The organism is Sphingomonas sp., from assembly GCF_003248515.1.
Lineage (GTDB): Bacteria > Pseudomonadota > Alphaproteobacteria > Sphingomonadales > Sphingomonadaceae > Sphingomonas_I.
On the sequence record NZ_QFOB01000006.1, the window covers coordinates 115344 to 172484 of the forward strand.

A 57141-nucleotide genomic window follows, 5' to 3' on the forward strand; every position below is an offset into this window, starting at 1 on the left:
GATCATCCGGCGCGCCGCGAAGGCGACGAGCAAGGCTTCCGCGCGATCGGCATTGCCGCTCGCCTCGCGCGCCTGACTGTCGATCGCGGCGATCCGCCCGTCCAGCGCTTCCACGCGCTCGACGATCTCGGGATCCGTCACCACCCGGGGGCTGAGGGCCGGCGCCGGAGCCTCCGCAACCTTCGCCGGCGCGATGGCGGTGGGCGCGGGCTTCACGAGAACGGCCAGCCTGTCCCAATGGCGGACGGCATAACCCATGGCGACGCCGCCGCCCAGAAAGGCCAGCAGGAACAGCATGATCGGCCACAACGCTCTCCGCCGCGGCATCCCGGAATAGTCGCTTGCGTCCATCACACCCCTGCGTCGCCTCGCATCCCCGCGCCTGTTTCGCACAGCCGGGCCGCCGCCGCCAGCAGGGCATCGTCCGTAGGCCGCGCGGCGAGTGCGGTGGCGGCCCACCCCTCTCCCGCCGCGTGCAACGTCTGCGCGCTGATCCCGGCGAGCGCGACATGCCCCGGCGACAGGCCCGCCTCGACCAGCAATGTCCGGAACTGCCCGGCAGCTCTCGGTGAATGGAGCAGGACGACGGCCCCGGCTTCAGAAAGCGCCTCTCGCGCTTCGGCCGGAAGCTCGCCCACAGGCTCCGACCGATAGACGATGATCCGGCGCAGCCCGATATCGTCGCGCGCGATCGCGCGATGATCCGCTCCCGCCAAATGCAACGCCTTCCGAACCCCGCCTGTCGCCGCCCGCTCGAGCAGCTCCGCGCCATCCGAATGGCCGGTAGCCACCACAGAAAGCCCCGCCTCCATAGCCGCGGCGGCCGTCGCCGTGCCAACCGCATGGACCGGAAGCGCCGCCAGCTCCGCCAGCGCAGGCCCCGCATGTCGCACGGCATTGGCGCTCGTCAGAATGATCGCGTCATGCTCTCCGGGATCCGGCACGTCCCACGCAACCGGCTCGATCGCGAACAGGGGCGCCACGATCGCTTCGTGGCCCAGCGCCGCGATCCTTGCCGCCGTAGCGCTCGCGCCCGGCTGCGGACGGAGCACGAGGAAGCGCATCAGCCGGCGAAGAGCGCGCGCAACGCCGGCGCGGCGCGGGCGAGCAGATCGCGGCCGAGCGCCCCCGGCGCGGCCTGATCGTCGGATGCGAATCGCGCTTCGCCCGCGACGTGCATTTCCCCCTGCTCGCCCAACAGTTCGGCACGCAGATGAATGGCGCCCGCCTCCTCCTCCACCGCGAGCGCCGCGACGGGCGAGCGGCAATCGGCGCCCAGCGCAGCGAGGAAAGCGCGCTCTACGGCGACGCAGCGATGCGTCTCCGCATGATCGATCGCGGCGAGCAGGCGCCGCGTTTCGGCGTTCGCCGCCAAAGTCTCGATTCCCACCGCGCCCTGCGCCGGCGCGGGCAGCATCGTCTCGATCGGGATGGCATGGCCGATATCGGCGCGGCCGAGCCGATCGAGCCCGGCGGCGGCCAGCAAGGTCGCATCCGCCTCACCCTCCGCCAGCTTGCGCAGGCGCGTATCGACATTGCCGCGAAACAGCGTGATCGAAAGATCGGGGCGCAGCCGGCGGAGTTGCGCGGCGCGGCGCGGCGACGATGTGCCGATCCGCGCGCCCTGTCCGAGCGACGCGACCGTCTCGGCGCCGATCAGCCGATCGCGCACATCGGCCCGGGGCAGCATCGCCGCGATGACGATGCCATCCGGCCGGATCGTCTCGACATCCTTCATCGAATGGACGGCGAAATCGATCTCGCCCGCGAACAGCGCCCGATCGAGTTCCTTGGTCCACAGCGCCTTGCCGCCGACGTCCGCCAGCGCCCGATCCTGGATGCGATCCCCGCTGGTGCGGATGGCGACGATCTCGATCGCCTGCTCATCCCAGCCGTGCACGGCGCGAAGCGCGCCCGCGACCATATTGGCCTGCGTCAGTGCAAGCGGGGAACCACGGGTGCCGAGACGGAGCGGAAACATGCGCAAGCCCTTAGGGCTTCACAGGCTCGCGCGGAAGTGGAGGGTTGGCCGGGGACTCCGCGGGGTGGGAGATGCAAAGCCCCCGACCATAAGTTCCGATCCTGCGATCGGATTCAGATCAGATGGCGGACGGCGATTTCGAGAAGCCACATGCCGAACCCGCCGCAGAGCGCGAAGGGGAGCATGTTGGGCCTCGCCGGACCGTTCCGAACATCGGACACTGAAACATACCTCGTTGCGGCGGGGCGGGTGTTGGGGGGATGCCCCGCCGCTGGGGCGCCGATAGCGCGGGCGGCCGAAACCTCCGAGTAAACGAATGTAACGGAGCATGACTATTCGGCGGAGCGGCATCTCCCGCAAAGCTTCCCCGGCCGGCGATCAGGCTCTATGCGCCGCCATCATGCTGGTTCTCGGCCTCGAATCCTCCTGCGATGAAACGGCGGCGGCGCTTGTCGACGGCAGCCGCAAGGTTCTGTCCCACAGGTTGGCAACGCAGGAAGACGCGCATCGCCCCTATGGCGGGGTCGTACCCGAGATTGCCGCGCGCGCGCATGTCGAGCGGCTCATCCCGCTGGTGGAAGGCGCGCTGGACGATGCCGGCCTGCGCCTGGCCGATGTGAATGCGATCGCCGCCACGGCCGGGCCGGGCCTGATCGGCGGCGTGATGGTGGGCCTTGTCACCGGCAAGGCGCTGGCACTGGCGACGGGCAAGCCGCTGATCGCGATCAATCATCTGGAAGGGCACGCCCTCTCGCCACGCCTGGCCGATCCGGATCTGGCCTTTCCCTATGCGCTGCTGCTCGTCTCGGGCGGCCATTGCCAGTTGCTCGAGGTGCGCGGGCCAGGCGATTACCGGCGGCTCGCCACCACGATCGACGACGCCGCCGGCGAGGCCTTCGACAAGACGGCCAAGCTGCTCGGCCTCGGTTTTCCCGGCGGCCCGGCGGTGGAAAAGGCCGCGCTGCTGGGCGATCCGTTCGCCGTGCCCCTGCCCCGCCCCCTGCTCGGTTCGCAGGAGCCGCATTTCTCCTTCGCGGGCCTCAAGAGCGCCGTCCTGCGCGCGCGCGACGCGGGCCTGTATCGGCCGGAAGATATCGCCGCCTCCTTCACGCAGGCCGTGATCGATTGCCTGATCGACAGGACGGCACGGGGCCTGCGACGGATGGAGGCGCCCACCGCGCTGGTCGTCGCCGGGGGCGTCGCCGCCAACAGCGCGATCCGCGCCGCGCTGGAGCGGCTGGCAGTCGATCACGGCCTGCCTTTCATCGCGCCGCCCGGCTGGCTCTGCACGGATAATGCGGCGATGATCGCCTGGGCCGGGATCGAGCGTCATGCGTTGGGCTGGGACGATCCCCTCGATGTGGCGGCGCGCGCGCGCTGGCCGCTGGATCCATCCGCCGAAAAGGCACGCGGCGCCGGAGTGAAGGCATGAAGCATATCGGCGTGATCGGAGCGGGTGCGTGGGGCACGGCGCTGGCGCAGGTGGCGGCGCAGAACGGCCCCGTCACGCTCTGGGCGTTCGAGCCCGAAGTGGCCGCCGCGATTAACGAGGTGCGAGAGAACAGCGCCTTCCTTGCCGGCGTACCGCTTTCGCCCGCCATCCGCGCCACCGCGCATATCGCCGATCTGGCGGCGTGCGATGCGCTGCTCGTGGTGACGCCCGCCCAGCATATGCGCGTGATCCTGCGTGCCGCGCCGGTTGACTCCACGCCGTTGCTGCTCTGCGCCAAGGGGATAGAGGCCGGCACGATGGCGCTGATGTCCGAAGCGGCCGCCGATGCCTGCCCGGATGCGCCGCTTGCCGCCCTTTCCGGGCCGACCTTCGCGGCGGAGGTCGCATCTGGCCTTCCCACAGCGGTGACGCTTGCCTGCGCGGACGAAGGGCTCGGACGGCGGCTGTCGGAACGCATCGCCCTGCCCTCCTTCCGCCCCTATCGATCGACCGACGTGATCGGCGCGGAGATTGGCGGTGCGGTGAAGAACGTGCTCGCCATCGCCTGCGGGATCGTCGAAGGTGCGGCACTGGGCCGCAATGCGCGCGCGGCGCTGATCGCGCGCGGCTTCGCGGAAATGACGCGCTTCGGCCTCGCCCGTGGCGCCCGCGCGGAAACCTTGGCCGGCCTGGCGGGTCTTGGCGATCTGGTGCTCACCTGCTCGTCCGAACAGTCGCGCAATTTTTCGCTCGGCCTTGGCATAGGCCGGGGCGAAAGCGTGGCGTCCCTTATGTCCGATCGGCGCACGGTGGCGGAAGGGGCGTTCACCGCGCCCGTGCTGGTGCGGGCCGCCCGCGCGGCGGGCGCGGACATGCCGATCGCGGAGGCGGTTGCCTCCCTGCTCGCCGGAGACTGGACCGTCGCCGAGGCGATCGAGGCGCTGCTGGCGCGGCCGCTCCGAAGCGAGGGCTGATCGGCGCCCGTGCGTGTCCGGTCGGTGGATGGGATCGGCCGGCCAAGCATTGCGATAGAGGCCGCCGCGTGCCAGATTCCCGCCATTCTTGGGGGGAAATGAAAATGCGCTGCCTGCGCCTGATCGCGCTTTGCCTTGTTGCCGCGAGTCCGGCCCTGTCGCGCCCGGCTCCCTCGCAGACCGAGGGGCTGCGGCGGGCCGTCACCCGGTTCGCACCCGCCACCCCCGGCCACCTGGGCGTCGCGGCTATCGATCTGGAGAGTGGCGCCACGCTTTCGATCGAGGGTGACGCCCGCTTCCCGATGGCGAGCACCGTCAAGATCGCCGTTGCCGCCGCCTTTCTCCACCAGGTGGAACAGGGGCGCCACCGGCTCGACGAGATGTTCACCCTCGACGAGACGATGCGTGCCCGATCCGAGGGGATTACGGAAACGCTGCCGCACCCCGGCGTCGCGCTCTCGGCGCTAAACCTTCTCGAACTGATGCTGACGGTGAGCGACAACACCGCCGCCGACATGCTGATCGGGGCTGTCGGCGGGCCGCAGGCCGTAACCGACTGGCTCAAGGCTTCGGGCATCGAGGGGCAGCGCGCGGATCGCAGCATCGCCCGCCTGATCCTGGACGATGGCAACAAGCCGATGACGCCGGGCCTGAACGAGGCACAATCCCTCGCCCGCTTCGAACCGGTCGAGCCATGGAAGACGGATACCGAAGTGTGGCCGCCCAATCCCGCCTTCGACGCCGATCCGCGCGACAGTTCCACCCCGCTCGCCATGGCCACTCTTCTCGCCAGGCTCCATCAGGGCAAGCTGCTCTCGCCCGATCATACCAGGCTGCTGTTCGAGATCATGGCCCGCTGCAAGACGGGCAAGCCCAGGGTGATCGCCCTGCTCCCGCCCGATACGCCATGGGCGCACAAGACGGGCACGCTCGCTGGCATATCCAACGATGTCGGCGTGCTGACGCTCCCCAACGGCCACCACCTCGTCGTCGCGCTGTTCGCCTATGGCATCGCCGATGCCGCCGCGCGCAACCGGATGCTCGCGGATGTCGGGCGGCTGCTTTACGATGGCTTCCTGATCCTCCCGCCCTCGCCCGCCAGATGAACTGACGGCGCCGGCATCGCCCCGGAGAGCCGCCGGTTCAGGGGCGCTCGATCTCCATCCAGTCATGCTGCGGCCGGCGATAATATTGGTCGAGTATCTCCAGCGCCATGCCGGTGGGCTTCACAGACTGGGAATTCCACAGGATCGCGACGCCCACCTTCTCGGCCGGATCGAACAGGATCATCGATCGATAGCCGCTCACGGCGCCGCGATGGCCGACAAGCTGATGCCCCTCATAATCGGTCTGGCGGAAGCCCAGTCCGTAACTGTTGAGCTTCTGGATCCGATCGTAGGGCGCCGATCCGTGCGGCGTATAGACGCGCGGCACGTGCAGCGTGAACAGCAGGCGCTGATTGAGCACGTTGGGCGCCCCGCCCATCTGCGCGCGCATCCAGATGCCCAGATCGATGATCGAACTGTTCATGCCGCCCGCCGCCGGCACGCGATAATAGGCTTCCTCGACAGGAAGCGTGCGGCGGCCATTGTGCGGCTGCGCCCAGCTCTTGGCGGTAATCAGCCCCTCGCGCGTGGTATTCGCGCTCGTCATGCCGAGCGGCCCGAAGATCAGATCATGGGCGGCCTGATCGTACGTCTTGCCCGTCGCCTTCTCGATCGCCTCGTGGACCAGATCATAGCCGACATTCTGATAGCCGAAGCACGTGCCGGGCGGGCACATCGGATAAAGCGGCTCGAACGAGCGGCGGATCTCCGCCGGATCGACATTGTCTTCCAGCCGATCATCATAGGCATTCTTGACGATGCCCAGGCGGTGGGAGAGCGCGTCCGCCAGCGTCGCGACATTCTCATTGCCCTTGGGGAGGCGGATCGACGAGGACCATTTCGCGACGGGATCGTCGAGCGAAAGCTTGCCCCGCTGATCCAGCAGGGCCGTCATCGTTGCCGCCACGCCCTTTGACACCGAAGCCCAGCGGAAGAGCGTGGTCGGTAGCACCTTGTCGCCGCTATCGGCCTTGGTTTCGCCATAGCCCTTCACGAAGGCCAACTGGCCATCCTCGACCACGGCAATCCCCATGCCGATCATGTCGCGCCGGCGCATGAGGGTCTCCGCCCGCGCCTCCACGCGATCGAAATCGATGCGGCCGTGCCTGGGATCCATCGGCCCGGCACCCAGCTTTCGCTCGGCGCGCGCGGCGATGCGCTGCCCCTGCCTGGCCGGCGTGAAATTGTGGCGCGCGAGCACGATGATCTCGACGAGCACGACCAGCAAAAGCAGCGCGATCAGGCTGCGCATCACCAGTGGCTCGCGCCAGAAAGCGCGGCGGCTGCGGGGGATTTTTGGGGAAGGTGGCGTCACGAAACTCTGGTCTTGTTGTCACGGCCAGATGTCGCGGACAGGCCCGCCCGCGTCAACGAAAGCCGCAACGCTTCGCCGCGCATGTGGTGCGACGAGGCGTTTAGGCCGGCACGCGCGAAGGGAGTTCAGGTCCTGATGCGGAATGTCATGCCATAAGTGCGCGGATCGCTGGGCGTGCCGAGGATCAGGCCCGAATTGCCGGCCTGGATCGTCAGATTCTGGATGTAGTGCGACGCGAACAGATTGCGTGCGAAGAGCGCGACCTCCCAGCCCTTGTCGGAACGGAAGCCGAGGCTGCCGTTGGTGACATTATAACCGTGGATGAAGGTGTAGCGGGAGAGCGACGGATCGCCATAATAGCCGCTGCGCCACGCGCTATCGGCATGAAGCACGATGGCACCACCCGGCACCGGCGGCGTCCAGTCGCCGCCGAGCGTGCCCACCCAGGTCGGCAGGCCGGAAAGGCGCCGGCCGGTGAGATTGCAGGCCGCCGTTGCCGACGTCTGATATTCCAGAGGACACGGCCCGGCGGGATAATCGGCATAGCGGCCATGCGCATATTCCAGCGCGGCGCGCAGCGAGAGCGTGTGCGTCACGAGTGCGGTGGCGTCCGCCTCGATCCCCTTCACCACCACCCCGGGAATGTTGGAGAGATAGCCGCGCAGCGCCACCGTCTGGCTGCTGTCCACGATCGTCGCCTGGAAATCGGTGACCCGCGTATAATAGGCATCCGCATTCAGGATCAGCCGCCGATCGAACAGGCGCGTCTTGATCCCCGCTTCCCAGGTGGTGTTCTTCTCCGGCCGCACGACGGCGGTGGAAAGGGCCGGCTGGTTGGCAGAGGTCAGCGCGAGGCCAGACATGTTGATCCCGCCCGATTTGAAGCCGCGCGCGAAGCTTCCATAGGCCATGATATCGTCGGTCAGCTGATAGCTCAGGTTCGCCCGCCCCGAGAGGCTGCCGTCATTGTCCCGCGCGGCATAGCTTTGCGGCCGCAGGATCGAGAGCTTGGCGTTGGCCAGCGTCGTGTTCGTGGTGGACAATCCGCCGAAGACGAACGTGTCATAGGTGCCGCGCTTGCGCTCATAGGTGTAACGCAGCCCCCCCGTGGCCGTCAGTCGCGACAGGATGCGCCAGTTCACCTCGCCGAACGCGGCATAGCTTTTCGAACGGAAATCGGTGGTGCCGTCCGTGCCATATCCATCCAGCAGGTTCTGCGGATACTGGCTGGCCGGGCCGAGCAGCCAATAGGTGGCGGATGGCCCGTAAATGCTGATCGGATGGCCCCGCAGGCTCTGCTGGAAATAATAGAGGCCGGCGACATACGAGATCGGGCCATCACCGTTCGAGGCGACGCGCACTTCCTGGCTGAACTGGTGCTGGAGCGAAGGGATGTGCTGCGTCAGCTGGATCGGAATGCCGGTGTAGTCACGGTCGTTCGCTGCATCCCAGTCCCAGAAACGCCATCCGGAGACGGAGGTGATCGTGGCCCCGCCCATATCCCAGTCGGCTATCGCGGTGACGCCACCCTCGCTGGTGGAGACATCCAGCTGTGCGTCGATATCGGTCACGCGATCATAGGGATCCGTGCTGGGCGGCGTGTAGCCGATACCGGCGGCCAGTGCCGGATACTGACGGGCGGCCGATCGCTGGCTCTGGCCGACGCGCAAATAGACCTGCGTGCAGCAATTGCTGGAAAAGCCCGTATAATCCCCGATCAGGCGCAGCTTGAACGTCTCGGTCGGGGTGAACAGCAATTGCCCGCGCACCGCCTGATTGCCGATGCCATTGTGATCACCGCCTTTCACATTGCGGATCACGCCGTCGCGCCGTGTCGAAAGGGCGGAAAGGCGGATGGCGAGCTTGTCCTCCACGATCGGCGCGGAGGCCGAGGCGCGCACCTGCACGAAACGGTAATTGCCCAGCGAAAGCTCGGCCGATCCTTCAGGCGTGAAGCTCGGCGCCTTCGTCGTGATGTTGATCGCGCCGGCGGTGGTGTTCTTGCCGAACAGCGTTCCCTGCGGACCGCGCAACACCTCGATCTGCTCGATGTCCGAAAAGTCGAACGCGGCCGTCGCCGGGCGCGCATGATAGACCTGATCGACATAGAAGCCGACGCCCGGCTCCAGCCCGTCATTGGCCTGGCTGACCGCCACCACGCTGGAGCCGAGGCCTCGGATCGTGAAGGCCGTGTTGCGGGGATTGGCCGAACTGTAGTTCAGGCTGGGCGCGAGCAGGCTGAGCCCTTGCGTGTTCACCGTATAGCTGCGCTCGATCAGTTCGCTTCCCACCACGGAAAGCGCCGCGGGCACATGCTGCGCGTCCTCCGTCCGGCGCCGGGCCGTCACCACCACCTCGGGCAGGCCGGCCAGCCCGGAGGATGCTTCAGGCGCAGGCGCAGCCGCCGGCTCCGCATGCACCTCTCCCGCCAGCGCGGATGCCATAAGGATCGCGGCGAGCGCGGTAGCGGCCGATGTCATTGAATACCCCCCTCGGCATATCGCCGAATCTCTATATTCATTGATATATAGAGATGATCCGCGCCGAGATACTCCGCCCGGGCGAACGGGATTCAGGCTTCGGGCACCGCCTCTCTCGCAGGTGGAACGGGCGTATCGCGGAGCATCGCCGCCAGTTCGCGGCAGGGCGGGCTTTCGGCCAGGGCGGCGGAGGCGGCCTCCAGCGCGCGATAGGCATCGATGGCGCGCCGGCCTGCAGGCGTGAGCCGCGCGCCGCGTTCGCGGCCACCGCCCGCCAGCGTTTCCACCACCGGATCGACGAAGCAGCGGTTCATCTCATCGACGAGCAACCACGCACGGCGATAGCTCATGTCCATCGCGCGCGCGGCACCGGATATCGAATGCTCCCGATCGATCGCGGCCAGCAGATCGGCCTTGCCCGGCCCCATGGCGAAACGATCGCCGCAAAGAAGCCGCAGCTTAACCAGCAGGGATCCGATTTTCATCTGCAACCTCCTTTCGCGGCGGCCCGTATTTGATCGCGCGCCGGGATATGGCATCATTGGATTGGGTTTGGACTGGGGAGGGATTGACCGTGGCAACGCTTGCGACAAAGCCGTCGCGCATCGGGAAGGACGAACGCTTCTTCTTCATCAGCGCGATCATCATGACGGCTGTGCTGGTGCTCGGCTTCTCCGTGCAGTTCGCGTTCGGCCGATCATCCTTCGCATCCCCCCTCAGGGTCCATCTCCACGCGCTCATCTTCTTCGGCTGGACGATGCTGTATCTACTCCAGAACATTCTGGTGGGAACGGGCTATCGAGACATTCACAGGAAACTCGGCTGGCTTTCGGTCGCCTGGATGCCGGCCATGATCGTGATGGGAAGCTGGGTCACGGTCGTTCTGGTCCGGGCGGGCCATGTCCCCTTCTTCTTCCAGCCGCTCTATTTCCTCATCATGGATCCGATGACGGTGCTGGTCTTCGCAGGCCTGACGGCGGGCGCGATCGCGCTGCGCCGGAAGACCCAGTGGCACAGGCGGCTGGCCTTCTGTGGCATGACGATCCTGCTCGGGCCAGGCGTGGGGCGGCTGCTGCCGATGCCGCTGCTGATCCCCTATGCCGGATGGGGGGTGTTCGCCGTCATCATCCTCTTCCCGCTGGCGGGCATGATCCGCGATCTGCGCGCCGCCGGCCGCGTCCATCCCGCCTGGTGGTGGGGCGCCGGCACGATCGTGGCGATGCAGGTCGCGATCGATCTGATCGCGTTCAGCCCGCCGGGGCTCGCCATCTATGGCTTCGTCACGGCAGGATCGCCTGGGGCCGATATCGCACCCCTCGCCTTCCCGCCCTTTCCCGGTGCACCGCCCGCGCCCTGAGTGGGCCTCAGGAGATATAGTGCGCCGTCGTCTTGGCGGCGATCTCTTCCGGCGTCACGCCCGGCGCCAGTTCGATCAGCTTGAACGGGCTCCGGTGATCGGGGCGCTGGAACACGCACAGATCGGTCACGATCATGTCCACCACGTTCGTGCCCGTCAGCGGCAGCGTGCATTTGGGGATGAATTTGGGGCTTCCGTCCTTGGAGGTATGCTCCATCACGACGATGATCTTCTTCACGCCGGCGACGAGATCCATCGCGCCGCCCATGCCCTTCACCATCTTGCCCGGAATCATCCAATTGGCGATGTCGCCATTCTCGGCCACTTCCATCGCGCCCAGCACGGTGAGATCGATGTGTCCGCCACGGATCATCGCGAAGCTGTCCGACGACGAGAAATAGCTCGACGAGGGAAGTTCGCTGATCGTCTGCTTGCCCGCATTGATGAGGTCGGCATCCTCTTCCCCTTCATAGGGAAAAGGCCCGATGCCCAGCATGCCATTCTCGCTCTGGAGCGTCACGGTCATGCCTTCGGGCACGTTGTTCGCGACCAGCGTAGGGATGCCGATGCCGAGATTGACGTAGAAACCGTCCTGAAGCTCGCGCGCGGCCCGCGCCGCCATCTGGTTGCGATCCCAAGGCATCAGTTGAGGCTCCCGTCCTGAATGGTCGTCTGGCTGCGCAGCGCCTCGCTCAGGCCCTCCGCGATCTTTTGCAGCGCGGCATCCTCGCCGATCGACCAGGTGCCGGCATAGGCGCGTGCCGCGTGACGGATCGTATCCGCCATCAGATAGCCGAACATGCGCGGATCCTCGAGCCGGAACGCCGCGATCCACACGCTGGCGCCGCCTTCGTCATTGATCCAGATGCGCGCGATCTCAGAGGAATCCTTGCCCAGATCCTCCCCGCCCTCCAGAGAGATGCGGCCCGGTGGCTCCCACACGCTCATCGCACGCCACCGACTGGCCCCGGCCAGCGATGATCGGGGAACACCTGCTCCAGCGTTCCGGCATCGCCGGGGCCATAAGCGGGGTTCGGCATCAGGAACCAACCCTGCCCCCAGCGCGCCGCCACCGCCGGCTGCGCCGCCAGCGCGCGCCGGGCGACCGGATCCAGCCCTTTTGCGTTGAAGAGATCGCTGAAATCGCCGAGCTGATCGCCCGCCATCGCCACCACGCAGAAGCGCATGGACACGGCCGCGCGGCGTGCATCCTTTCCGCTGCCCGCGCCCGCATCGCGCAGGAACATCGTCTCGCCGGGCGTCGCGGGGCCGAGGCCCGCCGCCGCGAGAGAGCGGACCGCCTGCTCGGCGAAACGCGTCTGCCGGTTGCTGATGAAGATCGGGGTCACACCCGCCGCGCGCAGGGAGGCCAATGCCTCGACCGAGCCCGGAACCGGATCGACGAGACCCGCCCCATCCCGTTCCCACACATCCCAACGCGCGGCATCGAACGGCGGATCGCCGCGCTTCGCGGAATCATAATTGGCGCCGGTGTTGAGGATCGCCGTCTCGTCCATGTCGAGCACGATCGCCGGCGGCCTGGCACCGCAATCCGCCCAGCGCGGCGCATCGAGGCTTGCGCCGTCGGCCAGCACGGCTCCCTCGATCGCTTCGCCCCGCTTGCGCGCCGCGACGCGATCCAGAACATAGCGGGAGAGCGCACCATAAGATTGGCGGGAAATCGCCGCCGCCTCGGCCGAACCGAGCCACTGAAAGACCTTGGGCACGGCCTGCGGCACGGCGGCAGGCGCCGGAGGCGCTTCCACGGCCGTTCTTGCGGCCGGCATCGTCGCGCAGGCCGAAAGCGCCAGGCAGGCGGCGCCGGCCAGCGCCGGGCGGAGCATCACGCCGCCTCGCGCGGACGCGTCGTGCGGAACTCGATCTTCTTGTCGTAGGGCGCGCCCACGATCATGCGCTTCACGTAGATGCCGGGCACATGGATGCAATCGGGATTCAGGCTCCCGACCGGCACGATTTCCTCCACTTCGGCAACCGTCATCTTCGAAGCCGTGGCCATCGGCTGGTTGAAGTTGCGCGCCGTCTTGCGGAACAGGAGGTTGCCGCTCTCGTCGGCCTTCCAGCCCTTGATGATCGAAAGATCGGCGACGATGCCGCGCTCCAGCACATAGGTCTCGCCATCGAAGACCTTGGTTTCCTTGCCATCCGCCACGATCGTGCCGACGCCCGTCTTCGTGTAGAACCCCGGAATGCCCGCGCCGCCTGCCCGGCAGCGTTCGGCCAGCGTCCCCTGGGGGCAGAATTCCACCTCCAGCTCACCCGCCAGATATTGCCGCTCGAATTCCTTGTTCTCGCCCACATAGGACGAGATCATCTTGGCGATCTGGCGCGAGCGAAGAAGCTTGCCGAGGCCGACATTATCGATGCCCGCATTGTTGGAGACGACGGTGAGGCCCTTGACGCCCGAAGCCTCGATCGCGTCGATCAGCCGCTCCGGCAGGCCCGAAAGGCCGAAGCCGCCCGAACAGATGGTCATCCCGTCCCGCAGCAGCCCGGCAAGGGCCTCCGTCGCGTCGGAATAGATCTTGCTCGCCATGTCGGTTGCCCCTCCCGCGTCGCCGATTTCGGCGGCTTAGGAGCGCGCGCGACAGGCGTCAACGGCGGTCGCCACCTCTCTGTATCGCCACCCGGCCCGTGGCTGCTATGAGCGCGCGTCGCGTGCCGGAATCGACGGGCACGGAGGAGAAACGATCGATCATGACGCTGTCCATGTATGACGCATCCGTGCCCATGTTCGTCCGTCAGTTCAGGGCGCTCGACGCCATCATCGCCAAGGGTGAGGCGCATGCGGCCGCCACCGGCATGGATCCGCGCGAAATCTTCGATTCGCGCCTCGCGCCGGACATGCTGCCCTTCCCCAAGCAGATCCAGATCGCCAGCGACATGGCCAAGGGCGGCGTCGCCCGCCTGGCCGGCGAGACACCACCCAGCTGGCCCGATGACGAGGCGGATCTGCCCGCCCTGCGTGCGCGGATCCAAAAGACGATCGCCTATATCCAGAGCGTCTCCGCCGATCAGATCCGCGACAGCGAACAGCGGGACATTTCGCTGAAGGCCGGAGCGAACGAGCTTCACTTCAAGGGGCAGGCCTATCTGCTCGATTTCGTGATCCCGAACTTCTATTTCCACATCACCACGGCTTATGCCCTCCTGCGCCAGAAAGGCGTTCAGATCGGCAAGCGCGACTATCTGGGCCTGTAAGGGAGCATCGCCCCGTGGAGGATGCACGGCCGCTCCTTCTGTTCGATTCCGGCATAGGCGGGCTTTCGGTGCTGCGCGCGGTGCGCGCGCTGATGCCGCAGGCACCGATTGTCTATGTCGCGGATAATGGCGGCTTTCCCTATGGCACGAAGAGCGAGGCGGAGATTGCGGCCCGCGTGCCCGCGCTGCTCGGCCGGCTGGCCGAGCGATACCGGCCACGCCTGATCTGCATCGCCTGCAACACCGCCTCCACCATCGCGCTGGCGGGCGTGCGGGCGGCGCTGGATCTTCCAGTGGTGGGCACAGTGCCCGCGATCAAGCCGGCAGCTCTCCTCTCGAAGACACGCGCCATCGGCGTGCTCGGCACGGATGCGACCGTTCGCCAGCCCTATGTCGACGATCTCTCCGCGCGTTTCGCGCAGGATTGCCTCGTTCTGCGCCACGGATCGGCACGCCTGGTCGAGCTTGCGGAGGCCAGCCTGCGCGGGCAACCCACGCCGGATGCCGACTATCGCACCGCGCTGGATGGCCTGCTGGAACAGGAGGGCGGCGACAGGATCGATACGATCGTGCTCGCCTGCACGCATTTCCCGCTCGTCGCGGATCGCCTGGCGGCTGTCGCGCCACGGCCGATCGCCTTCGTGGATGGTGCGGAAGGCATTGCCCGCCGGATCGCCTTCCTCACCGAAGGCCAGGCGTGGCCGGCCGATCCCGGTGCCGGCCTTGCCGTCTTCACCGCTCCGCTGGACATATCCGATGCGCTGCGTACCTCCCTCGCGGAGATGGGGCTGGAGCGGATCATGGCACTTTAGTAGGGTATGTTAACGGCCGCTTTTGGCTGGAAAGAAAAGGGGGACGGCGTTATGGGCGGCGATCCCTCGGAGAGGTTCTGACGTTGGATTATCAGCGCGTTTTCACCCAGGCGATCGATCGGCTGCATGCGGAAGGCCGTTATCGCGTGTTCATCGATATTTTGCGCAACAAGGGCATGTTCCCGAATGCGCGCTGTTTCGCCGGGCATAACGGACCGAAGCCGATCACCGTATGGTGCTCGAACGACTATCTCGCGATGGGCCAGCATCCGAATGTGATCGCCGCGATGGAAGAGGCGCTGCACGATGTCGGCGCCGGATCGGGCGGCACGCGCAATATCGGCGGCAACACCCATTATCATATCGATCTGGAAGCCGAACTGGCCGATCTCCACGGCAAGGAAGGCGCCCTCCTCTTCACGAGCGGCTATGTTTCCAACGAAGCCTCGCTCGCGACGCTCGCCAAGGTGCTGCCGGGCTGCATCATCTTTTCGGATGAGCTCAATCACGCCTCGATGATCGCCGGCATCCGCAATTCCGGCTGCGAGAAGCGCATCTTCCGCCACAATGATCTCGAGCATCTTGAGGAGCTGCTGGCGGCGGAATCCCGCGAGGTGCCCAAGCTGATCGCGTTCGAGAGCGTCTATTCGATGGATGGCGATATCGCACCGATCCACGCCATCTGCGATCTGGCGGACAAATATAACGCGCTCACCTATCTCGACGAGGTTCATGCCGTTGGCATGTATGGCCCGCGCGGTGGCGGCATTTCCGATCGTGACAGCGCGGCGCACCGGCTGACGATCATCGAAGGCACGCTGGGCAAGGCCTTTGGCGTGATGGGCGGATATATCTCCGCCGATCAGGTGATCATCGATGTGATCCGCTCCTACGCGCCGGGCTTCATCTTCACGACCAGCCTGTCGCCGGTGCTGGTGGCGGGCGCTCTGGCCAGCGTGCGGCACCTGAAGGCCAGTTCCATGGAGCGCGAGGGCCAGCAGGCGGCCGCCGCGAAGCTCAAGGAACTGATGGCCGAAGCGGGGCTCCCCGTCATGCCGTCCACCACGCATATCGTGCCGCTGATGGTGGGCGATCCGGTTCGCGCCAAGCGGATCAGCGATATCCTGCTCGCGGAATATGGTGTCTATGTGCAGCCCATCAACTATCCCACCGTGCCGCGCGGCACTGAGCGCCTGCGGTTCACGCCGGGCCCGGCGCACAGCGTGGAGATGATGGAGGAGCTGGTCGCGGCGCTGGTGGAAATCTGGGATCGGCTGGAGCTGCGGCTCGCCGCCTGAGGCCGAACCGGTTGGGGCTCCGCATCCGGAAGGTTTGCACGCAGCCTGCCATATAGGAGGGCGGCCCATAGCGCCCTTGCCTGCAATTGACGGCCGGATGAAGGGTTGGCCGAAGATGCGAGCGGCGCGCCCTTTCGCGGAAGATGGCCGGCCGTCCTCCGCTTCAGCCCCGCCGCACCGGACTCCGGCGCATCAGCGCATCGCGGCGAGCAGGCTCGATATCGAGACGAAACCGAAGGCTACCGAGCTGTCCGCTACTCCATAGGGAACGAACAGCGTGTCCCCATGCCTGAGGCCGCCGCACGTATAGACGACATTCGGCACATAGCCTTCGCGATCCTCGTTCGCGGCAGACAGGAGCGGCTCCCGCATCCGGCCGATGATCTTCGAGGGATCATCCTTGTCCAGCAGGATCGCGCCGATCGAATATTTGCGCATCGCACCCACGCCATGCGTGAGCAGCAGCCAGCCCTCGTCCAGCTCGATCGGGGAACCGCAATTGCCGAGCTGCACCATTTCCCAAGGAAATTCGGGCGTCAGCAGCAATTGCCCCTCGCCCCAGTGATCCAGCCGATCGGAGCGGATCAGGAAGACATTTTCGCCATCCTGCCGGCCGATCATCATATATTCGCCACCCACCTTGCGCGGGAATAGCGCCATGCCCTTGTTGCGCGCGGCCGGGCCGCTCATCGGCGCGAGCGTGAAGCTCCTGAAATCACTGGTGCGCATCAGCTCCGAACGGATCGAGGCGCCGTTATAGGCGGTATATGTGCCGAGCCATTCATAGGCGCCGTCATCATGCTGGAAACGGACGAGACGGAGATCCTCCAGGCCCTTGCTCTGCGCGGCCGTCATGGGGAACAGCACCGTGCCCGAAAGTGAGCTGTCGGGGTGGCGATGCACCTCGATCGCGCCATTGCCCAGTTCCATCGCGCCATCGGCGGCGGTGGCGAAAGGCGGCTCGGGCATCAGCTCGATCATCGGGCCGGGGCCGAGAATGCCCTCGCGGAAGGCGATCGAGGAGATATGCCCCTCGCCCACCGCGCGCAGCGACATGGCGATGCGCAGCGCGCCGTCCGAAAGGCCGGACTGGTCCGGATGCGGGATCACGCTGGGGTTCATCAGCGCCGCGGCGGCATAGCTGTATTCGTGACAGAAATAGGCGCCGATCAGCTGCTTCTTGATGTCGGAGATGGCCGCGTCATCCAGCTTCAGCCCTTCCCGGATCGCCTTGTAGCGCGTGCGGAAGACGGCGCGCGTCTGCCAGTGCCGCGCCTCGAAATCGCGCAGCACCAGTTCCAGTTCGATCGCCGCTTCGGCCTCGTCCATCGCCAGCACGGATTCGGCGATACGGCGCACACGCCCCGGCCTGCCGGGGACGGCGCTCGCCTCGATCGCGATGTGAAACGGGCGGACGACCACGCGCGCGGGATCCGCGGTAAGCCGCAAGGGATGATGAATGACGTCGAGCAACCTGCCCCCCGGCTACGAGCGTTCCGAACCTTGGCACGGACATATTCGTCCGTGCCTCCGCCTTATCCAAGGTTTAGCGTGGGGATAAAGAGCAAAAAGCACCTGCGCCGCACGGAAGCGGTCGGTTCGTCGCCCAAAGAGGGCTGTCGCCTCAGCGCGGCGCGCGCAGTTTCGGCAGTATCGCCTGGAGGCTGGCCCTCACATCGCCGCCGGCCCGATCCCCGCTCGCCGCCGCACGGCTCATCGCCGCGCACGCGAACTGGAAGGCGAGGATCGATTCCGCGCCCTGATTCAGGTTTACCCGATTGCTCATCAGGCCATCGTAACAGCCGCCATCCGCCAGCGTGACCATCGGCAGATCGAGATCATTTTCGCCGAGATACCATTCATAGGCGCGCCGCGCCGCGACGGACCATTTCCGGTCGCCCGTCAGCCGCAGCGCGACGAGTGCCGCATCGATCGTCGCCCAGGCTTCCAGCGGCTGCTGGTCGAACGGCAGGGGCGGCTCATAGGCCCGCCAGAAGCTGTCCGTACCGACGGCGCGGAACTGTCCCAGCGGGTTCGTCTGGTGGCCGTCCAGCCAGGTCAACGCATCGATCGCATCATCCAGCATCGCCTGATTGGCCAGCCGATGCGCGCCGCGCATCAGGGCTTCGGGCAGCCGGGCATTGTCATAGGCGAGCACCGCCTCGAACCAGGTCCATCCCTCGCGCCGGCCAAGGCGCAGGCGCCGCCAGAGCCGGTCCGAAAATTCCTCGATCAGCCTGCGCGCGACGGGATGATCGGGATGCGCATCCAGCACGGCATCGGCGCCGAGCAGCGCGAACGCCCAGGTGCGGGGACTGGCCAGCGGCAGCGAGAAAGGCGCGACCTGATCGAACAGGTGCAGCGCCCACTGGCGCAGATCCTGCTGCCTCGCCTCCGCCGCCGTCACGCCGATCGTCCACAAGGAGCGACCGAAACTGTCCTCCGATCCCTCATCCTCCAGCCAGCCGCGATCGAAGGCCATGAAATTGCGGAAGCGGCCCTTGTCGCCATTCCAGGCATGCTGGACGAACGAGGCATAGACATGCGCGAGTTCGTCCGCCTTCTCCGCGGGATCGTCTATCCGGTGCATCAGCATCAGCGCCCGGCAATTATCGTCGACGCAATAGCCATGGTCGCGATCGGGCACCGAATAGATCGAATGCTGGAGCATGCCGCAGCCGTCCGTCATCCGCTCGATCGCGTCCAGCTTCGGCGCATGGATTTCATGCGCCCGCGCCGGCATGGCCCCGGCACGCGCCAGGCGTACGGGCCGCCGCGCGATGGCTTCGCCACAGATCGCCAGATAGGCGCGCGCGAACCTGTCCCACGTCATCGTCCGGCCCACTTCATAGGCGGACTGGCCCATCCGCCTCAGCAGATCGGGCTGGTCGAGCAGATCGTTGATCGTGTCGGCAAAGCCTTCGACATCGCCGAACGGAACGAGCTGGCCGATGCTGTCATCCAGCAATTCCTCTGCATGCCAGTAAGGCGTGGAAACGACCGGCTTGCCCAGCGCGACCGAATAGGAAAGCGTGCCGCTCGTGATCTGGGTCGGCGAGAGATAGGGTGTGACGTAGATGTCGGTCGCCTGGAGATAATCGAGCAGCCGCTCCTGATCGAGAAATCCATCTATGAAGCGCACATGATCGCTCACGCCCAGCTCAAGGGCGAGCGCGGCCAGGCTCTCGCGATAGGCCTCCCCCTCGCGTGCGACGAGATGGGGGTGGGTCGCCCCAAGAATGACGTAGAGCGCATCCGGATGCGCCGCGACGATGCGCGGGAGCGCGCGGATCATCGTTTCGATGCCCTTGTTGGGCGAAAGCAACCCGAAGGTGAGCAGCACGCAATGCCCATCGAAGCCGAAGGCAGGCTTCAGCGCCTCGGTATCCAGCAGCGGACGATCGGGCACGCCATGCGGCACGATCGCGACCTGCTCGCCCCCAATACCATGCACCGCCTTGAGGATCTCGACACCCTTGCGCGCCATCACAACCAGCTTGAAGGCGCGGCGTGCCAGCGCCTCGATCACCGCACGCTGTTCGGAATTGGGATATTCCAGCACGGTGTGAAGCGTGACGACCACCGGCGCATCGACGCGATCGAGCAGCTTCAGCAGCAGCGCACCGGCGGGGCCGCCGAAAATCCCATATTCGTGCTGGACGATGACGACCTCGGCGCCACTTTCGTTGATCCGGCGCGCCGCCTGAACATAATCGGCCAGGTCTTCCTGCGCGATCGAGCACACCACCTCGGGGCCATAGGCATGGGCCGAGCCGGGATCGTCCATCGCATAAAGATCCACCGCAAGTGCGGGATCAGCGGCGATCAGCGCCTCGCGCACGTCGCGGGTGAAGGTCGAAATTCCGCAAAGCCGCGGGGGGCTGTTGCCGATCAGGGCTACGCGCTTGATGCTCACGGCCGACGGCTCCCGCATTCCCAATTCCCTCTCGCAATAGGGCCCGACGCACGGTTACCAAATGGTAAACATATGACGCTCGATGAACCACAATTCAGAATGTTTAAGAAGACGGAAGGTTGCATCGGATCGCATGCTGCAATGCGGCATCCGCCCTGGCGATCCGTCGCGCGGGATCGAAATTGGCGTTGACGCATTAGCTTGCGACGCTAATGGGACGCGCTGGGACGGCATTCGGGCCGGACCCAAAACAAAATATGGAGTGTCGGAATGAAGAAGGTAGTCTTTGTTCTTGCCGCTGCCGGCCTGATGTCTCTGGCCGCCTGCAGCAAGCAGACGCCGGCTGAGAATGCGGCTGACGCGACTGCGAATGCTCTCGACAATGCCGGCGAGAATCTCGAAGACATGGCCGAGAACACTTCGAATGACGCAGCAGCGGAAGCGCTCGGCAATGCCGCCGAGAATGCTCACGACGCGGCCGACGCCGTCGAAGCCAACAAGTCGTAATTTCGCGGGCGCGCCCATCACGGGCGTGCCGTAGTGAAACGATTGGGCGGGCGTCCGGTAACGGGCGCCCGCTTTCGTTTGCGCGTCATTTTCATTTGTGCCCCCGGTTCGTTCGTATAGGGCCATCCGCCCGGCTCAGGAGCAGAGCGTGTCCGATATCGTCCCCGCATCGCCTTCCGCCGATACCGCCCACGGTGCTCCGCTTGTGCTGTTCAACAGCATGACCCGATCGCTGGAGGATTTCCGGCCGATCGATCCGGCGATGGTGCGGCTCTACAGTTGCGGGCCGACCGTCTACAATTTCGCCCATCTCGGCAATCTGCGCGCCTATGTATTCACGGATACGCTGCGCCGGACGCTGAACTGGAAGGGCTGGGCGACGACGCACGTCATCAACATCACCGATGTCGGCCATCTGACCTCCGATGCCGACGCGGGCGAAGATAAGATGGAAGCCGCCGCGCTCGCGCAATCCCGCTCCATCTGGGACATTGCGGCTTTTTATACCGATGCCTTCAAGGCGGATCTCGCGGGGCTCAACATCCTGAGCCCCAGCCTGTGGTCCGTCGCGACCGATCATATCCAGGATATGATCGCCTTCGCCCGCATTCTGGAAGAACGCGGCAGCACCTATCAGCTGGAAGGCGGCCTCTATTTCGACACCGCCACCGTGCCCGATTACGGGCGCCTCGCCGGCCATCGTGGCGACGAGACGGTCGGCCGGATCGCCGATGTGGAAGGAAAGCGCCATCCGGCCGATTTCGCGATCTGGCGAAGCTCGGCCCCCGGCGCCGATCGACAGATGGAATGGGATTCGCCCTGGGGCCGTGGCGCGCCCGGCTGGCATCTCGAATGCTCGGTAATGAGCCTTAAATATCTGGGCGCTCAATTCGACATCCACACGGGCGGGATCGATCATCGCGAGATCCATCACTGCAACGAGATCGCGCAGAACCAGGCTTATAACGAAACATCACGAACAGGCGCCAACCTGTGGATGCACAACAATTTTCTGGTCGATCGTGGCGGCAAGATGTCCAAGAGCAAGGGCGGTTTCGCCACGCTGCCCGGCCTGATCGAGCGGGGCGTGCATCCGCTCGCCTATCGCCTGCTCTGCCTATCCTCCCATTATCGCTCGGAACTGGAATTTTCGGGTGAGGCGCTGTCGGCGGCACTGATCCGGCTCAAGCGCCTGATCCTCGCCGTCGCCCAGCTCAAGGCCAGGGTCGGCGCCCTGCCCTGGCTCGCGCCCACTCTGGAAATGACGGCGACGCGCGGTGCCAGCCTGTCCTATCAGCGCGGCGTGATCGAGGAGCCGCTCGGCGCGCGCGCGCGCGCGATGATCGGGGCATTCGATGCCGCGCTCTCGGCAGATCTGATGACGCCGCAGGCCCTCCCCCTTCTGGAGGAAGCGCTGACGGCCAAGGGAATGGAGGCCGAGGAGCGACTGAGGCTCGCCGCAAGCTTCGATCTGGCACTCGGCCTCAATCTCCTGACGCTCGACCGGCGCGCGCTCGCCCTGCGTCCGGCTGCGGCCTCGCTGGCGGATGAGGAGGTCGAATCGCTGCTCGACGAGCGACAGGCCGCACGGCTCGAAAAAAATTATGCCAGGTCGGATGCGCTGCGTGAAAGACTGAATGACGCGGGCGTCGAGGTGATGGATGGCGATGCACTTCGCTGGGAGTGGCGCCCGCATCTGTGAGGCCCACATTACCTGCGATGCCGTGTTTCGCACCTCATGTGGTGTCGATATGGGCATCCCGCATGCCTCGGGGCACTTTTTAACGAATTCCGCCAATCTTGCTGCATTGTTGCGGTTAAACCGACGCCAAGCACAACTCGCCGCTGCCCCATATCTGGTCCGGATCGGACATGGTAAACGGCTGGCATTACGCGGTGTGGGGGCACTGAATATGCAGCAGGATTGGCATGCGACCGAGCCTTGTCTGGCCCGGCACCGCAGCCCTGAACGGGCATAATTCTACTACCGAAGTCGAGTGCGTATCCGCGTTCCTGCGGAGCTGTTAACTCGCCCCTTTAACCTCGTTGAAATGAGTTGCGACGATCCTGATTGGCAGGGTTTGTTGTGTGCGTGAGCGAGGTTCAAAGATGTCTTTTGGACTGGTGGCGACCAATGATGTCGCAAACGACTATATCGTGGCGGAGCCATTTGCCGCGCCGGAAGAGAAGCTCGGAATCATCCGGATTCCGCTCCCTGGGCGTATGTATGACGGCCGGGATGTCTCGATCGACATCGCCACATCCTATGAGCATCGCCAGATGGCGTGCGATCTGATCAATCGTCGCTATTCATGGCGCGGCTATGGCGACGATCACCAGCTCATCAACCGTCCCAGCCACACGACCTTCACCGTTTCGACCGGCAGTGATGTGATCGGCACGGTCACCCTCGCAGCAGATTCCGATCGGGGCCTTTCGGCGGATACTCTGTTTCGCCCGGAAATAGACGAATATCGGAACGGGCCCGATGCCTGCGTCTGCGAACTCACCAAGCTTGCCTTCGATACGAACGCCGAATCCAAGCACCTGCTCGGCGCGCTGTTCCACGTCGTGTTCATCTACGGCATCTGGAAGCACAAGGGCACGGATCTGTTCATCGAGGTCAACCCGCGGCATCGCCGCTTTTATGAGGCGATGCTGGGTTTCTCCCGGATCGGCGAGCTTCGGATGAACGAGAGCGTCAGCGCGCCTTCCCAGCTCATGTGGCTGCGCGTCGCCGATATCCGCCAGAAGATCGATGCTTATGCCGGCATGGGCGATGCGGCGGGCTGCCGTTCGCTCTATCCCTTCTTCCTGACGAGCCTGGAGGAAGCGACCGCCTGCATCCAGCTCGGGGCAGCGACGCTGGAAGCCGCGACCCGATCGGCAAGCTTCCCGCTGCGATCGCAAGGCGACGCTATTCGCCCGCGGGCGGAACAGCGGGGATAACAGGAGCCTCGCGCCTTCGATTGAGGACGAGATGCAGAGGGCAGGCAGGCGAAACTTGGCGTATCGCAAGCAGTGATATCCCTGCCCATATGTGCCGGTGAGATCGATATGCCCTTCTGGCTGGGGGCGCGGGAGATGAGCCGAATCGGCTCCCGGCTACCGGGTCATCTGGCGGCACACCTCGCGCATGCGGATGCCGGGCGCCCCTAAAGCTCTCCGCCTTCTTGTCGATGGCGCCATCGGTATCGGCGCCCCAGCACCTCTTCTCGCTTGTTGCGAACCGACGAACGGCTCGGCCGCTTCGACCCGAAAAGAGGGAATCCGATACCGGAATCAAAACAGCGCCGCGAACGGTCTCCCGAACGCAGCGCCGCCTGAAAAGAAAAACGCCGGCCAGTACGAACCCGGCCGGCGTTTAACTTTTATCCGTCTCTTACGAGAAGGAAACCTTGGTCGAAGCCGAACGGCTACGGCGGCAAGCAGCGCCGAGCACGCCGAAGCCGACAACCATCATCGCCCAGGTGGCCGATTCCGGAACCGGCGAAGCAGCGAACTGTGCCGTACCGGTGAAGTTGGCGGTGCCCGAAACGGTGCCGACAACGCGGATCGTGTTCTGGACGTTCGCCAGGATCTGGATGAGGTCGATGCTCGCCTTCATGCCGTTGGCGGTCGTCGTGATCGTCAGCGGATTACCGTTGAAGTAAACCTGCGTGAAGGTCAGCGAGTCGGACGCGAACACGAAGCTCGTGGTCACGCCGCCGGTGCCGAAGCCATCCTGCGGAATGGTGAACACGAACGAGTCGTCGAACGAGGTGGTCGGCGAAGTGTAGGTCGCGCCGAATTCCGCGTTGATGACCGGATCGTTCGGCGTGGCCGTCTCCGGGGTCAGGCGGAAATAGGCTACGCCCGGCAGGTTGGTGCCCACGGGATAGGTCGTAGCGTTAGCAGCAACAGCGCTACCGAACGCCAGCGCAACAGCGGCACCCTGCAGCAAAAGCTTCCGAACAGTCATGGCAAATCTCCCTTTACTCTCACGCTGACCGCCCAGCGCGCCCCACAGCGAGTCGAACATTCCGGTCGCGATTCATATATCTTTCCGGAACGTTAACATCAACAGGAATTTTGCGCCGCAACAACATGGTTAACGCTATGTTGAGGACTTCCATGCCAGGATCGGCTTGCGTGCTGCCGCCGTCTCGTCGAGCCGCCGGCGCGGGGCATAGAAGGGCGCCGCCTTGAGGCTGAGATCGCCCGCCCGCGCCCGCTCCGCCACCGAACGCAGCGCGCCGATGAACTGGTCGAGCGATGCCTTGCTCTCGGTTTCGGTCGGCTCGATCAGCATCGCGCCATGAACGACCAGCGGGAAATACATGGTCATTGGGTGGAAGCCTTCGTCGATCAGGCCCTTGGCGATGTCCATCGTCGAAAGCCCTTCGGCGAGCCCCTCATCCGAGAACAGCGCCTCATGCATGCAGGGGCCGCTGTCCCCGAATGGCGCATCGAGCACGTCATCCAACTGGCGCAACACGTAATTTGCGTTGAGCACGGCATCCTCCGCCACCTGCCGCAGACCATCCGCGCCGTGGCTCATCATGTACGAGGCGGCACGGGTGAACATGCCCATCTGGCCATGGAAGGCGGCCATGCGGCCGAAGCTCTTCGAATGATCCGCATCGGCCGTCTCCTCCTCCACGAGGATGAACGTGTCGCCCGTCTTCTCGACGAACGGGAGCGGTGCGAAGGGCGTCAGCGCCTCCGAGAACACCACCGGGCCAGCGCCCGGCCCACCGCCACCATGCGGCGTGGAGAAGGTCTTGTGGAGGTTGATGTGCATCGCATCGATGCCCAGATCGCCCGGGCGGACGCGACCGACGATCGCGTTGAAGTTCGCACCGTCACAATAGACGAGCGCACCCGCAGCATGCACGGCCTCGCAGATTTCGACCATCTCGCGCTCGAACAGACCGCAGGTGTTCGGATTGGTGATCATCACCGCCGCGACGTCCGGCCCCAGCCGGGCCTCGAGGGCCGCGCGATCGACACGGCCGGCCTTGGTGGCCGGGATCGTCTCCACCGAATAGCCGCAGAAGGCCGCCGTGGCGGGATTTGTGCCATGGGCGCTTTCCGGCACCAGCACCACCTTGCGCGCGTCTCCCCGCGCTTCCAGCGCCGAGCGGATCGCCAGCAGACCGCACAATTCGCCGTGCGCCCCCGCCTTCGGGCTCATCGCCACCGAATTCATGCCGGTCAGCTTGATGAGCCATTCGCCGACCACATGGATCAGTTCATAGGCGCCCTGCACGGTTTCGGCCGGCTGCAAGGGATGCACGTCGGCGAAACCCGGAAGCCGGGCCATCCGCTCGTTCAGGCGCGGATTGTGCTTCATCGTGCACGATCCGAGCGGAAACAGCCCGAGATCGATCGCGTAATTCTGCCGGCTGAGGCGCGTATAATGGCGCACGGCCTCCGGCTCGGAAAGGCCGGGCAGGCCGATCGAAGCCCCACGCTCCAGCCCGCCCAGGCGGGAGCTTGCCGCCGGCACCTCGTCAAAATCGACGCCACAGCCCTCCTCGCCACCAATCTCGAAGATCAGTGGTTCTTCCAGCATCAGGGCGCGATTGCCGGTGAACGTTCCCTCCTCGGGTTCGCCATTCGCCGCCAGCGCGCGCTCGGGGCGCCAGCCACTCGGATTGATCGTCATGCCAGCGCCTCCTCGAGAGCGCCTGCAAGCTGCTCCACATCGTCCTCACTTGTCGTTTCGGTCACAGCCACGACCAGCCCGTTCGCCAGCGCTTCCGCTCCCGGATAGAGCCGCCCGAGCGCGACGCCACCGAGTATCCCGTCACGCGCCAGCGCGCGCACGATCGGTCGAGCCTCCTTCGACAATCGCAGCGTGAATTCGTTGAAGAAGGCACCGTTCACCAGCTCCACGCCCGGCACCGCCGCCAGCCGCTCGGCCGCCAGCACCGCGCGCGCATGGTTGATCCCGGCCAGCTTGCGCAGCCCGGCCTCCCCGAGAAGGCTCATGTGAATCGTGAATGCTAGCGCGCAAAGCCCTGCATTCGTGCAGATATTGCTCGTCGCCTTCTCGCGCCGGATATGCTGTTCGCGGGTCGAGAGCGTCAGCACATAACCACGCTGGCCCGAGGCATCGACCGTCTCGCCACAGAGGCGCCCCGGCATCTGCCGGACATATTTTTCCGAACAGGCGAACAGGCCGACATAAGGTCCACCGAAATTGAGGCCCACGCCGATCGACTGCCCCTCGCCCACTACGATATCCGCGCCCATCTCGCCGGGGCTCCTGATCGCGCCGAGGGCGACCGGCTCGGTCACCACCGCGATCAGCAGCGCGCCCTTGGCATGGGCGGCGGCGGCCAGCTCGGAAAGATCACCGACATGACCCAGGATGTTCGGGTTCTGGACGACCACGCAGCTCGTCTCGCCATCGATCGCGGCGAGCAGCGCCGCCATGTCGTCACCCGGCGCACCATCCGTGAGGGATGGCAGCGAGGTGACCAGCGTATCGCCGGTGAACTTCGCCATCGTCTTGCACAGCGAGACATAATGCGGGTGCAGGCCGGCGGAGATGATCGCCTTGGATCGCCGCGTGATGCGGCGCGCCATGCCGATCGCCTCCCAACAGGCGGTCGATCCGTCATACATGGATGCGTTGGCGACGTCGCAGCCGTAGAGGCGCGCCACCTGGCTCTGGAATTCGAACAGCACCTGTAGGGTGCCCTGCGCGATTTCCGGCTGATAGGGGGTGTAGCTGGTCAGGAATTCGCCGCGCTGGATGATGTGATCCACGCTCGCGGGAATATGGTGCTTGTAGGCTCCACATCCGATGAAGAATGGCGCTTCGCCCGCGACCAGATTCTTGGAGGCCAGCGCTTTCAGCTGGCGCTCGACGGAAAGCTCCGACGCATGGAGCGGAAGACCTTCGATCACGCCGCCAAGACGCGCCGCCTCGGGCACATCGGCGAACAGGGCATCAATCGAAGGCGCCCCGATGGAGGCCAGCATCGCGGCCCGGTCCCCATCGGACAACGGCAGGTAACGCATCGTCCGAAACTCCTCAGAGGCCGTCCACGAAGGCCTTGTATGCGGTTTCATCCATCAGGCCCTCGAGCTCGCTCGCATCGGAGAGCGTCAGCTTGAAGAACCAGCCCTCGCCTTCCGGCGCCGTATTGGCGAGCGCGGGATCACCCTCCAGCGCAGCATTGCCCTCGACAACCTCGCCGGAGACGGGCGCATAGATGTCGGAGGCGGCCTTCACGGATTCCACGACCGCGGCTTCCTTGCCCTTGGCGACCACGGTTCCGGCGGCCGGCACCTCGACGAACACGATATCGCCGAGCTGCGACTGGGCATAATCCGTGATGCCGACAGTGGCGACGTCTCCTTCCACCGCGATCCATTCATGTTCACGCGTGAAATAGGTCGTCATCACTTGGCTCCCTTACGGACATAATTCTGGGGTACGAACGGCATCGAAACAACGGTGGCGGCCAGGCGCTTGCCCCGCACATCCACCTCCAGGGCTGTGCCCAGGGCGGAGCGATCCGTACTGACATATCCCATGGCGATCGGTTTCTGGAGGGTCGGCGAATGGCCGCCCGAGGTGATGGTTCCGACGGGCCGGTCGCCGGCATAGATCGTCGCGCCTTCGCGCGCCGGCTGGCGCCCTTCGATAATCAGGCCGACGCGCTTCGAAGGCGGTCCGTCCTTGAAATAGCCGATCGTCTGCTCGGCGCCCGGAAAGCCGCCTTCGGCGCGCCGCCGCTTCGGCACCGCGAAGCCCAGGGCCGCCGATGCCGGATCGATCTTCTCGTCCAGATCGTGGCCATAGAGCGGCAGGCCGGCCTCGAGACGGAGGGAGTCGCGCGCGCCAAGCCCGATCGGCTTCACCTCCGGCAAGGCGAGCAGCGCATCGGCGACAGACTCGGCGGATGCCTGGGGAATGGAGATTTCGAAACCGTCCTCGCCCGTATAGCCGGAACGGCTTACCCAGGCCGCGACGCCCGCGATCGTGAAGGCGCCCGCCTCCATGAAGCTCAGATCCTCCACGCCCGGCGCAAGGCGCGACAGCGCATCGACCGCCTTGGGCCCCTGCAGCGCCAGCAAGGCCTGATCGCCCCGGTGGTTGAGAGTCAGCCCCTCGGGCAATTGCTCATGCAGATAGCCGATATCGTCCCACTTGGTGGCGCCGTTGACGACGATATAGAAATCGCCCGCGGCCTCCTCGAACGGATTGGACGCGGGAAGGCGCGTCACCATCAGATCGTCCAGGATCCCGCCGCTCTGCCCGAGCAGCAGCGAATAGCGCATCTTGCCCTCGGCCAGGCCCTTGATGTCGCCGGGAAGGATCGTTTCGAGCGCAACGTCGGCATCCGCGCCGGAAAGCGTGAGCTGCCCCATGTGGCTTACGTCGAACAGACCGGCGCTCTCGCGGGTCCAGAGATGTTCGGCCATGATGCCGTCATACTGGATCGGCATATGGTAGCCGGCAAAGGGCACCATGCGGGCGCCCTGCCCGCGATGCCATGAATCGAGGGGAAGAGCCTCGATCGTCTCAGGAACGTCTTCGTCACTCATGCGCGAACTCCGTGGCCGAACGTGCAAGAGGGTTCGCGATGGCCGGAAGACCGCCCAGAAACCCCCTGCCCCCTCTGTCACGAAACCTGAGAGCTTTCGCGAGGCCCCCGCTTGGCCTGCTTACCCCTTCGGTGGGCCGCCGCGAACATGCGCCGACCGCTTTCCAGAGTGTCTTTTCGAACGCGCGGTCCTTGGACCTGAGAGTTTCCGGGGCGGTTGCTCCTTCGGCGGCGAGGCCTGGGCCTCGCCTTCTCCCGCGCGTCCGTCCACCGGAAACCGGCGGCGACAAAGCAGGGATGACCCGGCGCCACGCCGAAGTCAATCGGCCGTTGGAATATCAATCAAATATCGACGATTCCCGCACGGATCAGCGAGTCGCGTTGTAAGCCAGTTGGGATTGCGTCAATTGAAAGCCGATCAGTAGCTCAAAACTTGCTTTGCTGACCGCAGCACGGGTGCGCGGATCCGAAAGCGGATCCACCGACGCGTCGGCATCCGTCGCTTTCCGCTTCCGATTGAGCTGTGCGGAGATGTTTTCCGGCAAGGACGCGGCGTTTCTGTCGATTTCCGCCCCCGCTGACGCGCGGCCGCGCCCGAGCAGCTTTCCATCATCGAAATGGACCTGCACATTGCCCATCTGCTTGGAGACGATCGTGGTGCCGGCGCGCATCACGGTGGCGAAATAGGGCAAGGTGATGTCGCGCGCACCGGACGGGCTGGCGCGACGCGCGACCACATCGAACGTTACGTTCGCGCGCACCGGCGAGGCCGCCGGATCGCAGGTCGTCTGCAGATTGGTGATGGTGGCCATCACGTCCAGCGCGCGCGCGTCACGGCTCTCCGCCGGGCTGAACAAAGAAACGTCGCCGGTATAATCCGGAACGGCGACCGCGGGGCAGACCGAGCGCGTCACCTTGAGGCCGCCCGTTTCGTCGAGCTGGTTCTTTCCGGCGCAGCCGCCGACGAACGCGAGGGCCGCAAGGCTCAGCGCCGGAGCGACCAGGCCTCCGCGTGGAGGAAGGGAACGGGCCAAGAGTGAACGGGAAAACGTCACGCGATTCTTCCTCTAGACCATGAGCCGGCCGAATGCCGGACGGGACACTGCGGCCGGCTCATAGGAAGCGCCTTCCTTGGAGGCAAGCAAGCGGTTAAGGGCTTTGCGATGGACGACGGAAAAGCCGCCCCTCAGCCCCATGCGGGCCTTTCGCTGGATCTTCTGATCGCGGCTCCGCGCGGCTTTTGCGCCGGAGTCGATCGGGCGATCCGCATCGTGGAGCTGACGCTCGAGAAATATGGCGCTCCGGTCTATGTCCGGCATGAGATCGTCCATAATCGCTTCGTCGTCGATGGCCTGCGCAAGAAGGGGGCGATCTTCGTCGAGGAACTGGGCGAGGTTCCGGACGGGCGCCCGGTCGTCTTTTCCGCGCATGGCGTGCCCAAGGTCGTCACGGGCGATGCCGAGGATCGTGGGCTCGACTATGTCGACGCCACCTGCCCCCTCGTCTCGAAGGTCCATCGGCAGGCCGAACGGCTGATCAAGGACGGCCGCCACATCCTCTTCATCGGCCATCGCGGCCATCCGGAAGTGATTGGCACGCTGGGGCAGGTGCCGGAAGGCTCGATGACGCTGGTCGAGACGGTCGCGGACGTTCTCGCGCTTGCTCCGATCGATCCGGAAGCGCTTGCCTTCCTGACCCAGACGACATTGTCTGTTGACGACACGGCCGAGATCATCGCGGCGCTGCGCCAGCGTTTTCCGGCGATCGTCGCGCCGCGCGGCGAGGACATCTGTTATGCGACATCGAACCGGCAGACCGCGGTGAAGCTGCTGGCGGCGGAGAGCGACGCGGTGATCGTGCTGGGCGCGCCCAATTCCTCCAATTCCGTGCGGCTCGTTGAGGTCTCGCAGCGGGAGGGCACGCGCGCGTTGCTGATCCAGCGCGCTGCCGATCTGGATCTCGGCTGGCTGGAAGGCGTCCGGACGCTGGGCATCACCGCCGGCGCCAGCGCACCCGAGGTGCTGGTTCGCGAACTGGTCGACCGGCTGGGCAGACATTTTACGATCAAAGAGCGGGAATTGGACGGGATCGTCGAATCGATGACGTTCAAGCTGCCCCGCGGCCTCGAAGCGGCCTGATCGATCGAATATGGCCGTCTACACGCAGGTTTCTGCCGAACAGCTCGCTGACCTCCTCGCCCGCTTCGATCTGGGCGAACTCGTCTCCGCCAAAGGCATTGCCGAGGGCGTAGAGAACAGCAATTACATCGTGGATACAACACGATCCAGATTGATTCTAACTCTCTATGAAAAGAGGGTCGATGTCGCTGACCTTCCCTTCTTCCTTGGCCTGCTCGATCATCTGGCCGAACGCGGCCTGCCCGTGCCGCGCGCGTTCCACGATCGCGACGGGGTCCAGATCCAGGAGGTGGCCGGGCGCCCGGCCTGCCTGATCGAATTTCTCCCGGGCGTATCGTTAAGCCACCCCACACCGGCGCAGGCCCGTGCCACCGGCGCGGCGCTTGGCCGCATGCATGGCGCGCTCGCGGATTTCACCGCCGAGCGCCCCAATTCGCTGGGGCCTGCGGGCTGGCGTGAACTGGCCACGCGCTGCGGCGCCGATCTCGATGCCATCGCGCCGGGCCTGCGCGCCGATATCGAGGGGGAACTGACCTGGCTCGAAGGCGCATGGCCGGCGGGCCTGCCCCGCTCGGCGATCCACGCCGATCTGTTTCCCGATAATGTGCTGATGCTCGGCGATACAGTGGCTGGCGTAATCGATTTCTATTTCGCCTGCACGGATATCCGCGCCTGGGATCTGGCGGTGACGCACACCGCCTGGTGCTTTTCGGGTGATGGCGCTGATTACGATGCCTCGCTCGGGCGGGCGCTTGTCGAAGGCTATGAATCCGCCTTCCCGCTACTTCCCGACGAACGGGCCGCCTTCGCCATTCTCGCGCGCGGGGCCTGCGTCCGCTTCCTGCTCACCCGCGCGTGGGACTGGCTCAACACGCCGGCCGACGCGCTGGTGACGCGCAAGGATCCCCTCGCCTTCCATCGGCGGCTTCAGCATTATCGGGATGCGGATGCGCAGGCCCTGGGCCTGTGACCGAGCCCACCTTTGTCGAAATCGCCACGGATGGCGCGTGCAAGGGCAATCCCGGCCCCGGCGGCTGGGGCGTACTCCTGCGCTCCGGTGGCAGCGAACGCGAGCTTTCGGGCGGCGAAATGCTGACGACCAACAATCGCATGGAATTGATGGCGGCGATTCAGGGGCTGAACGCGCTGAAACGCCCCTGCCGGGTCAAACTCTCCACCGATAGCCGCTATGTTCTCGATGGCCTGACCAAATGGGTGGCCGGCTGGCAGCGCAATGGCTGGAAGACGGCCTCGAAACAGCCGGTGAAGAATGACGATCTCTGGCGCGCGCTGATCGATGCCGCGGCGCCGCATCGCATCGAATGGATCTGGATCAAGGGCCATGCCGGCCATCCCGATAATGAACGTGCCGATCGGCTGGCGAGTGATGCCGCCTTGTCACAATCTCGCAGAAAGTGATTTCAACTAGCTGTTAAAATAAATCTTTCTGGATCGTAAGGGGCCGGATCGATCCCCGCCACAAAGTCTGCGGGCGCGCAGCCGAGAAGCAGGCCCGCCGCGATTGCGGCCGCTGCGGGCGCGGTCTGGATGCCGAAGCCCCCCTGCCCGGCAAACCAGAAAAAGCCTTCAGCGCGTGGATCAGGCCCATAGACGGGGGCGCGATCGGGCGAGAAACTGCGCAAGCCCGCCCAGCTTCTCTCGCGACGCACGATTCGCCAGTCGACCGCCCGCTGCAAGCGATCGATGGCGATGGCGACGTCCAGCTCCTCCGGCGCCACGTCATGCGCGGCCACCGGCGTCTCGTCGTGGGGCGAAAGCCAGAGGCGCCCCCCCGCCTCCGGCTTGAAATAGAAGCGCCCCGCAGCGTCCATGACGAGCGGCATGTCCGCGGGCATCGCGGGATCCGTCACGAGTTGCACGATCGTGCGGCGGTGGGGCGTGATCGCGATCGGCATGGCTCCGGCCATGGCGGCGATCCCGGATGCCCAGGCCCCGGCGGCATTGACGATGATCCCCGCCCGGATGCGCCCCGCGCGCGTTTCCAGCGTCCATCCGCCGGCCGATCGCTCAATAGCGGCCACCCCCGCATCGGTGAGGATCTCCGCCCCGCCATGCCGCGCCGCCGCCAGCGAATCCGCGTGATAGCGCGCCACATCGATATCCTGGCAGCTATTCTCTTCCAAAGCCCGAACATAAGAATCGGAAATACCGGGAATTATCTGTGAAATTTCATCACGCCCCACGGGGCGCAGACGCGGCGCGCGGCCCGCGAAATCGGCCGCCAGTGTATCAAGCGCGGCGTCCCCTTCGGCATCCGCGATATGCAGGCAGGATCGCGCGCCCAGATAAGGCCGCAAAGCGGATTCGGAGGCCGTTGTCAGCGGCTGGACGGCTGGGCCGCCATAGCTTTCGGACCAGAAAGCGGCCGATCGGCCGGTCGAATGATAGCCCGGATAGGCCTCCGCCTCGACGATCAGGATCCGGGCGTGGGGGGCGAGCTGGGCCGCCAGCGTCGCTCCGGCGATTCCCGCGCCGACGATGGCGATATCGGTAGTCCTGCACTGCATTGTGGACGTGGTTACTTTTTCGAAAGCGGCCGCGTCTAGTGCGGGATTCGATGAATATCGCCGCCCTGATCCTGCTTTTCGGCCTCGCGCTGCTGCTGCTCGCGGCGGCAGTGACGGATATTCGCGCGCGCATCATCTCCAATCGGCTAAACATCGCGATCGCGATCGGCGCCCCGCTCTACTGGTGGGCCACCGGCGCGAGCGGCGGCGCGATCCTGCTTCACCTCGCCTTCGCGCTCGGCGCGCTGCTGCTGTTCGGCGGCCTTTTCGCGCTCGGAATGATGGGCGGCGGCGATGTGAAGCTCATCACCGCACTGGCGCTGTGGCTGCCTCCGCTGGCGATGCTGAACATGCTCGTGTGGATGGCTATCGGCGGCGGCGTGCTGACCGTTATCATGCTGATCCTGCACGCAGTTCGTTCCGCACCCGGTCGCCCCGAAGTGCCTTATGGGGTCGCGATCGTGGGTGCCACGCTGCTGGTGATGGCAAACGATATTTTAACCCGATCCGTAGCATAGCCCTGCGCGCCCGGTGTGGCGGCAACAGGGACTTTGAGGCTGCGATGAATTCACGAAAGCTGATGCTGATGGCCGGAGCGCTCGTCTTCGCGCTCATTTCGGCCATGCTCGCCCGAAATCTCGTCGGCGGCGGAACAGCCCCCGCGGCGCAAGCCGCGGCCACACCACAGGTCACCGGGCCGGAGGTGCTCGTCGCCACGCGGGCCTTGCCTGCCGGCACGATCATCACGCCCGATGCCTTCCGCTATCAGCCCTGGCCCAACGAACTGGTCCAGGAGGCCTATTTCCTGCGCGGCACCACCGATCAGCAGACGCTGAACGGCACGGTCGTCCGCTTCCCGATCACCGCCGGCCAGCCGATCACGCAGGGTGCGCTGGTGAAGCCCGGCGATCGCGGCTTCCTCGCCGCCGCGCTGGCGCCGGGCATGCGCGCCGTCACCATCTCCGTGAGCATGGCGAGCGGCGTGGCGGGCTTCGTCTTCCCGGGCGACCGAGTCGATCTGCTGCTGACCCAGACGGTCAGCGGCGGCGGCGACGGCGATCCGCTGCGCGCCACGGAAACGATCGTTCGCAACCTGCGCGTGCTCGCCACCGATCAGAAGACCGACAAGAGCGTCGACGAGGCGGGCAAGACCGTCGTCACCGCTTTCTCGAACGTCACGATCGAGGCCACCCCGAAGATTTCCGAGAAGATCGCCGTCGCGCAGACGCTCGGCTCGCTGTCGCTTTCGCTCCGCCCGATCGCGGACGATCGGATGGAGCTGGAGCGCCAGATCGCAGCCGGCGAGATCAGCGTCCCCGAAAAGGGCGATCCCAAGGCCGAGAAGCAGATGATGCTGCAGATCGCGGCGCGCCCGGTGGAAACCGACACGCTCACCACGGGTGCCGAGGTCTCGCGCTTCGCCCGCGCCAGCGTCCCCGGCAAGTCCGAGGCGGCGGCTTCCGCCGGCCCGGCCACGCCGGCCCAGCCGACGCCCGCGTCTTTCGGACAGGCCGCGACCCGCGCGCGCGGCCCGGTGATCACGATCGCGCGTGGACAGACGGTCACCGAAACGCCCGTCGGCGAGGGGAAGTGAAGATGCGTTCCGTGTACAACAGTGCCATGACCGCGACGAGCGTCGCCGGTCTGGCGGCGGCGACCTTCGTCGCCATTCCCGATGCGGCCTGGGGCGCCGCCGCGCCGTCCGCCGCCGTGGCCGAATCGGACTCGCTCACCACCGTCGATGTCGCCGGCGAGTCCGCCGTGGGCGATCTCGCAGCGACGGGCGATGGCGCGCCGCGCGGCGCCGATCGCCCCGCCGTCCGCGCCCAGGCGCCGAGCCGCTGGCTCTCGCTCTCCGTCGGCACCGGTCAGCTGATCGTGCTGCCCCGCGCCATCTCGGGCATGTTCGTCGCCGACGACAAGGTCGCCGATGTGAACGTGAAGAGCCCCACCCAGCTTTATCTGTTCGGCAAGGTGGCCGGCCAGACCAGCATCTACGCCACCGACAGGAGCGGCGCCGTCGTCTGGTCCACCCAGGTCCGCGTCGGAAACAATATCGGCGATGTCGGCGCGATGCTCCGCACCGCCATGCCGGAGCAGGACATCACGGCCACCAACATGTCCGGCATGGTCCTGCTGACGGGCAGCGTGCTCGGCCCCAAGGATGCCGAGGAAGCCCAGCGCCTGACCGAGCTGTTCACAGCCGGCAGCGTGCAGGTCATCAATCATCTGAAGATCGCCACGCCCCAGCAGGTGAGCGTGCACGTCAAGATCGCCGAGGTCAGCCGCAGCATCAGCCGCCAGATCGGCGTCAATCTCGCCACGCGCGACAATAGCGGCGGCTTCCTGTTCGGCGTCGGCCAGGGCGATCCGGGCACGATCAAGACCGTGGTCGGCGCAACCGATCCCGCGAGCGGCGTCGGCAATGGCGGCACCTCCTATACGTTCAACAACATCGCCGGCACCACGCTGGGCTTTGCCGGCCACGCGCTCGGCATGGATCTGCTGTCGACGCTGCAGCTGAACGAAGGCAATGGCCAGGTGACGACCCTCGCCGAGCCCACCCTCACCGCGCTTTCGGGCGAGACGGCCAGCTTCCTGGCCGGCGGCGAGATCCCGATCCCGCAGAGCCAGGGCCTCGGCACGGTTTCCGTGGAATTCAAGCAATATGGCGTAAGCCTCTCATTTACGCCGACAGTTCTTTCCGGTGGCCGCATCTCGATGCGCGTCCGCCCGGAAGTGTCGCAGCTCTCGGACTCGGGCGCGGTCAAGCTGAACGGCTTCACCATCCCCGCCCTCACGACGCGGCGCGCGGAAACCACGATCGAGCTGGGCTCCGGCCAGAGCTTCGTGATCGGCGGCCTGCTCCAGAACAGCCACAACAACTCGACCGACAAGGCACCCGTCCTGGGCGATCTGCCGATCCTGGGTGCGCTGTTCCGCTCCAACTCCTTCAAGAAATCGGAGACGGAGCTGATGATCGTCGTCACGCCCTATATCGTGAAGCCGGTCGACGCGAACCGCATCGCCCTGCCGACCGACGGCTATCGTTCGGCCACGCCGGTGCAGCGCATCCTGGGCGACAAGCAGAGCGACAGCCGCTCCGATGTCGAGCGTCCCAAGCCTTCCATGGCTCCGGCCGCCGCCGTCACCGCCGCCACCCCCGATCATTCGTGAGCGAGTATCTGTCCATGAAGAAGCATTCCTTCATTGCGATCCTGGCGCTGCTGCCCCTGGCGGCATGTGCCACGGATGATCGCGGCCTGGTCTCGCAGCATCAGCCCGTCGTCAGCACGGCCGGCGCCACGGTGCCGGGCTGCCCCGATTGGAGCGATCGCGATCTCCCGCCCGGCGAAGGCCAGTCCAGCAATTACGGCTGCGCGACCGCGCTCAATCTGGCCGCGATGATCGACGATCCCCGCGATCTCGTCCGGGGCCGCACCGATGCGACCACCGGTGCCGATGCGACGATCGCGACGCGCGCGGTCAAGACGTGGCGCGACACCGGCCAGACCGGAAAGCAGGGCGTCGAAAAGACCGGCTCGAAGGCGAACTGAGGCATGAACGCTCCCTTCCATCCGAACGTCGCGCTGCGCGATCCCTTCAGCGCCTTCCTCAGCGACGAGGAAAGCGACAATGTCGTCCGCAACGTAGCGGGCAGCCTGGGCTGGCCTCTGGAGCGCGTCCACGATGGCGGTATCCGCTATGCGGTGCAGACCCTCGCCGTCTCGCCCAGCCCCGGGCTGCTTCTGATCGACCTGTCGGAATCGCCCGATCCGCTGGAGGATATCAACGGCCTTGCCGAAGTGTGCGAGCCGGGCACGATCGTGCTCGCCTGCGGCAAGATCAACGATGTGCGCTTCTATCGCCACCTGATCGCTAGCGGCATCCAGGATTATCTGCTGAAGCCCTTCACCGAGGACCAACTGCACGAGGCGATCCTTCAGGCGCAGGCGATGCAGAATGGCCAGCGCGAGAATGAAGGCCTGCCGGAAGTGCCGCATGTCGTGACCGCCGTGGTCGGCGTGCGCGGCGGCGTCGGCGCCTCCACCCTTGCCGTTTCCACCGCATGGCTGCTGGCCGAAACGCGCAATCGCCAGACGGCCCTGCTGGATCTCGACGTCCATTTCGGCACGGACGCGCTCGCCCTGGATCTGGAGCCGGGCCGCGGCCTGACCGACGCGATCGAAAATCCCAGCCGTATCGATGGCCTGTTTCTGGAGCGCGCACTGGTGCGCGCCACCAGCCGGCTTGGGGTTCTTTCGGCAGAAGCACCAATTCATCAGCCACTTATGGGTGATGGCTCATCCTTTTTCCAATTGCAGGACGAGCTTCGCAACGCCTTTGCCTGTACGGTCATCGATCTTCCGCGGCATATGCTGATCGCGCATCCCGCGCTGATGCAGTCCGTGGGCGTGGTCGTGGTCGTGACCGAGCTTACGCTCGCGGCGACGCGCGATACGATCCGGCTGCTTTCCTGGTTCAAGTCGAATGCGCCCCAGGCGCGCGTCATCCTCGTGGCCAATCGGGTTCCGACCGGCGGGATAGAGGAGATCAGCCGCAAGGATTTCGAGGCGTCGATCGAACGACCGCTGGATCTGGCCATCGCCTATGACGCCAAGGCCGTCGCGGATGCCGCCAAGCTCGGCAAGCCGCTCGCCGAAACGGCACGCGCCGGCAAGACCGGACAGCTCCTCGCCTCGCTCGCCACGCTGGTGATCGGTGAAGAGGGCGCGCAGGGCAAGACGAACCGCTCGTTGCTGGGCCGGATCGGCGAGCTGAAGGCGCATCTGCCGCGCAAGCGCCGCGCCTGATCCGCCGCCGCGATGCTGATCCTCGCCCTCCTCATCGCCCTGGTCTTCGCGGCCGGGATCGCCCTGTGGTTGCAGGAGAATGCCCAGCGCAAGGCGCGAAACCGCCGGATCGAGGCGTTCAAGGATCGCCATGGCGCGGGCAATGTGATCGAAACGCAGCTGCGCAAGATCACGGCCGCCCACAATGGCGGCGGCAAGATCGAGAACAGCTTCGCGCGCCTTCTGCCCAATCCCGATCTGCTCCGGCGCCGGCTGGCCATGACCGGGCGGGACTGGACGCTTGGCCAATATGCGACAACCTCGGCGATCCTCACGGCGGTGGCCTGGGCGCTGCTGCTCGCGCGGGGCACATCGCTGCTCACCACGCTCTTCGTCGGGCTGCTGATCGGTATCGGCCTGCCGCACATGATCGTCGCCCGCATGGCCAAGAAGCGCGTGGCGAAATTCATCACCCGCTTTCCGGACGCGATCGAGCTGCTGGTGCGCGGCCTGCGCTCCGGCCTGCCGATTTCGGAGACGATGGGCGTGGTCGCCGCCGAGGTGCCGGATCCGGTCGGCAGCGAATTCCGCGCCGTCGCCGATCGCATGCGCATCGGCCGCACGATGGAGGCCAGCCTCCAGGAAACGGCCGACAAATTACAGACGCCCGAATTCCAGTTCTTCGTCGTCAGCCTCGCCATCCAGCGCGAGACGGGCGGCAACCTGGCCGAAACGCTGGGCAATCTTGCCGATGTGCTGCGCAAGCGCATGCAGATGAAGCTGAAGATCAACGCCATGTCGTCGGAATCGAAGGCATCGGCCTACATCATCGGCGCGCTGCCCTTCATCGTTTTCGGGCTCATCTGGTACATCAATCCGGCTTATATGGGGACGTTCTTCACCGATCAGCGCCTGATCTACGCGGCCATTGGCGGCGGCGTCTGGATGGGCATCGGCGTCTTCATCATGAGCAAGATGATCAATTTCGAGATCTGATGATGACATCCCCCCTCCACATCGGCCTCGACATGGATTTCGCGGGCACGCTGGCTTCGGCGGCGGCGCTCTTCTCGCTGCTCGTCGCCGTCTATGCGGGCTCCACGGCGCGCGATCCGATGGCCCGGCGCGTCAAGGCGCTGAACGAGCGGCGCGAGCAGCTGAAAGCGGGCATCACCGCCTCCACCCGCAAGCGCGCCAAGCTGACGCGCTCCAGCCAGACGACCGACCGGATGCGCAGCTTCCTGTCGAGCCTGAAGGTGCTCCAGGATACGCAGCTCAAGGAAGCGCAGGTCAAGCTCTCGCAGGCCGGCATCCGATCGAAGGACGCGGCGATCGCCGTGATCTTCGCGCGCCTCATGCTGCCGGTCGTACTGGGCGGATCGGCGGTGATCCTCGTGTATCTGCTCGACATGTTCCCCGACTGGGGCTGGCTGAAGCGCTATGCGCTCGTCGCCGGTGCGCTGGTGCTGAGCTACAAGGCGCCCGACATCTATCTGAAGAACCTGATTACCAAGCGTACCGCGCTGATCCGCAAGGGCCTGCCCGACGCGCTCGATCTGCTGGTGATCTGCGCCGAGGCCGGCCTCACCGTCGACGCCGCTTTCTCCCGCGTCGCCCGCGAACTGGGCAAGAGCTATCCGGAGCTGGGCGATGAATTCGGGCTGACGGCGATCGAACTGGGCTTCCTCACCGAACGCCGCCTCGCCTTCGAAAATCTGGCGAGCCGCGTTGCGCTCGATTCCATTCGCGGTGTGGTCACCACGATGGTGCAGACCGAAAAATACGGTACGCCGCTCGCCTCGGCGCTACGCGTCCTCTCCGCCGAATTCCGGCATGAGCGGATGATGCGCGCCGAGGAAAAGGCCGCCCGCCTGCCCGCGATCATGACGGTGCCGCTGATCCTTTTCATCCTGCCGGTGCTGTTCATCGTCATTCTCGGGCCGGCCGCCTGCTCGATCAGCGACAATATGATGAAGAACTAAGCCTATCGGGGGTGGCAGCGGTTGACGGAACGGTGCAAGGGCGTGATCGTTGCCCTTGCGAAACCGAACGAGAGGCTGCCGATTACATGCCCGCATTCACCACCCAACAGTGGGTGATCCTGTTCCTCGTCTTCGTCCTCGGCTGGCTGCTGGGCCTGCTTTCGCGATCGACCAAGAAATGGCGCCGCGCCTATGAGACGGAACGGGATGCCCGGATCGAGGAGCAGCGCGAGCAGGCCGCCGCGCTGGAAACGGCGCAGGCCCGCATCGTGGAACTGGAGCGCGAACGGCCGGCGGCCGCCATCGCGCCGGCCACGACCGTCGCGAGCCCGGCTTCCACGCTGGATCTGCGCCGGGACGATCTCAGCCTGATTCGCGGCCTCGGGCCGGAAGGCGAGCAGGATCTGAACGAGGAAGGCCTGTATCGCTACGGCCAGATCATCGAGATGACGACGGCCGAGGAAGCGGAACTGGAGGACCGGCTGGGCGCCGATCGCGGCTATATCCGGCAGGAGCAGTGGCGCGAGCAGGCGCAGCTTCTCGCAGAGGGCGCTCTCGCGGAACATCGCGCCCGTTTTAGCTGACGCCTCAGCCGGGCAAGACATCGTCCGGCACGATCGTCCCATTCACACGCGGCATTCAAAACGGCGGCGACCGCCCACCGCTTGGGAATGCCTCAGCGCTCCTCGGGCGGCGGGCCGCGATCCCCGCCGGGGCCGCCCTTTCCGCCACGGGGACGGAAGCGGGGCTTGGCCAGCTTCGGCAATTCCTTCGCGACGATCTCGCCGTCGCCATTGGCATCGAGCAGGGCGAAGCGGCGCCCCGCTGCCTCCACGAACTCCTTGTCGGTCACGCTGCGGTTGAGATCGATGTCCGCCGCCGTCACCGGTTCGGGCGTGGCGATATAGCCGAAGCGGCCCGCGCCCGAAGCGTGATACATATAGCTGCTCTTGCCGGACCCACCGCCGCCTCCGCCGGGAGGACCACCGCCGCCGCCGGGAGGGCCGCCACCGCCCATGCCGCCATCGGGCGGGCCACCGCCGCCCATGCCGCCCCCCATACCACCGCCTGGCGGACCGCCGCCCATGCCTCCGCCATGTCGGCCACCACCACCGGGGGGCCTTCCGCCCATGCCGCCGGGAGGGCCATCGCCGGGGCCATCTCCGCCGGCTCCGATCTCCGGCACTATCTCCTGCTCATAACGGTCGATCTCGGTGGGCCCGATCGCATGATTGTGATCGATATCCAGCGTCCCGAAAAAGCGCATCGCATCGGCGATGAACTCGGTGCGGGTGATCTTGCCATCGTGATTGGTGTCGACGCCCGCGAACCAGTCCTTCTCGGGCGCCTCGCCCTCGCGGAAAGGCTCGCCCATCGGGCTGACGAACAGGCGGCCGAAACGCGGACGGCGGCCATCCACCGTGATCTGCTCGGCAGCGCCCGGATCGGACGATTCGGCGGGCGGCGTCTGGGCTGAGGCCATGGAGGCGCCGAGCAGAACCAGGGCGGCCATCGCCCCGCGATCGATCAACGCCAGCGCCCCTGCTGCGCGGTCATGAAGGAAAAAGCGGCGGTGCCGGTCTGGCCCAGCGGGACGACGGTGGAGCCGTAAAGCGCCCGGCCACCGCGCGATCCGATCTCCATCCCGACCGTGCCGTGGATCTGGCGCTCGGCGCCGTTGATCGGCAATTCCTCGTCGCTGCGGCGCGAGGCGGCATCCAGAATGCGGGTACGCTCCTCCGGCGAGAGGGCGATCGTACCGGGCGCAGGCGTGCTGGGCGCGGACGCTTCCTGGGCATGAGCCGAGGCCGCGACACACGCTGCCGATGCCAGAGCCAGCAATCCGATCGCAATCCTGTTCACACCACGCTCCTTGTTCGTCATCCGTCAGACACCGGGGCGCCTGTCGGATGACTGAACGGTTCGGCGGCGGACCGGCTTCCTACTTGCCGAGCGCGGCCTGCGCGGCAGCAAGACGGGCAATCGGAACGCGATAGGGCGAGGCCGAGACATAATCGAGGCCCGTCTTTTCGCAGAAGGCGATCGAGGCGGGATCGCCGCCATGCTCGCCACAAATGCCAAGCTTGATCTTGGCCCGTGTCGCGCGGCCACGTTCCGCTGCAATTTCAATGAGTTCACCGACACCTTCGACATCGAGACTCACGAAGGGATCCTTGGCGTATATCCCCTGCTCCACATAGGCGCCGAGGAAACGCGCCGCATCATCGCGAGAAACTCCGAGAGCAGTCTGCGTCAAGTCATTGGTTCCGAACGAGAAGAACTCGGCAGTCTCGGCAATCTCGCCGGCGCGCAGGGCGGCGCGCGGAAGCTCGATCATCGTGCCGACCAGATATTCCAGCGTCGTGCCGGTCTCTGCGAAGACGGCGCTCGCCGCCCTGTCGATCACGGCCTTCATCAGATCCAGCTCGCGCTTGGTGGCGACGAGCGGCACCATTACCTCGGGGATCACCGCTTCGCCCGTCTTGTTGGCGACGGCGACCGCCGCCTCAAAAATGGCGCGCGCCTGCATCTCGTAAATCTCGGGATAGGTTACACCGAGACGACAACCACGATGCCCAAGCATCGGATTGAATTCATGAAGTTCGGCGGCGCGGCGCTTCAGCGCATCCACCGTGATGCCTGTAGCAGCCGCCACCTCGGCGAACTCCGCCTCCTCATGCGGCAGGAATTCATGCAGCGGCGGATCGAGCAGACGGATCGTGACGGGTAGTCCGGCCATGATCTCGAAGATTTCGGTGAAATCCGCGCGCTGCTCGGGCAGCAGCTTGTCCAGCGCGACACGGCGCCCCGCCTCGTCCTCGGCCAAGATCATCTGGCGGACGGCGGTGATGCGGCCGGCATCGAAGAACATATGCTCGGTGCGGCACAGGCCGATGCCCTCGGCGCCGAACTGACGCGCCGTGCGGCAATCCAGCGGCGTTTCCGCATTGGTGCGGATCTTGAGCCGGCGGACCTGATCGGCCCATTCCATCAGCGTGCCAAAATCGCCGGCCAGTTCCGGCTGCACGGTGGCGACCGCGCCGACCATCACTTCACCGGTGGCGCCGTCGATCGTGACGATATCGCCCTCGCGCACTTCGCGCGCGCCGACGCGGAAGATCTTCGCCTTCGCATCGATCGCGAGCGTGCCCACGCCCGAGACGCAGGGGCGCCCCATGCCGCGCGCGACGACGGCGGCGTGGCTGGTCATGCCACCGCGCGCCGTGAGGATGCCCTTGGCCGCGTGCATGCCATGAATATCCTCGGGCGAGGTCTCCACGCGGACGAGGATGACGGCATCGCCCGCGGCGGCGCGCTTTTCCGCCGTATCGGCATCGAACACGACCTGACCGGATGCGGCGCCCGGCGAGGCCGGCAGCCCCTTGGCGATCACATCGCGCGGCGCCTTGGGATCCAGCGTCGGGTGGAGCAGTTGATCCAGCGCCGAGGGATCGACACGGCCGACAGCTTCCTGCCGGGTGATAAGCCCTTCATTCGCCATATCCACCGCGATCTTAAGCGCGGCCTTGGCGGTGCGCTTGCCCGAACGCGTCTGGAGCATCCAGAGCTTGCCCTGCTGCACCGTGAATTCGATATCCTGCATGTCGCGATAATGCGTTTCCAGCAGATCGAACACGCGGGCCAGCTCGGTATAGGTCTCCGGCATCGCCTCTTCCATCGAAGCGGCCTTGGCCCCCGCCCGCTCGCGCGCGGCGAGCGTGAGATATTGCGGCGTGCGGATGCCGGCGACGACATCCTCGCCTTGCGCGTTGATGAGGAATTCGCCGTAATAAGCGCGCTCACCAGTGGAGGGATCGCGCGTGAAGGCGACGCCGGTAGCGCTCGTCTCGCCCATATTGCCGAACACCATCGCCTGCACGTTCACGGCCGTGCCCCAGGTGTGGGGAATGTCGTTCAGGCGGCGATAGACCTTGGCGCGATCCGCCTGCCACGAACCGAAGACGGCGCCGACCGCACCCCACAACTGATCGTGCACATCCTGCGGGAAGGGCTTGCCCCACTGCTCCTCGACGAGGCCCTTATAGGTCTTCACGAGCGCGCGCAGATCATCGGCCGAAAGCTCGGTATCCAGCGTGAAGCCGCGGTCCTCCTTGGCGATCTCCAGCGCTTCCTCGAAGGCGCCGTGATCCAGCTCCAGCACCACATCGGAATACATCTGGATGAAGCGGCGATAGCTGTCCCACGCGAAGCGCGCGTCACCTGACGTGGCGGCAAGCCCTTCCACCGTGCGATCGTTGAGGCCCAGATTGAGCACCGTATCCATCATGCCGGGCATGGAGATGCGCGCACCCGATCGGACGGAGACGAGCAGGGGATCGGCCTCGTCGCCGAAACGCTTGCCGGTGATCGCTTCGATATGCGCGATGCCGCCGGCGACTTCGCCGTTCAGGCTGGCCGGAAAGGCGCCGCCCTCGTCATAATAAAGGGTGCACATGGCGGTGGAGATGGTGAAGCCGGGGGGCACGGGCAGGCCGATCGAGGCCATGCCATCCAGGTTGGCGCCCTTGCCGCCGAGCAGATTCTTGTCGCCATTGCCCCCATCGGAGACACCACCGCCGAAGCGATAGACGTAACGTGTTTCCTGCCCGTTCACCGCCATCACGCTCGCCATACTCTGCCTCCTTAACGCCCCCACAATCTTCGTTGTGCGGTGCAGCGAAATTATAGGTTACCCGCCCGTCGATCAAGTCCGGCCGGTTAACGGCACCTTTCCACATGGTGAAAAGCCACTCGAAAGTCGCACCTCCGAACGCGCATGCGCGGGAGGCGCCCCGATATCACCCCTCGATCCGCGAGAAATCCGCCACCCGGTGGCACGCGCCACGGATGCGCGCGAGCAGGCCGAGCCGAGCCGCCCGCTTTGCGGGATCGGCATCGTTGACGATGACGGCCTCGAAGAAGGCGTCGATCGGCGCGCGCAGCGTGGCAAGGGCGGACATGGCTGATTCGAACTCCTCGGCTTCCACGGCGGATGCGGCCGCGGCCTCCGCCGAGGCGAGCGCCGCGAGGAGCCCAGCCTCCTCCTTTTCCGGCACATAGGAAAGGGGACTTTGGTCCGCCTGCCCGACTTCGGCACCATCCCAGCCTTCCTTGCGCAGGATATTGGCGGCACGCTTGTAGCCGGCGATCAGATTGCGGCCGTCATCCGTTTCGACGAAACCCTGCAGCGCCTTCACCCGGGCCAGCAGGCGAACGAGATCGTCCTCGCCGCCCAGCGCGAATACCGCATCGATCAGATCGTGGCGGACGCCGGCTTCGCGCTGCTGGACCTTGAGGCGGTCGATCAGGAAGTCTGTAACAGTGATCGCCACACCACGTCGCGCAACGTCTGAAGGAGACAATCGCGCATCAAGACGATGACCAAGCCAGCCTTGCCGCACGACCTCACCGACACTCGCCCTAAGAGCGTTCTGTTGAACCAGAGCGACTATTCCGAGTGCGGATCGACGAAGGGCGAATGGGTCTTTTGATCCGGTCGGCAATTCTTCGATCGCAAAGAACGAGCACACGCTGTCCAGCTTGTCCGCCAGGCTCACCGCCACAGTGACCGGGGCCGTCGGAACCTCGTCGCCCTGCCCCACCGGCTTGTAATGGTCGCGGATCGCGTCTGCCACGGCATCGGGCAGGCCCTCGGCGCGGGCATAATAGCCACCCATCACCCCCTGAAGCTCGGGGAATTCGCCGACCATGCCGGTGACGAGATCGGCCTTGCACAGTTCGGCCGCCTTTCGGGCCAGCGCCGGATCGCAGCCAGGCACGATGCCTTCTGTCGCCAGCCATTCGGCCAGCTTCGCCACGCGCTCCACCTTGTCGGCCACGGTGCCGAGCTTTTCGTGGAACACGATCTGGCCGAGATTCCCCGCCTGCTCCGCCAGCGGGATCTTCAGATCCTGCTCCCAGAAGAAGCGGGCGTCGGACAGGCGGGCCGCCAGCACCTTGCCATTGCCGGCCACGATCTGCGCGCCGCCATCCGCCGCATCGATATTCGCGGTGCACAGGAAGGCCGGCGCCAGATTGCCCGCCGCATCGTTCAGCACGAAATATTTCTGGTTGGTGCGCAGCGTAAGCTGGATCACTTCGCGCGGCACTTCCAGGAAGGCCGGATCGAAGAAGCCCAGCAGCGGCACCGGCCATTCGGTGAGCCCCGCATTTTCCGCGACGAGGCCCGGATCGGGGATCACGCTGAGCCCGCTGGCGGCGGCGAGCGCCGTGGCGCGCTCCTCGATGATCCGCGCGCGTTCGGCCGGATCGACGATCACATGCGCGGCACGCAGTGCCTCCGCATAATCGGCGGCCGATCCGATGCTGACCTCGCCCGGATGATGGAAGCGATGGCCGAGCGTGACGGCGCCGCTGGCGATGCCCCCGATCTCGAACGGCACCACATTCTGGCCGAACAGCGCGACGATACCCTGCAGGGGACGCACCCAGCGCAGGCTGGAGGACGAGGCCGAAGCCGTGCCCCAGCGCATCGACTTGGGCCAGGGAAAGGCGCGGACGATGGCGGGGATCGCCTCCGCGATCACATCGGCGGTGGCGCGGCCGGGGCGGTTCACCACCGCGAACCACACGCCATCCCGCTCTTCCAGATCCGCGCGGGAGACGCCCGTCTTGCGGAGGAATCCTTCCAGCGCCTGTTCCGGCGCGGAGATGCGCGGCCCCTTGGTCTCTTCGGAAACGGCGGCGGTGAAACCCGGCAGCTCGCGCGCGATCAGCGCCAGGCGGCGCGGCGTGGCGAAGGTTTCGATGCCCGTGGCAGGCAGCCCGGCCTTCTCCATCTCGGCCGCGAACAGGGACTGCAAATCCTTGCACGCCTTGGCCTGCATGCGCGCGGGGATTTCCTCCGAGCGGAGTTCGAGGAGAAAATCGGTCACGCGTCCCACCCGTTATGCGCCATCCACGCCTCGCAGGCGCCCTTCGCCAGATCGCGCACGCGGCCGATATAAGCCTGGCGCTCGGCCACGGAGATCACGCCGCGCGCCTGAAGCGTGTTGAACACATGGCTCGCCTTGATCGCCTGATCGTAAGCGGGCAGCGGCAGGCCGCGCTCGATCAGCGCCTTCGCCTCGTCCGCCGCGAAGGTGAACTGCTTGAACAGCATATCCGTGTTCGCCGCCTCGAAATTATAGGCGCTGAACTGCTTCTCATTTTCGAGGAACACGTCGCCATAGGTGACGCCGTCATCGTTGAAGGCGAGATCATAGACGTTGTCGACGCCCTGGATATACATCGCCAGACGCTCCAGCCCATAAGTCAGCTCGCCCGCGACAGGCTTGCAATCGAAACCGCCGACCTGCTGGAAATATGTGAACTGCGTCACCTCCATCCCATCGCACCAGACTTCCCAGCCCAGCCCCCAGGCGCCGAGCGTGGGGCTCTCCCAGTCATCCTCCACGAAGCGGATGTCGTGCATCGTGAAATCCACGCCGATCCGGTCGAGCGAGCCGAGATACAGTTCCTGCAGATTGGCCGGGCTCGGCTTCAGGATCACCTGATACTGGTAATAATGGCCCAGCCGGTTGGGATTTTCGCCATAGCGGCCGTCGGTCGGCCGGCGCGAGGGCTGCACATAGGCCGCCTTCCAGGGGCGGGGGCCCAGCGCGCGTAGCGTGGTGGCTGGATGGAAGGTGCCGGCGCCCATCTCCATGTCATAGGGCTGCAGGATCACGCAGCCCTGCGCGCTCCAATAATCGTGGAGCGTCAGGATCAGGCGCTGGAAGCTCAGGGGCTTGGGCGACGCCAAGGCAGGTCTCTCTTCATTCTAGCGCGGGATATCCGCAAGGCCAGCGCGTTTGGCGCGGGGCGCGGGGCTGGTCAATCCTTGCGAAGGCCGGGCGCAGCGGGCAAGCCGCCGCGATGTTTCGCCTGCGCACCACCCTGCCCGCCCTGCTCGCCGCCGCCGGATTGATCGCGGCCCAGCCCGCCGCCGCGCGCCCGGCGCTGTGGAAACTCGCCGATGCCGATACGACCATCTATCTCTTCGGCACGATCCACGTGCTGCCGCCGGGCCTGAAATGGCGTGACAGGACGATCGATGCGGCCATGGGCAAGGCCCAGTCGCTGACACTGGAAGCCGTGCTGGATCAGGATCCGGGCGCGGTGGCGAAGGTGATCACCACATTGGGCAAGGGCGAGAAGCTGCCGCCGCTGGCCGATCGCGTGCCGGCGGACAAGCGCGCCACGCTCGCCGCGCTGGTGGCGAAGAGCAACCTGCCGGCACCCTTCCTCGATGGCCTCAAGACCTGGGCGGCGGCGGTGGTGCTCACGGGCGCCGCGCTGGACCAGATCGGCCTGAAGGTGGGCGCCGAAGGCGTGGAGCCGCAGGTTTCGGCCCTGTTCCGCGCGGCGGGCAAGCCGGTCGACGGGCTGGAGACGGCCGAGCTCCAGCTCGGCTATTTCGATGCGCTGCCCGAAAGCGCGCAGCGCGCCTTCCTCGTCGCCACGCTGGACGATCCGAAGGAGGCGCGGGCCGATTTCGATCGGATGGTGAAGGCGTGGATGGCCGGCGACGTGCCCGGCATCGAGAAGAGCTTCGCCGACGAACCCGATTTCACGCCGGAGCTTCGCGGCCTGCTGATCCGCAAGCGCGATGAAATGTGGGCCGATGCGCTGGCGGACCGCCTCAAGCGCCCCGGAACCATCTTCGTAGCGGTTGGTGCAGGCCACCTCGCCGGCCCCGACAGCGTGCAGAAGATACTCGCGCGCAAAGGACTTATCGTTACGCGAGTCCAATAGTTTACATGAACCTCAGTTTAATGGTGCGTTCATCTGATATATAGATTTGAACAACCTGTGTGATGCGCAAATGCAACAGGTTTCATCGTTGCGTTCGATTGAGGAACGATCTTTACAGCATTGGCTTTCCCCCGGCGTCGTTCATTTCCGACATCGATAAGGATTGATCATGCGTAATATCGTCTTCGCCACCACGCTCGTCGCCACACTGGGCCTTGCGAGCATCGCGCAGGCACAGGATGCCGCAGCGCCGGCCGATACGGCCAGCTCCAACGGAACCAGCTTTCGCGGCTTCCGCGCCGAAGTGCAGGCCGGCGGTGATCGTTTCCAGAGCCAGGGCACGCACGACAACAAATTCGGCTGGGGCGGGGCGGCCGGCTTCGACGGCGTGATCGCGGACAGGTTCGTGGTCGGCCCCGAAGTGAGCTACTGGCAGTCGCGGGCCGAAAACGTCACCAATCCGCTCGGCGGCACCTATGCCCAGAAATCGTTCCGCGAGATCGGCGCGGGCATCCGCGCGGGCTATCTCGTAAAGCCCAATATCCTCGTTTACGGGATTGGCGGCTATGTGAACGACAAGCAGCGCGCAGCCTTCACCGGCCCGAACAACAGCGGCACGGCGGGTGCCTTCTACAATGTCGTCCACTCGGACGGTTATCAGCTGGGTGCGGGCGCCGAATATTCGCTGACGGACATGTTCTATGTCGGCGCCGGCTATCGCTATTCCAACTATAACGACAATACGACGCGCCAGCGCCTGTTCCTGAGCGCGGGCGTACGCTTCAAGCCGTGACGGCCTTGCGCCCTTCCTCCCGCCTGTCCCGAGCCTGTCGAGGGAGGAACGGGAGGAAGGGTGACGGGAATCGGCGCGCCCTTCGCGCGCCGTTGCGTTTCGAGCTCCATTCCGCTAAGCGCCCCGCCTCCTCGCCGGACATCCCTGGAGGCGGCGGGGCACTTTTAACGCAAGCGAACTGGAGACAGACCTATGAGCGATCAGCTCACCCTGTCGGCCGAGACGCGCGAACGGGCTGGCAAGGGAGCCTCCCGTGCGCACCGTCGCGAAGGCCGCGTCCCCGCCGTTGTTTACGGCAACAAGCAGCAGCCGCTGTCGATCCACGTCGAGGAAAAGGCCCTCATCAAGGCGCTCTCGACCGGTCATTTCATGAACACGGTCGTGATGATCGACGGCGCCGGCGAAACCATCCGCACGCTGCCCAAGGACGTCCAGTTCCACCCGGTCACCGACCGTCCGCTCCATGTCGACTTCCTGCGCATCGGCGAGCACACCACCGTGCATGTCGACGTTCCGCTGGTCTTCTCCGACGAGGAACTGAGCCCCGGCCTGAAGCGCGGCGGCGTGCTCAACATCGTCACCCATGATCTGGGTCTCGTCGTCGACGCGGCCGAGATCCCCAGCGAGATCACCATCTCGCTCAAGGGCCTCGAAGTGGGTGACAGCATCCATCTTTCGGGCGTCGCCCTGCCCGCCGGCGCCAAGGCCGCCGACGAAAGCGACGTGACGATCGCGACGATCGTCGCCCCGTCCGCGCTCAAGTCGAGCGAAGGCGAGGCCGAGGAAGCCGGCGAGGGCGTAGCGGAAGCCTGAGCTTCCCGCATTCTTGCGATTTCCCGTCACCCCAGCGGAAGCCGGGGTCTCGCGCGGCAGGCCGATGCGGCAGCCGCCCGGGACACCAGCCTTCGCTGGGGTGACGTATTTTCGGAACGGGAGGATCGGACGTGCATCTCTGGGTCGGCCTCGGCAATCCGGGCGCGCAATATGCGCTCAATCGCCACAATGTCGGCTTCATGGCGCTGGATGCGATCGCCGAGATCCACGGTTTCGAACCGTGGAAGAAGCAGTTTCAGGGCTGGGCCTCGATCGGCCGGATCGGCACGCAGCGCATCCTGCTGCTGAAGCCCGCCACCTTCATGAATGAAAGCGGCCGATCGGTGGCCGAGGCGATGCGCTTCTACAAGCTGGAGCCGTCCGCGCTCACCGCCTTTCACGACGAACTGGATCTCGCGCCCTTCAAGGTGAAGGTGAAGACCGGCGGGGGCGCCGCCGGGCATAACGGCCTGCGTTCCATCGATCAGCATCTGGGGCAGGATTATCGCCGCGTGCGGCTGGGCATCGGCCATCCCGGGCACAAGGACCGCGTGACGGGCTATGTGCTCGGCAATTACGCCAAGGCCGAGATGGACGATCTGGCCGATCTGCTCGGCGCGGTCGGCGCGGAAGCGCCCTGGCTGGCGGCAGGCGAAGACGCGCGCTTCATGAACGAGGTGGCGCTGCGCCTGCAGGACAGCGCGGGATGAGCGAGCCGGCGATTGGCGGCGCGGAACGGGCGCGCATCTACGGGCTGCTCATATTCGTCACCCTGCTCTGGGCAGGCAATTCGATCGTCGCGCGCGCGATCCACACGGATATTCCGCCTTTCACGCTGGCCCTGTTCCGCTGGACGGGCGCGCTGTTGCTGCTGCTGCCCTTCGCGATGCGCCACGTCCGCGCGGACCGTGCCGAAATCGCGCGCTCCTGGCCGATCATCCTGCTGATCGGCGCAGTCGGTGTCGGCTGCTTCAACGCCCTGCTCTATTCGGGTCTTCAATATACGACCGCGACGAACGGCCTGCTGATCCAGGCCGCCATCCCCGCGCTGGTGCTGCTGCTCAACCGGCTGTTCTTCGGTGTGCGGGCGCGCCTGGCCGAAATCGTGGGCGTGCTGATGGCGGCGGCGGGCGTGCTGACGATCATCTTCCGCGCCGATCCCGCCGCTTTGCTGGGGCTGGAATTCGGCAGGGGCGATGCGCTGGTGCTGGGCGCAGTGGTGATGTGGGGGCTCTATACGGCTTTCCTGCGGCTGCGCCCGCCTATCCATCCGCTCAGCCTGATCGCCACCACCTTCCTGATCGGGGTGATCGTGATGCTACCCTTTTCGATCTGGGAGTTGGGGCATCGGCCGCTGCGGCTGAACGAAGGCGTGCTGCTGGGCATCGGCTATGTCGCGATCTTCCCGTCGATCATCGCCTACATGCTCTACAATCAGGCCGTGGCGGAAATCGGCGCGGGGGCCGCCGGCCAGATGATCAGCCTCCAGCCGCTTTTCGGGGCACTGCTTGCCGCCCTGCTACTGTCGGAGCCGCTCCATCCCTATCATTTCGCCGGCATGGCCCTGATCGTGGGCGGGATCGTCCTGCCGATCGTCACGCGGCCGAGGGAGTAACCGCCCACGCCACGAAACCCCTGTTGACGCGGTCTAGCGAAGCCGCAGGCCGAGAAAGGCCGCGCCCGGCACGGGATTGAACGAGACGGGATCGGCGGGGGCGAAACCCAGCGATGCGTAAAGCCGGCGGGCGCGATCAAATTCGGGCAGCACATCCAATCGCATTTCCGCATAGCCCGCCCGCCGCGCCTCCCCGATCAGGCGCTCGACCAGTTGCCGGCCGAGCCCGTCGCCGCGCGCGGCCGGGCGGATGTAAAGGCGCTTCATCTCGCACAGGCTATCGTCGATCCGGCGGAGGCTGACGCAGCCCACCAGCCCGCCGGATCGCTCCGCCACCAGCAGCCGGCCCTGCGGCTCGGCATATTTGCCGGGCAGATCGGCGAATTCGGCCTCATAGCCCTGAAAATCCAGGCTTACGCTCGGGCTGGCGACGAATTCGCGCCAGATATCCAGCACCGCATCCCGATCATGCGGAAAGACGGCGGACCTGATCGCGGACATCGACGCATCGGTGCCGCGCGAATGTGGCGGAAATGGCCCGATCACCGGGCCGAATATCGAAGCGTCAGCGGACGCGGCAGACCATGCCGCTGCCCGACGCGATCGTCTCGCCTTCGGCCAGACGGCTCAGCAACCCTTCGCGCTGGCCCTTGCCCCACCATTGCCAGCCCTGACCGACATAGCGCTCGCCATCGGCCGAGACGGCGCGCGCCATCTGCACCGTATCGCCGCCCAGCGTGAGCACCGCCGCGTCACCACCCGAATAGAGCACCTCGATCACGCGCCCGTCCCCACAGGCATAGAGCGCGCTCTGGCCGGTGGAGGGCGGGACATGGCTTCTTGCGCCTAGCGGCTGCGTAGTGAGCGCCAACAGGGCAAACGGCGGAAAAGCGGCACGAAACATGGCCGGGAGGTGGGGCTTCGCCACGGAAGCACAACCCCTGCCCGCTCATGCCGCATCGTGCGTGCGACGAGCCGACGTTCCTGACCAAAGGCGCCTGACTAGAGGCGCCCGATCAATGCCATCGCCGCCGCAGGCGCCCTCAGCTTGGCGCCATTGATCATGAAGACGAAAGCATCGCGCCGCTCCGCCGGATGCGGACCGCCGACATAATCGAGGCCCTCCGGGGAATGGCCGTCCGCCCAGCTCTTCGCGATCGCCGCCCAGCGATCCAGCTCGGTCGGGGAATAGCCGGTCGGCTCCTCCTCGCGCTGGCGCTGGAGGCGGGCATAGGTGAAATCCGCCGTGACATCCGCGATCTGCGGCCAGCTTTCATCGTCGGCGATCACGATCGCGACATTGCGATCACGCGCGAGCGTTACGAACGCCTGATCGCGGAAACTCTCGTGGCGCGGCTCGATCGCGTGGCGCAGCCTGAGGCCGCCGAAGCTTTCGGGCAAAAGATCGAGGAAACGGGCGATATCGTCGGCATCGAACTGCTTGGTGCCGGCGAACTGCCACAGGATCGGCCCGAGCTTCGGCCCCAGTTCCATCAGCCCCTGATCGAGGAAGTTGGCGATCGATTCGCCCGCCTCGGCCAGCACGCGACGATTCACGCAGAAGCGGGACGCCTTCACCGAGAAGACGAAATCGTCTGGCGTACGGCGCGCCCAGTCTGCCCAGGTGGCGGGCTTCTGGCGGGAATAGAAGGTGCCGTTGATCTCGATCGCGGTGACGTGCGTGCTCGCATATTCCAGCTCGCGCGCCTTGGGATGGCCCTTGGGATAGAAGGTCTCGCGCCACGGTTCATAGGTCCAGCCGCCGATGCCGACGCGGATCCGCCCCGTCATACCGTGGCTCCGCGACGCCACCCACACGATGCTTGGCGCAGATCCTCTCGAAGCACGTCCCTCTCCTCTCGCGATGATCCGCGAAGGCATGGCACTTCGCCGGGCAGGACGCAAACATATCGGGAACATCGAAAGCAGGACGCGGCCAATCGATCGCTACCCGCCCCGCGGCGGCCGCGATGTTTCCGGACGCGATCCGCCCCGCGAATCGCGCGCCGCATCGCGCGGGCGCTCAGGCTCCGCGCGGGCGGGCGAAGCGAGGTTCGCGACGGCAGCTCCAAGCCATACCACCTTCGCAACAAGCCCCTCAAAATGCATCGCTTTCCGAAGCGTTCGTCCCGCGCCAAACACGATCCGGCCCTGAGAGAAACGCGACCCGAAACCATCTCGAAAATGAAACTTTACAGGGGGGACCCCCGACCCTATGTAGCCCGTCCGCTGCCCCATGGGACTTCCAGCCGCAAGGCAGCTTTTTCCGCAACGACTTGCCGTCAGGCATTTGGAGGTCCCTTGAATTGCACAAGCACCATAGCGCGCTGGGGCTAGCTGCCTCCCCGATCGACAACATCACCGTTGCCGACATCGCTGATCGACGTCCGGTTCAGCCGGTCACGCTCGTTCGTCCGCACGCCGCCCGCAGGGCCGCCCGGTTCTTCGTGGAGAAGTTCAAGGGCCGTTCGATGTATGCGGTGAAGGCGAATCCCTCGCCGGATCTGATCCGGATCCTGTGGGAAAGCGGGATCACGCATTTCGACGTCGCCTCGATCGCCGAGGTTCGCCTCGTCGCGTCGATCGCGCCGGAAGCCACGCTCTGCTTCATGCATCCGGTGAAGGCCGAAGAGGCGATCCGCGAAGCCTATGAGGTTCATGGCGTCCGCACCTTCAGCCTCGATTCGATCGATGAGCTGGAGAAGATCATGCGCGCCACGGGCGACGCCACCGATCTCACGCTCTGCGTGCGGCTGCGCGTTTCGTCCGATCATTCCAAGCTGAGCCTCGCTTCCAAGTTCGGCGCCGCGCCGGAGGAGACCAAGGCCCTGCTGTTCGCCGCCCGCCAGGCGGCGGACGCGCTGGGCATCTGCTTCCATGTCGGCAGCCAGGCGATGAGCCCGCAGGCCTATGTGCAGGCGCTGGGCCGCGTGAAGCAGGCGATCGTCGAGGCGGCCGTCACGGTGGACGTGATCGATGTGGGCGGCGGTTTTCCGTCCGTCTATCCGGGCATGACACCGGCGCCGCTGGAAGCCTATTTCGATGCGATCCACGAAGCTTTCGAGGCGCTGCCGGTGAGCTATTCGGCGGAGCTGTGGGCCGAGCCCGGCCGCGCGCTCTGCGCCGAATATGCGAGCCTGCTGGTGCGGGTGGAGCGTCGCCGTGGCGACCAGCTCTACATCAACGACGGTGCCTATGGCGCGCTGTTCGATGCCGCGCATGTCGGCTGGCGTTTCCCGGTCAATCTCGTGCGCGAGCCCGAGAGCGAGGCGAAGGACCTTCCCTTCAGCTTCTACGGGCCGACCTGCGACGATATCGATCATATGGCAGGCCCGTTCCTGCTGCCGGCCGATACGCAGCCGGGCGACTATATCGAGATCGGCATGCTCGGCGCCTATGGCTGCGCGATGCGCACGGGCTTCAACGGCTTCACCGCCGGCGAGACGATCGTGATGGCGGACGAGCCGATGGCGAGTCTCTATGCCGAGATCGAGGTGGAGCCGAAGCGCTTCTCGAACGTCGTCACTCTGTAATAAGACAAGACCTACACTGTTTCGGCTCCCGCTTTGGCGGGAGCCGCTGGACGCCGGATGCTTCGAGCATCGCGGCGCCGTTCGGGTTTCCACGTCCCCAGAATGACGGCGGATCACCGGGAATGAGGGTTTCCATGACCGACAAGATCAACGACACGCGCAAGGCCGAACTGCTGTCCACCGTGGTGGAGCATGTTGACATCACCAGCTTCGATGCGCGCCCGATCATCGATGCCATGGGCAAGATGAGCTTCACGAGCCGCGACCTCGCGCGCGCGACCGGCATCTACAACGACATGCTGGCGGATCCCGACTGCACGATCTTCCTCGTGATCGCGGGCTCCACCTCCGCCGGTGGCTGCATGGATGCCTATGCCGAGCTGGTGAAGAATGGCATGGTCGACGGTATCGTCGCCACCGGCGCCACGATCGTCGACATGGATTTCTTCGAAGGCCTTGGCCACAAACATTATCAGGCCAAGGAAATCCCCGACGACGATACGCTGCGCTCGCTGCTGATCGATCGCATCTACGATACCTATATCGACGAGGAAGACCTCCAGAACGTCGACCACACGATCTTCGAAATCGCCGAGACGCTGGAGCCCAAGGCCTATTCCTCGCGCGCCTTCATCCGCGAGATGGGCAAGTATCTGGTCGAGCATGGCAAGAAGGACAACAGCCTCGTCAAGCTCGCCTATGAGCATGACGTGCCGATCTTCTGCCCGGCCTTCACGGACAGCTCGGCCGGCTTCGGCCTCGTCAAGCATCAGGTCGATGCCATGAAGGCGGGCAAGCCCTATCTCACGATCGACAGCATCGCGGACTTCCGCGAACTGACCGACATCAAGATCAAGGGCGGCACTTCGGGCCTGCTGATGATAGGCGGCGGCGTGCCCAAGAACTTCATCCAGGATACGGTCGTCTGCGCCGAAATCCTCGGCCATGACGATGTCGAGGTGCACAAATATGCGGTGCAGATCACCGTGGCGGACGTGCGCGACGGCGCCTGCTCCTCTTCGACCCTCCAGGAGGCGGCCAGCTGGGGCAAGGTGAACACCGGCATCGAGCAGATGGTGTTTGCGGAAGCCGGATCGGTGATCCCGCTGCTGGCGTCGGACGCCTATCATCGCGGCCACTGGAAGAACCGCCCGAAGCGCGCCTGGGCGAAACTGTTCGCCTGACGGACGCAACGGCTGGACAGCATGCGTCCGGCCATGCACTCCTCCTTCCCGCACCAGGGGGG

55 protein-coding genes and 1 riboswitch (1 of these 56 cut by a window edge) are annotated in these 57141 nt (G+C 65.7%); of the genes, 28 read left to right on the forward strand and 27 right to left on the reverse strand.

Going from position 1 to position 57141, the window contains the following annotated elements; genetic code table 11:
* The 3 genes in view from DI605_RS11620 to hemC are tightly spaced (at most 53 nt apart) and all read right to left on the reverse strand, a layout consistent with a single transcriptional unit that may run on beyond the window.
* On the reverse strand, nucleotides 1-297 hold the 5' portion of the coding sequence (locus tag DI605_RS11620) for a hypothetical protein (protein ID WP_293973668.1). 507 nt of this gene lie to the left of the window's left edge; the window shows 297 of its 804 coding nt (coding positions 1-297); it begins with the start codon at nucleotides 295-297; its stop codon lies off the left edge, out of view.
* A gap of 53 nt (nucleotides 298-350) precedes the next feature.
* Nucleotides 351-1052 (reverse strand): uroporphyrinogen-III synthase, encoded by a 702-nt coding sequence (locus DI605_RS11625; protein ID WP_293973671.1) that lies wholly within the window; start codon nucleotides 1050-1052, stop codon nucleotides 351-353.
* Between the two features lie 11 nt (nucleotides 1053-1063).
* A complete protein-coding gene (gene hemC, locus DI605_RS11630; protein ID WP_293973674.1) occupies nucleotides 1064-1981 on the reverse strand; it encodes a hydroxymethylbilane synthase in 918 nt (305 codons plus the stop codon).
* Nucleotides 1982-2378: 397 nt separating this feature from the next.
* On the opposite strand from hemC, the gene tsaD reads away from it, so the two are divergent.
* From tsaD to bla, 3 genes are all read left to right on the forward strand, one after another.
* Nucleotides 2379-3413, forward strand: a complete 1035-nt coding sequence (tsaD, locus tag DI605_RS11635) for a tRNA (adenosine(37)-N6)-threonylcarbamoyltransferase complex transferase subunit TsaD (RefSeq protein ID WP_293974448.1) — start codon at nucleotides 2379-2381, stop codon at nucleotides 3411-3413.
* Complete coding sequence (locus DI605_RS11640) at nucleotides 3410-4387, forward strand: NAD(P)H-dependent glycerol-3-phosphate dehydrogenase (RefSeq protein ID WP_293973677.1); 978 nt, start codon at nucleotides 3410-3412, stop codon at nucleotides 4385-4387. Before tsaD ends, DI605_RS11640 begins: the two co-directional genes overlap by 4 nt.
* A 104-nt stretch (nucleotides 4388-4491) precedes the next feature.
* On the forward strand, nucleotides 4492-5493 hold the full coding sequence (gene bla, locus DI605_RS11645; protein ID WP_293973680.1) for a class A beta-lactamase: 1002 nt from the start codon (nucleotides 4492-4494) through the stop codon (nucleotides 5491-5493).
* A 37-nt stretch (nucleotides 5494-5530) separates the two neighbouring features.
* On the opposite strand, the gene DI605_RS11650 is transcribed toward bla, so the two are convergent.
* From DI605_RS11650 to DI605_RS11660, 3 genes are all read right to left on the reverse strand, one after another.
* Complete coding sequence (locus tag DI605_RS11650; RefSeq protein WP_293973683.1) at nucleotides 5531-6745, reverse strand: serine hydrolase; 1215 nt, start codon at nucleotides 6743-6745, stop codon at nucleotides 5531-5533.
* 188 nt (nucleotides 6746-6933) lie between these two features.
* Complete coding sequence (locus DI605_RS11655; RefSeq protein ID WP_293973686.1) at nucleotides 6934-9288, reverse strand: TonB-dependent receptor; 2355 nt, start codon at nucleotides 9286-9288, stop codon at nucleotides 6934-6936.
* A gap of 92 nt (nucleotides 9289-9380) precedes the next feature.
* On the reverse strand, nucleotides 9381-9773 hold the full coding sequence (locus DI605_RS11660) for a winged helix-turn-helix domain-containing protein (protein WP_293973689.1): 393 nt from the start codon (nucleotides 9771-9773) through the stop codon (nucleotides 9381-9383).
* 89 nt (nucleotides 9774-9862) lie between these two features.
* Here DI605_RS11660 and DI605_RS11665 point away from each other — a divergent pair, with 89 nt between their 5' ends.
* Nucleotides 9863-10645, forward strand: a complete 783-nt coding sequence (locus DI605_RS11665) for a hypothetical protein (protein WP_293973691.1) — start codon at nucleotides 9863-9865, stop codon at nucleotides 10643-10645.
* Nucleotides 10646-10652: 7 nt separating this feature from the next.
* On the opposite strand, the gene DI605_RS11670 is transcribed toward DI605_RS11665, so the two are convergent.
* From DI605_RS11670 to DI605_RS11685, 4 genes are read right to left on the reverse strand one after another with little or no spacing between them, the layout of a single operon-like run.
* Nucleotides 10653-11288: a 3-oxoacid CoA-transferase subunit B gene (locus DI605_RS11670; RefSeq protein WP_293973694.1), complete on the reverse strand. Its 636-nt coding sequence runs from the start codon at nucleotides 11286-11288 to the stop codon at nucleotides 10653-10655.
* Nucleotides 11288-11593, reverse strand: coding sequence for a DUF5076 domain-containing protein (locus tag DI605_RS11675; protein WP_293973697.1), 306 nt, complete (start codon nucleotides 11591-11593; stop codon nucleotides 11288-11290). Before DI605_RS11675 ends, DI605_RS11670 begins: the two co-directional genes overlap by 1 nt.
* Nucleotides 11590-12489: an HAD family acid phosphatase gene (locus tag DI605_RS11680; protein ID WP_293973700.1), complete on the reverse strand. Its 900-nt coding sequence runs from the start codon at nucleotides 12487-12489 to the stop codon at nucleotides 11590-11592. The genes DI605_RS11675 and DI605_RS11680 overlap by 4 nt, the downstream gene beginning before the upstream one ends.
* Nucleotides 12489-13199 carry a CoA transferase subunit A gene (locus DI605_RS11685; RefSeq protein ID WP_293973702.1) on the reverse strand — a complete coding sequence of 237 codons (711 nt, stop codon included), beginning with the start codon at nucleotides 13197-13199 and terminating at the stop codon, nucleotides 12489-12491. The genes DI605_RS11680 and DI605_RS11685 overlap by 1 nt, the downstream gene beginning before the upstream one ends.
* 107 nt (nucleotides 13200-13306) lie before the next feature.
* On the opposite strand from DI605_RS11685, the gene DI605_RS11690 reads away from it, so the two are divergent.
* From DI605_RS11690 to hemA, 3 genes are all read left to right on the forward strand, one after another.
* Entirely contained in the window at nucleotides 13307-13864 is a 558-nt protein-coding gene (locus DI605_RS11690) for a DUF1993 family protein (RefSeq protein WP_293973705.1), read from the forward strand.
* 14 nt (nucleotides 13865-13878) lie between these two features.
* Nucleotides 13879-14676: a glutamate racemase gene (gene murI, locus DI605_RS11695; protein WP_293973707.1), complete on the forward strand. Its 798-nt coding sequence runs from the start codon at nucleotides 13879-13881 to the stop codon at nucleotides 14674-14676.
* Between the two features lie 83 nt (nucleotides 14677-14759).
* Entirely contained in the window at nucleotides 14760-15974 is a 1215-nt protein-coding gene (hemA, locus tag DI605_RS11700) for a 5-aminolevulinate synthase (RefSeq protein ID WP_293973710.1), read from the forward strand.
* Nucleotides 15975-16166: 192 nt separating this feature from the next.
* Here the strand turns inward: hemA and DI605_RS11705 are convergent, their stop codons facing one another.
* Both DI605_RS11705 and DI605_RS11710 read right to left on the reverse strand, forming a co-directional pair.
* Nucleotides 16167-17447 carry a glycoside hydrolase family 130 protein gene (locus tag DI605_RS11705; RefSeq protein ID WP_293973713.1) on the reverse strand — a complete coding sequence of 427 codons (1281 nt, stop codon included), beginning with the start codon at nucleotides 17445-17447 and terminating at the stop codon, nucleotides 16167-16169.
* Nucleotides 17448-17598: 151 nt separating this feature from the next.
* Entirely contained in the window at nucleotides 17599-19890 is a 2292-nt protein-coding gene (locus DI605_RS11710) for a glycosyltransferase family 4 protein (RefSeq protein ID WP_367120043.1), read from the reverse strand.
* Nucleotides 19891-20160: 270 nt separating this feature from the next.
* On the opposite strand from DI605_RS11710, the gene DI605_RS11715 reads away from it, so the two are divergent.
* The 3 genes from DI605_RS11715 (at nucleotide 20161) to DI605_RS11725 (ending at nucleotide 23346) form a co-directional block, all read left to right on the forward strand.
* Nucleotides 20161-20397 carry a hypothetical protein gene (locus DI605_RS11715; RefSeq protein WP_293973718.1) on the forward strand — a complete coding sequence of 79 codons (237 nt, stop codon included), beginning with the start codon at nucleotides 20161-20163 and terminating at the stop codon, nucleotides 20395-20397.
* A 148-nt stretch (nucleotides 20398-20545) separates the two neighbouring features.
* Nucleotides 20546-22099, forward strand: coding sequence for a cysteine--tRNA ligase (gene cysS / locus DI605_RS11720; protein WP_293973721.1), 1554 nt, complete (start codon nucleotides 20546-20548; stop codon nucleotides 22097-22099).
* A 407-nt stretch (nucleotides 22100-22506) separates the two neighbouring features.
* Entirely contained in the window at nucleotides 22507-23346 is an 840-nt protein-coding gene (locus DI605_RS11725; protein WP_293973724.1) for an acetyltransferase, read from the forward strand.
* Nucleotides 23347-23779: 433 nt separating this feature from the next.
* On the opposite strand, the gene DI605_RS11730 is transcribed toward DI605_RS11725, so the two are convergent.
* The 6 genes from DI605_RS11730 to DI605_RS11755 all read right to left on the reverse strand — a co-directional run bounded on the left by DI605_RS11730 (nucleotide 23780) and on the right by DI605_RS11755 (nucleotide 29998).
* On the reverse strand, nucleotides 23780-24418 hold the full coding sequence (locus tag DI605_RS11730) for an FxDxF family PEP-CTERM protein (RefSeq protein WP_293973726.1): 639 nt from the start codon (nucleotides 24416-24418) through the stop codon (nucleotides 23780-23782).
* Between the two features lie 75 nt (nucleotides 24419-24493).
* Nucleotides 24494-26047 carry an aminomethyl-transferring glycine dehydrogenase subunit GcvPB gene (gene gcvPB / locus DI605_RS11735; RefSeq protein WP_293973729.1) on the reverse strand — a complete coding sequence of 518 codons (1554 nt, stop codon included), beginning with the start codon at nucleotides 26045-26047 and terminating at the stop codon, nucleotides 24494-24496.
* Nucleotides 26044-27411 (reverse strand): aminomethyl-transferring glycine dehydrogenase subunit GcvPA, encoded by a 1368-nt coding sequence (gene gcvPA / locus DI605_RS11740; RefSeq protein WP_293973732.1) that lies wholly within the window; start codon nucleotides 27409-27411, stop codon nucleotides 26044-26046. The genes gcvPB and gcvPA overlap by 4 nt, the downstream gene beginning before the upstream one ends.
* 13 nt (nucleotides 27412-27424) lie before the next feature.
* Nucleotides 27425-27796, reverse strand: a complete 372-nt coding sequence (gene gcvH / locus DI605_RS11745; protein WP_293973735.1) for a glycine cleavage system protein GcvH — start codon at nucleotides 27794-27796, stop codon at nucleotides 27425-27427.
* Nucleotides 27796-28944, reverse strand: a complete 1149-nt coding sequence (gene gcvT / locus DI605_RS11750) for a glycine cleavage system aminomethyltransferase GcvT (protein ID WP_293973737.1) — start codon at nucleotides 28942-28944, stop codon at nucleotides 27796-27798. The genes gcvH and gcvT overlap by 1 nt, the downstream gene beginning before the upstream one ends.
* 175 nt (nucleotides 28945-29119) lie before the next feature.
* Nucleotides 29120-29211, reverse strand: a riboswitch (glycine riboswitch).
* Nucleotides 29212-29311: 100 nt separating this feature from the next.
* The gene (locus DI605_RS11755; protein ID WP_293973739.1) at nucleotides 29312-29998 is read right to left on the reverse strand and encodes a hypothetical protein; all 687 of its coding nucleotides are present in this window, start codon (nucleotides 29996-29998) and stop codon (nucleotides 29312-29314) included.
* A gap of 108 nt (nucleotides 29999-30106) precedes the next feature.
* Between DI605_RS11755 and ispH the strand changes: the two genes are divergently transcribed.
* Genes ispH through rnhA form a run of 3 tightly spaced genes read left to right on the forward strand, consistent with a single transcriptional unit; the run spans nucleotide 30107 to nucleotide 32500 of the window.
* Nucleotides 30107-31081, forward strand: coding sequence for a 4-hydroxy-3-methylbut-2-enyl diphosphate reductase (ispH, locus tag DI605_RS11760; RefSeq protein WP_293973742.1), 975 nt, complete (start codon nucleotides 30107-30109; stop codon nucleotides 31079-31081).
* A gap of 10 nt (nucleotides 31082-31091) precedes the next feature.
* On the forward strand, nucleotides 31092-32051 hold the full coding sequence (gene thrB, locus DI605_RS11765; protein ID WP_293973745.1) for a homoserine kinase: 960 nt from the start codon (nucleotides 31092-31094) through the stop codon (nucleotides 32049-32051).
* Nucleotides 32048-32500 (forward strand): ribonuclease HI, encoded by a 453-nt coding sequence (gene rnhA, locus DI605_RS11770; protein WP_293973748.1) that lies wholly within the window; start codon nucleotides 32048-32050, stop codon nucleotides 32498-32500. The genes thrB and rnhA overlap by 4 nt, the downstream gene beginning before the upstream one ends.
* Before the next feature lie 2 nt (nucleotides 32501-32502).
* Here the strand turns inward: rnhA and DI605_RS11775 are convergent, their stop codons facing one another.
* Entirely contained in the window at nucleotides 32503-33609 is a 1107-nt protein-coding gene (locus DI605_RS11775; RefSeq protein WP_293973751.1) for an FAD-binding oxidoreductase, read from the reverse strand.
* Between the two features lie 50 nt (nucleotides 33610-33659).
* On the opposite strand from DI605_RS11775, the gene DI605_RS11780 reads away from it, so the two are divergent.
* The 8 genes from DI605_RS11780 (at nucleotide 33660) to DI605_RS11815 (ending at nucleotide 40968) form a co-directional block, all read left to right on the forward strand.
* Nucleotides 33660-34127 carry a prepilin peptidase gene (locus tag DI605_RS11780; RefSeq protein ID WP_293973753.1) on the forward strand — a complete coding sequence of 156 codons (468 nt, stop codon included), beginning with the start codon at nucleotides 33660-33662 and terminating at the stop codon, nucleotides 34125-34127.
* 44 nt (nucleotides 34128-34171) lie between these two features.
* Nucleotides 34172-35203 carry a Flp pilus assembly protein CpaB gene (gene cpaB / locus DI605_RS11785; protein ID WP_293973756.1) on the forward strand — a complete coding sequence of 344 codons (1032 nt, stop codon included), beginning with the start codon at nucleotides 34172-34174 and terminating at the stop codon, nucleotides 35201-35203.
* A gap of 11 nt (nucleotides 35204-35214) precedes the next feature.
* On the forward strand, nucleotides 35215-36786 hold the full coding sequence (locus DI605_RS11790; protein ID WP_293973759.1) for a type II and III secretion system protein family protein: 1572 nt from the start codon (nucleotides 35215-35217) through the stop codon (nucleotides 36784-36786).
* 14 nt (nucleotides 36787-36800) lie between these two features.
* Complete coding sequence (locus DI605_RS11795) at nucleotides 36801-37166, forward strand: CpaD family pilus assembly lipoprotein (RefSeq protein ID WP_293973762.1); 366 nt, start codon at nucleotides 36801-36803, stop codon at nucleotides 37164-37166.
* Between the two features lie 3 nt (nucleotides 37167-37169).
* On the forward strand, nucleotides 37170-38423 hold the full coding sequence (locus tag DI605_RS11800) for a pilus assembly protein CpaE (protein WP_293973765.1): 1254 nt from the start codon (nucleotides 37170-37172) through the stop codon (nucleotides 38421-38423).
* Between the two features lie 12 nt (nucleotides 38424-38435).
* A complete protein-coding gene (locus DI605_RS11805) occupies nucleotides 38436-39398 on the forward strand; it encodes a type II secretion system F family protein (RefSeq protein ID WP_293973768.1) in 963 nt (320 codons plus the stop codon).
* A complete protein-coding gene (locus tag DI605_RS11810) occupies nucleotides 39398-40384 on the forward strand; it encodes a type II secretion system F family protein (protein ID WP_293973770.1) in 987 nt (328 codons plus the stop codon). Before DI605_RS11805 ends, DI605_RS11810 begins: the two co-directional genes overlap by 1 nt.
* Before the next feature lie 86 nt (nucleotides 40385-40470).
* The gene (locus tag DI605_RS11815; protein ID WP_293973773.1) at nucleotides 40471-40968 is read left to right on the forward strand and encodes a hypothetical protein; all 498 of its coding nucleotides are present in this window, start codon (nucleotides 40471-40473) and stop codon (nucleotides 40966-40968) included.
* A 92-nt stretch (nucleotides 40969-41060) separates the two neighbouring features.
* On the opposite strand, the gene DI605_RS11820 is transcribed toward DI605_RS11815, so the two are convergent.
* The 5 genes from DI605_RS11820 to DI605_RS11840 all read right to left on the reverse strand — a co-directional run bounded on the left by DI605_RS11820 (nucleotide 41061) and on the right by DI605_RS11840 (nucleotide 48149).
* Nucleotides 41061-41897, reverse strand: a complete 837-nt coding sequence (locus tag DI605_RS11820) for an EF-hand domain-containing protein (protein ID WP_293973776.1) — start codon at nucleotides 41895-41897, stop codon at nucleotides 41061-41063.
* A gap of 14 nt (nucleotides 41898-41911) precedes the next feature.
* Nucleotides 41912-42247, reverse strand: a complete 336-nt coding sequence (locus DI605_RS11825) for a hypothetical protein (protein ID WP_293973780.1) — start codon at nucleotides 42245-42247, stop codon at nucleotides 41912-41914.
* Nucleotides 42248-42326: 79 nt separating this feature from the next.
* A complete protein-coding gene (ppdK, locus tag DI605_RS11830) occupies nucleotides 42327-45017 on the reverse strand; it encodes a pyruvate, phosphate dikinase (RefSeq protein WP_293973783.1) in 2691 nt (896 codons plus the stop codon).
* Nucleotides 45018-45183: 166 nt separating this feature from the next.
* Nucleotides 45184-47280, reverse strand: a complete 2097-nt coding sequence (gene glyS / locus DI605_RS11835) for a glycine--tRNA ligase subunit beta (RefSeq protein ID WP_293973786.1) — start codon at nucleotides 47278-47280, stop codon at nucleotides 45184-45186.
* Nucleotides 47277-48149: a glycine--tRNA ligase subunit alpha gene (locus DI605_RS11840; protein WP_293973789.1), complete on the reverse strand. Its 873-nt coding sequence runs from the start codon at nucleotides 48147-48149 to the stop codon at nucleotides 47277-47279. Before DI605_RS11840 ends, glyS begins: the two co-directional genes overlap by 4 nt.
* Nucleotides 48150-48262: 113 nt before the next feature.
* Here DI605_RS11840 and DI605_RS11845 point away from each other — a divergent pair, with 113 nt between their 5' ends.
* From DI605_RS11845 to DI605_RS11865, 5 genes are all read left to right on the forward strand, one after another.
* Nucleotides 48263-49141: a TraB/GumN family protein gene (locus tag DI605_RS11845; protein WP_293973792.1), complete on the forward strand. Its 879-nt coding sequence runs from the start codon at nucleotides 48263-48265 to the stop codon at nucleotides 49139-49141.
* Nucleotides 49142-49310: 169 nt separating this feature from the next.
* Nucleotides 49311-49934: an outer membrane beta-barrel protein gene (locus tag DI605_RS11850; protein WP_293973795.1), complete on the forward strand. Its 624-nt coding sequence runs from the start codon at nucleotides 49311-49313 to the stop codon at nucleotides 49932-49934.
* A gap of 192 nt (nucleotides 49935-50126) precedes the next feature.
* Nucleotides 50127-50747 carry a 50S ribosomal protein L25/general stress protein Ctc gene (locus DI605_RS11855; RefSeq protein ID WP_293973798.1) on the forward strand — a complete coding sequence of 207 codons (621 nt, stop codon included), beginning with the start codon at nucleotides 50127-50129 and terminating at the stop codon, nucleotides 50745-50747.
* 131 nt (nucleotides 50748-50878) lie between these two features.
* Entirely contained in the window at nucleotides 50879-51457 is a 579-nt protein-coding gene (gene pth / locus DI605_RS11860; protein WP_293973801.1) for an aminoacyl-tRNA hydrolase, read from the forward strand.
* Nucleotides 51454-52362, forward strand: a complete 909-nt coding sequence (locus DI605_RS11865; protein WP_293973803.1) for a DMT family transporter — start codon at nucleotides 51454-51456, stop codon at nucleotides 52360-52362. Before pth ends, DI605_RS11865 begins: the two co-directional genes overlap by 4 nt.
* A 33-nt stretch (nucleotides 52363-52395) precedes the next feature.
* Here the strand turns inward: DI605_RS11865 and DI605_RS11870 are convergent, their stop codons facing one another.
* The 3 genes from DI605_RS11870 to DI605_RS11880 all read right to left on the reverse strand — a co-directional run bounded on the left by DI605_RS11870 (nucleotide 52396) and on the right by DI605_RS11880 (nucleotide 54153).
* Nucleotides 52396-52863 (reverse strand): GNAT family N-acetyltransferase, encoded by a 468-nt coding sequence (locus tag DI605_RS11870; RefSeq protein ID WP_293973806.1) that lies wholly within the window; start codon nucleotides 52861-52863, stop codon nucleotides 52396-52398.
* 64 nt (nucleotides 52864-52927) lie between these two features.
* A complete protein-coding gene (locus DI605_RS11875; protein WP_293973809.1) occupies nucleotides 52928-53290 on the reverse strand; it encodes an MliC family protein in 363 nt (120 codons plus the stop codon).
* 74 nt (nucleotides 53291-53364) lie between these two features.
* Nucleotides 53365-54153 (reverse strand): DUF72 domain-containing protein, encoded by a 789-nt coding sequence (locus DI605_RS11880; protein ID WP_293973812.1) that lies wholly within the window; start codon nucleotides 54151-54153, stop codon nucleotides 53365-53367.
* 515 nt (nucleotides 54154-54668) lie between these two features.
* Between DI605_RS11880 and DI605_RS11885 the strand changes: the two genes are divergently transcribed.
* Both DI605_RS11885 and DI605_RS11890 read left to right on the forward strand, forming a co-directional pair.
* Nucleotides 54669-55895 carry a type III PLP-dependent enzyme gene (locus tag DI605_RS11885; protein WP_293973816.1) on the forward strand — a complete coding sequence of 409 codons (1227 nt, stop codon included), beginning with the start codon at nucleotides 54669-54671 and terminating at the stop codon, nucleotides 55893-55895.
* A gap of 134 nt (nucleotides 55896-56029) precedes the next feature.
* The gene (locus DI605_RS11890) at nucleotides 56030-57079 is read left to right on the forward strand and encodes a deoxyhypusine synthase (protein WP_293973819.1); all 1050 of its coding nucleotides are present in this window, start codon (nucleotides 56030-56032) and stop codon (nucleotides 57077-57079) included.
* The last annotated feature ends 62 nt before the right edge of the window (nucleotides 57080-57141 follow it).

Coding starts and splice junctions, on each gene's coding strand:
- DI605_RS11805 (WP_293973768.1), top strand. CDS start 38,436: ATGCTGATCCTCGCCCTCCTCATCGCCCTGGTCTTCGCGGCCGGGATC.
- thrB (WP_293973745.1), top strand. CDS start 31,092: ATGGCCGTCTACACGCAGGTTTCTGCCGAACAGCTCGCTGACCTCCTC.
- DI605_RS11850 (WP_293973795.1), top strand. CDS start 49,311: ATGCGTAATATCGTCTTCGCCACCACGCTCGTCGCCACACTGGGCCTT.
- DI605_RS11670 (WP_293973694.1), bottom strand. CDS start 11,288: ATGCCTTGGGATCGCAACCAGATGGCGGCGCGGGCCGCGCGCGAGCTT.
- cpaB (WP_293973756.1), top strand. CDS start 34,172: ATGAATTCACGAAAGCTGATGCTGATGGCCGGAGCGCTCGTCTTCGCG.
- DI605_RS11675 (WP_293973697.1), bottom strand. CDS start 11,593: ATGAGCGTGTGGGAGCCACCGGGCCGCATCTCTCTGGAGGGCGGGGAG.
- DI605_RS11810 (WP_293973770.1), top strand. CDS start 39,398: ATGATGACATCCCCCCTCCACATCGGCCTCGACATGGATTTCGCGGGC.
- DI605_RS11650 (WP_293973683.1), bottom strand. CDS start 6,745: ATGCGCAGCCTGATCGCGCTGCTTTTGCTGGTCGTGCTCGTCGAGATC.
- DI605_RS11685 (WP_293973702.1), bottom strand. CDS start 13,199: ATGGCGAGCAAGATCTATTCCGACGCGACGGAGGCCCTTGCCGGGCTG.
- DI605_RS11640 (WP_293973677.1), top strand. CDS start 3,410: ATGAAGCATATCGGCGTGATCGGAGCGGGTGCGTGGGGCACGGCGCTG.
- gcvT (WP_293973737.1), bottom strand. CDS start 28,944: ATGAGTGACGAAGACGTTCCTGAGACGATCGAGGCTCTTCCCCTCGAT.
- DI605_RS11820 (WP_293973776.1), bottom strand. CDS start 41,897: ATGGCCGCCCTGGTTCTGCTCGGCGCCTCCATGGCCTCAGCCCAGACG.
- gcvH (WP_293973735.1), bottom strand. CDS start 27,796: ATGACGACCTATTTCACGCGTGAACATGAATGGATCGCGGTGGAAGGA.
- gcvPA (WP_293973732.1), bottom strand. CDS start 27,411: ATGCGTTACCTGCCGTTGTCCGATGGGGACCGGGCCGCGATGCTGGCC.
- DI605_RS11870 (WP_293973806.1), bottom strand. CDS start 52,863: ATGTCCGCGATCAGGTCCGCCGTCTTTCCGCATGATCGGGATGCGGTG.
- ppdK (WP_293973783.1), bottom strand. CDS start 45,017: ATGGCGAGCGTGATGGCGGTGAACGGGCAGGAAACACGTTACGTCTAT.
- DI605_RS11730 (WP_293973726.1), bottom strand. CDS start 24,418: ATGTTCGACTCGCTGTGGGGCGCGCTGGGCGGTCAGCGTGAGAGTAAA.
- DI605_RS11890 (WP_293973819.1), top strand. CDS start 56,030: ATGACCGACAAGATCAACGACACGCGCAAGGCCGAACTGCTGTCCACC.
- DI605_RS11680 (WP_293973700.1), bottom strand. CDS start 12,489: ATGCTCCGCCCGGCGCTGGCCGGCGCCGCCTGCCTGGCGCTTTCGGCC.
- DI605_RS11800 (WP_293973765.1), top strand. CDS start 37,170: ATGAACGCTCCCTTCCATCCGAACGTCGCGCTGCGCGATCCCTTCAGC.
- bla (WP_293973680.1), top strand. CDS start 4,492: ATGCGCTGCCTGCGCCTGATCGCGCTTTGCCTTGTTGCCGCGAGTCCG.
- DI605_RS11845 (WP_293973792.1), top strand. CDS start 48,263: ATGTTTCGCCTGCGCACCACCCTGCCCGCCCTGCTCGCCGCCGCCGGA.
- DI605_RS11715 (WP_293973718.1), top strand. CDS start 20,161: ATGAAGAAGGTAGTCTTTGTTCTTGCCGCTGCCGGCCTGATGTCTCTG.
- DI605_RS11795 (WP_293973762.1), top strand. CDS start 36,801: ATGAAGAAGCATTCCTTCATTGCGATCCTGGCGCTGCTGCCCCTGGCG.
- DI605_RS11655 (WP_293973686.1), bottom strand. CDS start 9,288: ATGACATCGGCCGCTACCGCGCTCGCCGCGATCCTTATGGCATCCGCG.
- DI605_RS11725 (WP_293973724.1), top strand. CDS start 22,507: ATGTCTTTTGGACTGGTGGCGACCAATGATGTCGCAAACGACTATATC.
- DI605_RS11660 (WP_293973689.1), bottom strand. CDS start 9,773: ATGAAAATCGGATCCCTGCTGGTTAAGCTGCGGCTTCTTTGCGGCGAT.
- DI605_RS11865 (WP_293973803.1), top strand. CDS start 51,454: ATGAGCGAGCCGGCGATTGGCGGCGCGGAACGGGCGCGCATCTACGGG.
- DI605_RS11690 (WP_293973705.1), top strand. CDS start 13,307: ATGAGCGCGCGTCGCGTGCCGGAATCGACGGGCACGGAGGAGAAACGA.
- gcvPB (WP_293973729.1), bottom strand. CDS start 26,047: ATGACGATCAATCCGAGTGGCTGGCGCCCCGAGCGCGCGCTGGCGGCG.
- DI605_RS11880 (WP_293973812.1), bottom strand. CDS start 54,153: ATGACGGGGCGGATCCGCGTCGGCATCGGCGGCTGGACCTATGAACCG.
- DI605_RS11780 (WP_293973753.1), top strand. CDS start 33,660: ATGAATATCGCCGCCCTGATCCTGCTTTTCGGCCTCGCGCTGCTGCTG.
- hemC (WP_293973674.1), bottom strand. CDS start 1,981: ATGTTTCCGCTCCGTCTCGGCACCCGTGGTTCCCCGCTTGCACTGACG.
- ispH (WP_293973742.1), top strand. CDS start 30,107: ATGGACGACGGAAAAGCCGCCCCTCAGCCCCATGCGGGCCTTTCGCTG.
- DI605_RS11855 (WP_293973798.1), top strand. CDS start 50,127: ATGAGCGATCAGCTCACCCTGTCGGCCGAGACGCGCGAACGGGCTGGC.
- DI605_RS11815 (WP_293973773.1), top strand. CDS start 40,471: ATGCCCGCATTCACCACCCAACAGTGGGTGATCCTGTTCCTCGTCTTC.
- DI605_RS11775 (WP_293973751.1), bottom strand. CDS start 33,609: ATGCAGTGCAGGACTACCGATATCGCCATCGTCGGCGCGGGAATCGCC.